The sequence below is a fragment of the Nocardioides hungaricus genome, assembly GCF_054782915.1.
The window spans coordinates 53865-110019 of sequence record NZ_BAAGRO010000061.1; the positions used below are offsets into that span (position 1 = coordinate 53865).

The following is a 56155-nucleotide window of genomic DNA, read 5'->3' on the forward strand; positions in this document are numbered from 1 at the left end:
GTCATCGACACCGGCGTCGCGGTCGTCGGCGGCGTCGGCTCGCCCTCCGCGACGTTCCGGGGCGCGCCGGAGGCGTTCATCCGGCTGCTCAACGGCCGGCTCAGGGAGCCGTACGCCGAGGGCGTCGCCGTCGAGGGCACGGTGTCCCTCGACGACCTGCGGCGGGTGTTTCCGGGCTACTGAGGGGCGGCGGGGATTCCAGGAGAAGTCCGGGTGGAGGCGCTCCGTCCGGTCGCGGACCGACCAGCTGGCTACGAGGCCAGGCAGACCGGGCCTGGGATCCGGGCCAGCCGCTCGCTGACCCGGCCGGTCAGGTCGACCAGCCGGAGGCCGAGCGCGCCAGCCACGGCGCCGAGCACCTCAGAGCTGGGCTCCTTGAGGCCGCGCTCGACCTCGGAGAGGTACTGCGTCGACACCCCGGCCTGCCCGGCCACGTCGGCGAGCGTGCGCCCGACGGACTGCCGCTCCTCGCGGAGCTCGCGTCCGGCCGCCTCGCGCCACAGCGGCTCCGGCTCCGGCTCGGGCACAGATGCACGGTCGGGGCTCGGGAACGCGATCAGCTCGCCCATGTCCGGAGACTACTTCACCCACTCGCCCAGGTCCGCGTCCCGCAGCAGCTCGCGCGCCTCCTCGATCCGGTCGTCGGGCACCAGCACCCGCATCTGGAGGAAGCGCAGCGAGCCCTCGAGGACGGCGGTGTGCCGGTCCGCGACGTGGCACGGGATGTCGTCACCGTTGAGCAGTGCCTCGACGACGGCGATCAGCGCGACGTCGTTGGTGCGGATCAGCTCGGCCATCCACCGAATCTAGCCGGTCGTCCGCCTGAGGGCGGCGTATACACCTGCCAGAGGCGGACGACCCGCGACGCGACGCCTAGTTCGACGGCTTCTCCGCGCCCACGACCCACATCGCGAAGAACTGCGAGCCGCCGCCGTACGCGTGGCCGAGGGCGCGGCGGGCGCCGTCGACCTGGTGCTCGCCGGCGGCGCCGCGGACCTGCAGCGCGGCCTCGCCGAAGCGGAGCATGCCCGAGGCGCCGATCGGGTTGGAGGAGAGTACGCCGCCCGAGCAGTTGACCGGGAGCCGGCCCTCCATGGCGGTGGCGCCGGACTCGGTGAGCCGCCAGCCGCCGCCGTTCTCCTCGGCGAAGCCGAGCGACTCGAGCCACATCGGCTCGAACCAGGAGAACGGCACGTAGATCTCGGCCGCGTCGATCTCCTCGAGCGGGTTGGTGATGCCGGCCTGCCTCCACAGCGCGGCCGCGGCGTCGCGGGACGCCTGCGGGTTCACCTGGTCGCGCTCGGCCGCCGTGGTGGCCTCCGAGCGCATCACCGTGCCGTGGATCCACGCCGGGTTCGGCGAGGCGGCGGCGGTGTCCTCGTCGACGATCACCAGGGCGCAGGCGCCGTCGGAGGACGGGCAGGTCTCGTCGTACCGGATCGGGTCCCACAGCATCTGCGAGGCCAGCACCGACTCGACGGTGGTGTCCGGGTTCCTCAGGTGCGCGTAGGGGTTCTTCAGCGCGTTCTGCCGGTCCTTGGCCGCGACGATCGCGCCGACGTGCGTCGGCGCCTCGGAGCGCCGGATGTAGGACCGGACATGGGGAGCGAAGTAGCCGCCGGCGCCGGCGTGCACCGGCATGTTGAACGGCAGCGGCACCGAGAGCGCCCACATCGCGTTGGACTCCGACTGCTTCTCGTAGGCGACGGTGAGCACCCGCTTGTGCACGCCGGCCTGCACGAGTGAGGACGCGACGATCGCGGTCGAGCCGCCGACGGAGCCGGCGGTGTGCACGCGCAGCAGCGGCTTGCCGGCCGCGCCCAGCGCCTCGGCCAGGAACAGCTCGGGCATCATCACGCCCTCGAACAGGTCGGGCGCCTTGCCGACGACGACGGCGTCGATGTCATCGAAGGACAGGTTCGCGTCGGCCAGCGCGCGGTCGATCGCCTCGCGGCACAGACCGGCCATCGAGACGTCCTCGCGCTTGGCCCGGTGGTGGGTCTGACCCACGCCGACCACGGCGGCGGGCTGCTTGGCCATCAGGAGCGTCCTTCCAGGGTGCACAGGAGGTTCTGTTGCAGGGCGGGGCCGGAGGTCGCGTGGCCCACGGCCCTGGTCACCTCGCCGGACCAGATCCGCGAGGCCGCCTCGCCGACGCGGATGCCGCCGCCGGAGAACATCGGGTTGCCGGTGAGCGCGCCGCCCGACGGGTTGACGCGGACGTCGTCGGCGAGGCCGAGCTCGCGCCGCAGGATCAGCTCCTGGTGGCTGAACGGCGCGTGCAGCTCGGCCACCTCCACCCCCACCAGGTCGAGGTCCGCCGCCGCCCGGGCCGCCGACGGCGCCCGGGTCAGGTCGCGGGTGCCCAGGCTCATCGGGTCGATGGAGTGCGACAGGCCGCTGATCCACGCGGGACGATCGCGCACCTCGCGGGCCCTGTCGTCCGCGGCGAGCACAAGGGCGGCCGCGCCGTCGGTGACGGGGGAGCAGTCGTGCTTGCGCAGCGGGTCGGCGTACATCGGCCGGGCCAGCAGCTCCTCGACCGAGGAGCCGCCCTTGCGGATCGAGTACTCGTTCTTCTCCGCGTCGGTCAGCGATCGGTTGGCGACCTCGGCCATCGCGGCCTCGTCCCAGACGCCGGCGTCGATGCCGACCCGCGCCTGCAGCGCGGCCAGCGACACGGTGTCGGGCCACAGCGGCGTCATCGTGTACGGCTCGAGCTGGAGCGCGAGCGACCGGCGCAGCACGCCGGCCGAGGACTTGCCGAAGGCGTAGACCAGCGCGGTGTCGACCTCGCCGGTCTGGATCTTGATCCAGGCCTCGTACATCGCCCACGCGAGGTCCATCTCCACGTGGGACTCGTTGACCGGCGGGATCACGCCGATCGCGTCGACCGCCTGCACGAACGAGAACGACCGCCCGGCCAGGTAGTCCGAGGACCCCGAGCACCAGAACCCGACGTCCCTACGGGTCCAGCCGGTCTGCTCGTAGCACTCGGCGAACAGCGGGACCAGCAGCTCCACGCAGGTCGGCGACCCGTCGAACTCCGCCATCTGTCGCTGGGCGAACCCGACGACCGCAACGTCTCTCATCTCAACGCTCCCCAGTTCCCGGTCAGAGGTGGTGCTGGTAGGTGTCGTAGTCCGCATCGGGATCGCCGGTCGGCTCGAAGTGGTCGATGTTCTCCAGCGAGTACGTCCACTCCTCCCGCGGCTTCCAGACCGCCTTGACCCGCATGCCCATCCGCACCTCCGCGGCCGGTACGCCGAGGATCAGGTGCAGCACCGCGATGTCGGCGCCGTCGAGCAGCACATAGGCCGAGACGTACGGCGGGGCGATCTTCTGGCCCAGGAACGGCACGTTGACGATGCAGAACGTCGTGATGGTGCCGGTCTGGGAGACCTCGACCTCCTCGGCCGTCGGAGTGCCGTCGGCCGGGCAGGCGCTGCGCGGCGGGACGTAGACCTTCCGGCACGTGGGGCAGCGCTGGCCGACGATGCGGCCCTCGTTGAGCCCGCGGTAGAACGCCGACTCTTCGGGGCTGGCCGCGTAGAGGTAGTCCAGGGAGACCGGGACGACCACGCCGGTGACATCGGTGGTTGAGGAAGGCGCGCCAGCGCCTGTCTCGAAACCACCGCCGTCGGTCGCGGGCTCGAAGCACGCGATGTCGGTGATCGCGCCGACCCGCTCCCCGGCCCAGCGCACCCGCACGCGCATCCCGGTCGACACCTGGTCGGGTGAGGAGACGTCCAGCGCGTGCAGCATCGGGACGTCCGCGCCGTCGAGCCGCACGAGCACGAACGCGAACGGGCGGTCGAAGGGCTGGTCCTTGACCGGCTCCGGCACCCAGGTCCAGGACGTGACGGTGCCGGTCGGTGCCACCTCCACGAACTCCGTCACCGGCTCATGGGTGACCGGATCGAACTCCGGCGGCGGGACGACGACCCGGCCGTCCGACGTACGGCCGCCGACGACCGTGCCGTCGCGCAGGCCGGTGAGGAAGCGCCCGACGACCGGTCCCGTCGAGCGGGTGTAGTCGAACGCTACGGTGACCGGTGCTGACAGTGTTCGCGTCATGGGGCAAAATTAGAACACGTTCTACACTTCGACAAGCTCAGTGACCGCCATGTGACCCGGAGGAGTGACCGCCATGAAGCTCGGACTGCAGCTCGGCTACTGGGGCGCGCAGCCTCCGCAGGGCGTCGGTGAGCTGGTGGCCGCGGCCGAGGACGCCGGCTTCGACGCGATCTTCACCGCCGAGGCGTGGGGGAGCGACGCGTTCACGCCGCTGGCCTGGTGGGGCCGCGACACCACGCGGATCAGGCTCGGCACGTCGATCGTGCAGATGTCCGGCCGCGCGCCGACCTCCATCGCGATGCACGTCCTCACGCTCGACCACCTCACGGGCGGCCGGGTCATCCTCGGCATGGGCGTGAGCGGCCCGCAGGTGGTCGAGGGCTGGTACGGCCAGCCGTTCGGCAGGCCGCTGGCGCGCACCCGCGAGGTCGTCGACATCATCCGCCAGGTGCTCGCCCGCGAGGCGCCGGTGACCAACGAGGGCCCGCACCACCCGCTGCCGTTCCGCGGCGAGAACTCCGTCGGGCTCGGCAAGCCGCTCAAGCCGATCGTGCACCCGCTGCGCGCCGACGTGCCGATCTGGCTCGGCGCCGAGGGCCCGAAGAACGTCGCCCAGACCGCCGAGATCGCCGACGGCTGGATCCCGATCTTCTACACGCCGAGGTCGGCCGGCATGTACCGGCCCTGGCTCGACGAGGGCTTCGCCCGCCGCGACGCCCGGCCCGGTACCCATTTGAAGGGGCGTGCGGACTTCGAGATCGCCGCGACCTGCCACCTCCAGGTCGTGAGCAGCGCGGAGGAGAAGGCCGCGGTGCTCGACGCGATGCGGCCGTTCGTGTCGCTCTACATGGGCGGCATGGGCGCGAAGGAGGCGAACTTCCACAACCAGGTCTTCGTCCGGATGGGCTACGCGGACCTCGCCGCCGAGGTCCAGAGGCTCTACCTGGGCGGCGAGAAGGACCGCGCCACCGCGCTGATCCCCGACGAGCTCGTCGACGACATGCACATCATCGGCACCGCGGGCGAGGTGAGGGAGCGGGTCGCGCAGTGGGAGGAGACCGGCGTGACCACGCTGCTGCTCAGCTGCCGGTCCGCCGCGGAGATCCGCTCGGTCGCGGAGCTCTTGGCGTAGCCGTAGAACACGTTCTAGTCTCGGATCATGACGGACGACATGCGCCTCGGGACCCACAACGGCCACCTCATGGTGTCCGCGCTCAAGCGGCACCGCCACCAACCGGTGATGCACCTCGGTGACACGACCATCACCGGCGGCCAGGCCGCGGAGCGGATGAGCCAGTACGTCCAGGCGTTCGAGGCGCTCGGCGCCGGCCGGGGTACGGCGGGCGCGCTGCTCGCCCTGAACCGTCCGGAGGTGCTCTTCATCCTCGGTGCCGGGCAGACGCAGGGTCACCGGCGTACCTCCCTGCACCCGCTCGGCTCCCTCGACGACCACGCGTACGTCATCAACGACGCCGAGATCACCAGCCTCACCATCGACCCGGTGCCGATGTTCGTCGAGCGCGCGCTCGGCCTGCTCGAGAGGTGCCCGAAGCTGGAGAGGGTGCTGACCATCGGGCCGGTGCCCGAGGAGCTCGGCCACGTCGGGCGCGACCTGGTCGCGGCGGCCGCGTCGTTCGACCCGCTGCCCCTCGAGGCGGTCACGCTCGACCCCGACCACATCGTGTCGATCACCTACACCGGCGGCACCACCGGCAGGCCCAAGGGCGTGATCGGGCTGTCGCGGCAGATGAACACGATGACCCAGATCCAGATGGCCGAGTGGGAGTGGCCGGAGTCGCCGCGCTTCCTCATGTGCACCCCGCTGTCGCACGCGGGCGCGGCGTTCTTCGTGCCGACCGTGCTCAAGGGCGGCTGCCTCTACGTGCTGGCGAAGTTCGACCCGGGCGAGGTGCTCCGGACCATCGAGGAGCAGCGGATCCAGGCGACCATGCTGGTCCCGTCGATGCTCTACGCGCTGATGGACCACCCGGACTCGCACACCCGCGACCTGTCGTCGCTGGAGACCGTCTACTACGGCGCGTCCGCGATCAACCCCCTGCGCCTGAGGGAGGCGATCGACCGGTTCGGCCCGATCTTCGCCCAGTACTACGGGCAGTCCGAGGCCCCGATGGCGATCACCTACTTCGCCAGGGAGGACCACGTCGGCGGCGACGACCGCCGGCTCGCGTCGTGCGGCCGCCCGTCGGCGTTCATCCGCACGGCGCTGCTCGACGAGGACGGCAGGCCGGTGCCGGTCGGGGAGCCTGGCGAGATCTGCGTGGCCGGCCCGCTGCTGGCCGGCGGCTACTGGAACCTGCCCGACGAGACCGACGAGACCTTCCGCGGCGGCTGGATGCACACCGGTGACGTGGCCCGCGAGGACGAGGACGGCTTCTGGTACATCGTCGACCGCACCAAGGACATGATCGTCACCGGCGGCTTCAACGTGTTCCCGCGCGAGGTCGAGGACGTCGTCGCGGAGCACCCCGCGGTGGCCCAGGTCGGCGTGATCGGTACGCCGCACGAGAAGTTCGGCGAGGCCGTGACCGCCATCGTCGTGCTGCGCTCGGACGCGCCGCGCGACGAGCAGGCGATCGCCACGATGACCGCGGAGATCCAGGAGCTGGTCAAGGAGCGCAAGGGCTCCGTGCAGGCGCCCAAGCAGGTGATCGTGGCCGAGTCGCTGCCGCTGACCGGGCTCGGCAAGCCGGACAAGAAGGCGCTGCGCGCGCGGTTCTGGACCGGCGACCGCTCGGTCGGCTAGCCGAGGATGGCCGCGGCGAACCGCTCGCCGATCAGCCGGTGGGTGGCGGCGTCGGGGTGCAGGTCGTCGGGCAGCGGGTGCTCGACCGCGTCGTCGGCGTCGTACAGCGTGAGGCCGTCGAGGTAGGACAGGCTCGGGTCGGCGCGCTGCTCGACGACCCGGGCCAGCTCGGCGCGGATCGTCCGCAGCGTCAGCCTGCCGGTGGCGACCTCGGCCGGGTCGCCGGCTGCGACGAACCGCACCCTGCCCTCGGCCCACGCGCTCAGGTCCGGCGCGGCCGGTCCTGGCGTCTCCTCGTGGATCCCGCACCACACGGGCGACACGACCACCAGGGGCGTGTCCGGGTGGCCGTCGCGGATGGTGTCGAGGAAGCCGTGCACGGCCGAGCCGAACGCGCGCACCCGCATCAGGTCGTGGTTGACCAGGTTGATGCCGACCTTGAGCGTGACGAGATCGGCGGGGGTGTCGCGGATCGTGCGCGCGACGCACTGGTCGAGGACCGCGCTGCCGGCGTACCCGAGGTTCACCAGGTCGACGCCGGCGAGCCGCGCCGCGACCGCCGGCCAGGTGCCGGTCGGGCTCGCGGCGATCGAGCCGTGGCTGATCGAGCTGCCGTGGTGCAGCCAGCAGCGCCGCTCGCCCGCCGGCGCGGGTAGGACGGGCGCGTCGGTGTGCAGCGCGATCGGCCGGCTGGTCTCGTCGTGGGGGAGCCAGATCTCGACGTCCTTCTCGCCCGGCGCCAGGCCGTCCCACCGGACCCGGCCCGGCTCGCCCTCGGTGCGCTCGGCGCGCCCGGTCATGATATCGACCAGCAGCACGTCGCCGCCGGAGATCGAGGCGCCGCCGACGACCTCGCCGTCGACCACCAGGTCGTAGACGCCGTCCGGGCGGGCCGGCGCTCCGGCGTACACCCGCTTGCCGGGCAGCGCCTCCAGCTCGATCGTCGTCGCGGCGGTCCGGAACGCCAGGCGGACGCCGGACGGCTGGCTCTCGGCCATCAGCAGCTGGGGGTCGGGCAGCTGGGCGCGGGCCCAGGCGGGCAGCCGGTGGGGGAGCACCCCGCGGTCGGTCTCCTCGACCTCGACCGCGCCGCGGAGGAGCGCGACGGTGACGGGCGTCGTGACGGTCTGCATGGGGACGACGGTGCCATGCCGGTCGCGCCGTAGGTTCGGCGGCCACTCCAGGCCGTCATCTGGCCCGCTGTTGCGAAAGTGCGAAAACGTTATCGACAACGATTGACACTCCCGGCCTCGAGTGGCACCTTCTCGGGTGACGAGCGCCTCATCGGGCGGTGGGGCGGGACGGAGGAAGCAACCAATGAGGTCGAAGACTCGCAGCGCGGCCCTCGCCGCGCTCTGCATCGGTGCGCTGGCGCTCGCGTCGGCGTGCGGCGGCGGCAACGAGCCGTCGGAGAACGAGAGTGGCGACACCACGATCACCTGGTGGCACAACTCGAACACCCAGCCCGGGAAGGGCTACTACGAGAAGGTGGCCGCGGACTACGAGGCCGCCAACCCCGGCGTGAACATCGAGATCAGCGCGATGGCGCACCAGAGCATGGTCGACAAGCTGGCGGCCGGCTTCCAGAGTGGCGACGTGCCGGACGTCTACATGGAGCGCGGCGGTGGCGAGCTGGCCGACCGGGTCGAGGCCGGCCTGGTCCGCGACATCTCCGACGACGCGGCCGAGGAGATCGCGAAGATCGGCGGCTCGATGGCCGGCTGGCAGGTCGACGGCAAGACCTACGCGCTGCCGTTCTCGATGGGCGTCGTGGGCTTCTGGTACAACACCGCCCTGTTCGAGCAGGCGGGGATCACCGACACGCCGACCACGATGTCGGAGCTGTACGACGTCATCGGCAAGCTCAAGGCCGCCGGTATCACCCCGATCTCCGTGGGCGCCGGCGACAAGTGGCCGGCCGCGCACTACTGGTACTACACCGCGCTGCGGTCGTGCTCCGAGGAGGTTCTCAAGGGCGCCGTCACCAGCCTCGACTTCTCCGACCAGTGCTTCGTGCAGGCCGGCGACGTGGTCGAGGAGCTGCTCGCGACCGAGCCGTTCAACTCGGGATTCCTGAGCACCCCCGCGCAGGAGGGGGCGACGTCCGCCTCGGGCCTGCTGGCGACCGGCAAGGTGGCGATGGAGATGCAGGGCCACTGGGAGCCGGGCGTCATGCAGGGCCTGACCGACGACGGGAAGGGCCTCGGCGACAAGACCGGCTGGTTCCCGTTCCCGGCCGTCGAGGGCGGCGCGGGCGACCCCGCGGCCGCGCTCGGCGGCGGCGACGCCTGGGCGGTGTCGGAGGGTGCGCCCGACGAGGCGGTCGACTTCGTGAAGTACCTGCTCTCCGACGAGGTCCAGACCGGCTTCGCCGAGAACAACATGGGGCTGCCGACGAACCCGGCCGCGACCGGTGCGGTGGCCGACCCGGCGCTGGCCAAGCTGCTCGAGGTCCGCGACAGCTCGCCGTTCGTGCAGCTGTACTTCGACACGGCGTTCGGCACCGCGGTCGGCGGGGCGATGAACGACGAGATCGCGCTGCTCTTCGCGGGCAAGTCCTCGCCGCAGGACGTCGTCGACGCGACCCAGGCGGCCGCGGACCAGGAGATGTGAGCTGACCGTGACACGAGAGGGGGTCGCAGTGGGCTCGGGTCCCGCGGCGCCTGCGGCAGGCGGTGTGGTCCCCCGGCGCGCGAGCGCGCGCCGGGGGCCGCACCCGGCGGGGTCGAGGTGGCGGCAGCGCCTGGAGGTCGCGCTCTTCGTGGCGCCGGCGCTGGCGCTGATGGCGGTCTTCGTGGTCTGGCCCGTGGCGTCCGCGGTCCGGATGTCGTTCTACCGCTGGCGGGGCTTCGGCCCGATGGACGACTTCCGCGGCCTGGACAACTACCGCCTCGTCCTCCAGGACGACGTGTTCACCGGCGCGGTGACGCACAACCTCACCATCGTGGTCCTCTCGATCCTCGTGCAGCTGCCGCTCGGGCTCGCGATCGCGCTGCTGCTCAACCGCGACATCCGGGCGCGGGGCCTGATCCGCACGATCGTCTTCGTCCCCTACGTGGTGGCCGAGGTGATCGCGGGCGTGATCTGGTTCCAGCTGCTCCAGCCGCAGTACGGCGTGGTGGACGGCCTCATCGGCGCGGCCGGTCTGACCCCGCCGGAGCAGGGCTTCCTCGGGACGCCCGGGCTCGCCCTGCCGACGCTGTTCGTGGTGCTCACCTGGAAGTACCTCGGCCTCGCCGTGCTGCTCTTCCTCGCCGGGCTCCAGACCGTGCCGGACGAGCTGTTCGAGGCGGCCCAGCTCGACGGCGCCGGCTGGTGGCGGGCGCAGTGGCGGATCGCGGTGCCGCTGCTCGGTCCGTCCATCCGGACCTGGGCGTTCTTGTCGATGATCGGCTCGATCCAGCTCTTCGACATGGTGTGGGTCCTCACCGGCGGCGGCCCCGCCAACGCGACAACCACCATGGCGACGTACCTGGTCAACCAGGGCACGCAGCGCGGCAACTACGGCATCGCCGGCGCCGCGTCGGTGATCCTGTTCGTGATCGGGCTCGTGATGGCGCTGCTCTACCAGGCGCTGATCCTGCGCCGCGACACGAGGGACGCCCGATGACGGGCCGGCCGAGGATCCGGGCGTTCGGCGCCGGCAGCCCGCTCGTGTACGCCGTGGCGCTGGTCGTCGTCGTGATTACGCTCGGCCCGGTGCTCTACGGCGCGCTCGGCGGCTTCCGCAGCAACGAGCAGCTCGCCAGAGACCCGGCGGGCCTGCCGGACCCGTGGGTCTGGGCGAACTACCGGGGTGTGGTGGCCAACCCGGCCTTCTGGCGCTACGCGCTGAACTCGACCGTGATCGCGGTGATCACGACCGTCGTCACGGTGTTGTTCGGCGTGCTGGCGGCGTACCCGCTCGCCCGCTATCAGTTCCGCGGCCGGGAGGCGCTGTTCCTGGTGTTCGTGCTCGGGCTGCTGTTCCCGGCGGCGGTCGCGATCATCCCGCTGTTCATCCTGGTCACCCGCGACCTGAGCCTCGGCAACTCCTGGTGGGGCGTGGCCCTGCCGCAGGCGGCGTTCGCGCTGCCGATGACGGTGGTGATCCTGCGGCCGTTCCTCCAGGCGATCCCGCGCGAGCTCGAGGAGGCCGCCCTCATCGACGGCGCCTCGCGGGTCGGCGTGTTCTGGTGGCTGGCGCTGCCGCTGTCCGCGCCGGGCCTGGTCACCGTGGGCGTGCTGGCGTTCGTGCAGTCGTGGAACGCCTACCTGCTGCCGCTGCTGCTCCTGCAGGAGGACATGCGTACCCTTCCCCTCGGGGTGGCGGACTACTCGACGGAGCACTCGGCGGACACCGCCGGCGTCCTCGCGTTCACCACGATCGCGATGATCCCGGCGCTGGTCCTGTTCCTCGCGATGCAGCGCCGGATCGTCAGCGGGCTCCAGGGGGCGGTGAAGGGATGAGCACCACAGCGCGGGTCACCATGCAGCAGGTCGCGGCCGAGGCCGGGGTCTCGGTGTCGACGGTCTCCAAGGTGATCAACGGCCGGTACGGCGTCTCCACGGAGACCTCCGACCATGTGAGCGCGGTGATCGAGCGCCTCGGGTACGAGGCCAGCCTGGTCGCGCGCAGCCTGCGCAACCGGCGCACCAACGTCATCGGCGTACTCGTGGCGGACTTCGAGCCGTTCAGCACCGAGGTGCTCAAGGGCGCGGCCGACGCGATCCGCGGCACCGGCTACGAGCTGGTCGCCTACTCCGCGGGCGGCCGCGTCGACGAGCACGTCGGGTGGGAGCGGCGCTACCTCTCGCGGGTGATGGGCACGCTTGTCGACGGCGCGGTGCTGGTCACCCCGACCGTCACCGACGTGCAGTACGACGGACAGGTGGTCGCCGTCGACCCACACACCGGTCGCTCCAGCCTGCCGACCGTCACCGGCGACAGCCTGCAGGGCGCGCGGCTCGGCGTCGACCACCTGATCGAGCTCGGCCACCGGCGGATCGGCATGGTGACCGGGCGCCCGGACCTGATCTCGGCCGAGCTGCGCGAGCAGGGGTTCCGCGAGGCGCACGCCGCAGCCGGCGTACCCGTGGACGAGTCGCTGCTGGTGCTCGGCAACTACGACCCCGAGCTCGCCCGCGGGGCCGCGCGGGAGCTGCTCACGCTGCCCGAGCCGCCGACCGCGATCTTCGCGGCCAACGACATCTCGGCCCTCGCCGTACTCGAGGTCGCGGCCGAGCTCGGCGTCGACGTCCCCGGCCGGCTGTCGCTGCTCGGCTTCGACAACATCCCCGAGTCCGCGCTCGCGCACCCGCCGCTGACCACCGTGCAGCAGCCGATGCGGCAGATGGGCCACGACGCGATCGCCATGCTCGTGGACCTGATCGCCGGCGAGCGGCCCGACGACACCCACCTGACCCTGGAGACGACCTTGGTACGACGCCGGTCCACCGCCGCTCCCGGAGGTCGCCCGTGACCGAGCTGTGGCGCGACCCGGCGGCGCCGGTCGAGGCGCGGGTGTCCGACCTGGTGTCCCGGATGACCCTGCCCGAGAAGGTGGCGCAGCTGCGCGGCGTGTGGGGCATCGACCCCGACGTCGGCGAGATGGCGCCGATGCTGCGCGACGCGATGGGGCCGGCGCGGGCGTTCTCCGACTCGATCGCCGACGGGCTCGGGCAGCTGACCCGGCCGTTCGGCACCGAGCCGGTCGAGCCGGCCGCCGGGCTGGCCGCGCTCGCCGAGCGGCAGCGCGAGGTGATGGCGGCCAGCCGGTTCGGCATCCCGGCGCAGGTGCACGAGGAGTGCCTGACCGGGCTCGCCACCTGGCGGGCGACCGTCTACCCGTCGCCGCTGTGCTGGGCGGCGTCCTTCGACCCGGCGCTCGTGCAGCGGATGACCTCCCAGATCGCCGGCACCATGCGCCGGCTCGGCGTCCACCAGGGGCTCGCGCCGGTGCTCGACGTCGTGCGCGACCTGCGGTGGGGGCGGGTCGAGGAGACCCTGGGCGAGGACCCGTTCCTCGCCGGGCTGATCGGCGCGGCGTACGTCCGCGGCCTGGAGGAGGGCGGCGTCGTCGCGACGCTCAAGCACTTCGCGGGCTACTCCGCCTCGCGGGCCGCGCGCAACCTCGCGCCGGTCGCGATCGGGCCGCGCGAGCTCGCCGACGTGATCCTGCCGCCGTTCGAGATGGCGCTGCGCGCCGGCGCGCGGTCGGTGATGAACTCCTACACCGACACCGACGGCGTGCCCGCGGCCGCCGACCGGGCGCTGCTCACCACGCTGCTGCGCGACACCTACGGGTTCACCGGCACGGTCGTCGCGGACTACTTCTCGATCGCGTTCCTGCGCACGCTGCACCGGGTCGCGGAGACGACCGGCGACGCGGCGAGGCTCGCGCTCGAGGCCGGGGTCGACGTGGAGCTGCCGTCGATCAACGCGTACGGCGAGCCGCTGCTCGACGCGGTCGAGGCCGGCCTCGTCGACGAGAAGCTCGTCGACCGCGCGCTGCACCGGGTGCTGCACCAGAAGTGCGAGCTGGGCCTGCTCGACCCGGGCTGGGCGCCGGCCGAGCCCGGCGACGTCGACCTCGACGACGCGCGCTGCCGCGCAATTGCGCTCGACCTGGCCCGCCGGTCGGTGGTGCTGCTCGCGAACGACGGGACCCTGCCGCTGCGTGAGCGCTCCCGGCTCGCGGTGGCCGGGCCGCGGGCGGACGCGTTCGAGGCGATGCTCGGCTGCTACTCCTTCCCGATGCACGTGCTCGTGCACTACCCGGGCGTCGACCGCGGCGTCGAGATCCGCAGCGTGCGCGACGTGCTGGCCGAGACCCACGACGTGACCTACGCGCTCGGCTGCCCGGTGGTGGGCGGGACGGACGCGGACATCGACGCCGCGGTCGCGGCGGCGCGCGCGGCCGAGGTGTGCGTGGCCGTGCTCGGCGACGAGGCCGGGCTGTTCGGCAACGGCACGTCCGGCGAGGGCAACGACGTCGCCACGCTCGACCTGCCCGGCCGGCAGGAGGAGCTGCTCGAGGCGCTGCTCGGCACCGGTACGCGGGTGGTGGCGGTGCTCCTCGTCGGTCGCCCGTACGACCTCAGCCGGCAGGTCGACCGGCTCGCCGCGATCGTGTGCGGCTTCTACCCGGGCGAGGAGGGGGCGCGGGCGATCGCCGACGTGCTCGACGGCCGGGTCAACCCCTCCGGCCGGCTCCCCGTGAGCTTCCCGGGCGCGGGGGCGACCCAGCCGGCGACGTACCTCGCCTCGGCGCTGGGGCAGCGCAGCGAGGTGAGCGAGGTCGACCCGACCGCGCTGTTCGCGTTCGGGCACGGGCTGTGCTACGCCGACGCGACGTGGGAGGGCGTGTCGGCGGTGTCGGGTCGGCGGTGGGACACCGACGAGACGTGCGAGCTGGTGGTGCGGCTCGTCAACCAGGCCGACCGGGAGGTGTCGGAGGTCGTCCAGGTCTACCTGCACGACCGGTCGGCCTCGGTGGTCCGCCCCGTGCAGCAGCTCGTCGGAGCGGCCCGGGTCGACCTGGCACCGGGGGAGCGCGCGCGAGTGTCGTTCTCGCTGCACGCCGACCTGGCGTCGTTCACCGGTCGCGACCTGGTGCGCATCGTGGAGCCCGGTCCGGTCGAGCTCCGGGTCGGCGCCTCCAGCACCGACATCCGGTCCGTGGTGTCGCTCGACCTCGCCGGCCCGTCGCGCCAGGTCGGCGCCGAGCGCGCCCTCGAGCCTCGGGTCACCGTCCACCGAGCGTGAGTCGGCGCGTCTTGCCCGGCTGAGCAGCGTGAGTCGGCGCGTCTTGCCCGCAGGTGCGGGCAGTTGGCGCCGACTCGGCGTTGCTGGGTGGGCAAGTTGCGCCGAGTCGGCACCCTGGCGCGGGCAAGTTGCGCCGAGTCGGCGGGGGAGTCAGCGGCCCTGGAAGCGAGGGGTCCGCTTCTCAGCGAAGGCGCGGGGGCCCTCCTTGGCGTCCTCGGAGGCGAAGACGGCCATGCCCACGGTCGCGTCGGCGGCCCAGCAGTCCTCCTCGTGCCGGCCCTCGGAGTCGCGGACGGTCTGGAGGATGGCCTGGACGGCGAGGGGGCCGTTGGCGCAGATCAGGTCGGCGATCTCGTGGGCCTTGCCGAGCGCCTCGCCGTCGGGGACCACGTGGCCGATCAGCCCGATCTCCCTGGCCTCCGGCGCCTGGATGTGGCGGCCGGTCAGCAGCAGGTCCATGGCGACCGTGTAGGGGATCTGCCGGGGGAGGCGTACGGCGGAGCCGCCCATCGGGTAGAGGCTCCACCTCGCCTCGGCGACGCCGAAGCGCGCCGACTCGCCGGCGATCCGGATGTCGGTGCCCTGGAGGATCTCGGTGCCGCCCGCGATCGCCGGGCCCTCGACGGCGGCGATCAGCGGCTTGGTCAGCCGGAAGCCCTTGAGCAGGCCCTTGATCACCGACGGGTCGAAGCCGGCCCTGAAGCTCTCGTCCGGCGACCGCTTCGTGGCGGCCTTGAGGTCCATGCCCGCGCAGAAGTAGCCGCCGGCGCCGGTGAGGATGCAGGCCCGGATCTCCGGGTCGGAGTTCACCCGGTCCCAGGCCTCCTCCATGATCGCCAGCATCTCCCCGGACAGCGCGTTGCGCGCCTCGGGCCGGTTCATGGTGACGATCAGCTTGTGGCCGTCCTGCTCGACCAGGCAGTGGGGAGCGGTCGCGGACTCCGGTGAGGTCATGCCGCGGATGCTAGCCAGAAACGAGAACATGTTCTAGTCTCGCGGCGTGGCTCACAACATCGCTGACCTCTTCGAACACGCCGTCGACGCCGCACCCGACAACCTCGCCCTCAAGGTGGGGGGCCGGGCCGTGACGTACGCCGAGCTGGAGGCCGCCGCCAACCGGCTCGCCCACTACCTGCGGTCGCGGGGTGTCGGCCGGGGTGACCACGTCGCCATCTACGCCAAGAACAGCATCGAGCACGTCGTCGCGACGCTGGCGATCGTGAAGATCCGGGCGACCACGATCAACGTCAACTACCGCTACGTCGAGGCCGAGCTCAACTACCTCTTCGACAACGCCGACGTGGTCGCCGTGGTCCACGAGCGCTCCTACGCCCCGCTGGTCGCCGCGATCTGGGACAGCCACGAGAGGCTGAAGACCGCGGTCGTCGTCGACGACGCCCTCGACCCGGACGACCAGTCCGACTTCTCGTCCTACGGCGGGGTCCACTACGACGACGCGATCGCCGGCCAGAGTGCGGAGCGCGACTTCGGCGAGCGCAGCGCCGACGACGTCCACATCATCTACACCGGCGGCACGACCGGCTTCCCCAAGGGCGTCATGTGGCGCCACGAGGACTTCTGGCGGGTCCTGGGCGGCGGCATCGACTTCTACACGGGCGAGCCGCTGGAGGAGTACACCCAGTCCAGCCAGGCCAACGATCCGCGCATGGTCACCTTCCCGCTCAGCCCGCTCATGCACGGCGGCGCCCAGGCGGGCATGCTCATGCATCTCTTCGCGGGCCACCTCACGATCCTCGAGCCGAAGTTCGACCCGGTGCGCACCTGGGAGCTGATCGAGAGCGAGAAGGTGCAGCTCATCTTCATGACCGGCGACGCGATGGCGCGCCCGCTGATCGAGGCCTTCGAGGAGAGGGCCGCGACCGGTACGCCGTACGACGCCTCGAACCTGGTCGCGATCTCCAGCAGCGCCGCGATCTTCAGCCCACCGGTCAAGGAGCGCTGGATGGCGGCGTTCCCCAACTCGATCTTCACCGACTCCGTCGGCTCGACCGAGACCGGCTTCTCCGGCATGGGCATGGGCGATCCGAACAACATCTCCAAGGACGGCCCGGTCGTGGGGCTTGGCCCCGGCAGCGTCGTGATCGACGAGGACAACCGGATCCTCGACCCCGAGACGAACGTCGGGAGGACCGGTCGGCTGGCCCGCGGCGGCTCGGTGCCGATCGGCTACTACAAGGACCCCGCCAAGTCGGCGGCGACGTTCATCGAGATCGGCGGGGCGCGCTACTCGGTCCCCGGCGACTTCGCCCGGATCGAGGAGGGCCGGCGGATCACCCTGCTCGGCCGCGGCTCGAACTGCGTCAACACCGGCGGCGAGAAGGTCTACCCCGAGGAGGTCGAGATGGCCATCAAGGGCCACCCGGCGGTCTACGACGTGCTCGTGGTCGGCATCCCCGACGAGAAGTACGGGCAGGCCGTGGCCGCGGTCGCGGAGCTGCGCGAGGGCGAGGCTCTCGAGCTCGAGGAGCTGCGCACCTATCTGCGGGCGCACCTGTCGGGCTACAAGCTGCCGCGGTCGCTGACCGTCGTCGACCGGGTGCCGCGCAACGCCACGGGCAAGGCGCAGTACCCGGCCGCCAAGGAGCTGGCGCTCGCCGGCTTCGCGGCCAAGGCCGCCACGGTCGACCCCGCCACCGCCTGACCACCCCTCGCTCCGTTTCGGGAAGGAGAGACATGCGCACCCCCCTCTGCGACGAGTTCGGGATCGACTACCCGATCTTCGCGTTCACCCCGTCCGAGCACGTCGCCGCCGCGGTCTCGCGCGCCGGCGGCCTCGGCGTGCTCGGCTGCGTCCGGTTCAACGACACCGAGGAGCTGGAGCAGACGCTGAGCTGGCTCGACGAGAACACCGACGGCAGGCCGTACGGCGTGGACATCGTGATGCCGATGAAGATCCCCACCGAGGGGAGGTCGGTCGACCTGAAGGCGATGATCCCGCAGGCGCACATCGACTTCGTCGACCGGACGCTGCAGAAGCTCGGCGTACCGCCGCTGCCCGAGGGCGAGGGCCGCGAGGGCGTGCTCGGCTGGCTGCACTCGGTCGCGCGCTCGCACCTCGACGTCGCGCTCAACCACCGGCCGGTGCTGATCGCGAACGCGCTCGGCTCGCCGCCGGTCGACGTGATCGAGAAGTGCCACGAGCATGGCATCAAGGTCGCCGCGCTGGCCGGCGCCGCGAAGCACGCGCTCTCGCACGTCCAGAACGGCGTCGACATCATCGTCGCCCAGGGCTACGAGGCCGGCGGCCACACCGGCGAGGTCGCCAGCATGGTGCTCCAGCCCGACATCGTCGACGCGGTCGGCCCCGACGTCCCGGTGCTCGGCGCCGGCGGCATCGGCTCGGGCCGCCAGATCGCGGCGTCGCTCGCGCTGGGCGCGCAGGGCGTGTGGACCGGGTCGATCTGGCTCGGCACCGAGGAGTACCAGAACCTCCAGTCCAACGCCGGCTGGACCATGGCGTTCACCCGCGCGACGTCGTCGGACACCGTGCGCACCCGGATCTACACCGGCAAGCCGGCGCGGCTGCTCAAGACCAAGTGGACCGAGGCGTGGGCCGAGGAGGACGCACCGGACCCGCTGCCGATGCCGCTGCAGAACCTGCTGGTCGCCGACGCCCACAACCGTATCAACGCCTCCGGCGACCCCGACGTCATCTCGATGCCGGTCGGCCAGATCGTCGGCCGGATGAACGAGGTGCGTCCGGTGGCCGAGGTGATGGCGGGCCTGGTCGCGGAGTTCGAGGAGGCCGTCGCGCGGCTCGACAAGAGCCTCTGAGTAAACAATTGAGGAACCCTTGCGGGGATTCTCCCTGCGCCCGTGGGATGATCGACGCGTAACAACCGAAGCTCTGGGGGGAACTTCGATGCGAGACATCCTGCATGGCGTGGCACTGGCCGTGGTGCTCTTCGTCGCCGCGTGCGCCACGCTCGTCCAGTTGAGCGACGCCACCAGCGCGATCGACAGGCTGCAGCGCGACGGCACGGTGGTGCAGCAGGTCAGCAGCCAGCGCTAGGTCGAGTGGTCAGAAGTCCCGACTCGACGTGAGATCGGGGTGCGCCCGGCCGACGCCGCCGGTGGCCCACTGGATGACGCGCACGGCGCCACCCTCTCGGCGAGAACGTGTTCTCGTCCAGTGGCCGGCGCGACGTCACGCGCCTTCGCGGTGTGCGTCTCAGGGGAGCCCCGGTAGAGTGCGCTCGACCGCCGAACCCGACACGTGAGGACTCGACGCTCCGCCCATGGACGGCTCTCAAAGTCCCCGGCTCTCCTGCCCCACTCGTGAGCGAGGAGAGCACCGATGAGCGAGTGGCTGCTGCTGGCCGCGGCCCTTCTCCTGATCCTCGCCTGCGGCGTCTTCGTCGCGGCCGAGTTCTCGTTCGTCACCGTCGACCGCAACCAGGTCGACCAGGCGGCCGCGTCCGGCGACGCCGCCGCCGCCGGCGTGCAGGCCGCCCTGCGCAGCCTGTCGACGCAGCTCTCCGGCGCCCAGGTCGGCATCACGCTGACCAACCTGGCGATCGGCTACCTGGCCGAGCCGTCCATCGCAGATCTCATCCGCGAGCCGCTGGTGTCGACCGGAGTCCCCGACGGCGCCGTGTCGCCGGTCGCGATCACGATCGCGCTCGTGCTCAGCACCGTGTTGACGATGCTCTTCGGCGAGCTGGTGCCCAAGAACCTCGCCATCGCCCGGCCGATGGCGACAGCGAAGGCGACCCAGCGCCTCCAGCGGGGGTTCACCTCGGTCAACCGCGGCCCGATCCGCGTGCTGAACGGCGCGGCGAACGCCATCGTCCGCCGGTTCGGCATCGAGCCCCAGGAGGAGCTGCGCTCGGCCCGCAGCTCCACCGAGCTCGCGTCGCTGATCCAGCGCTCGGCCGACCTCGGCACGCTCGACGTCGACACGGCGGAGCTGATGGAGCGATCGGTGGAGTTCGGCACCCGCACCGCCGCCGAGATCATGACGCCCCGTGTGCGGACGGTCAGCCTCGACGCCAACGACCGCGCGATCTCCGTGCTCGAGCGGGCCCGCGAGACCGGCCACTCGCGCTTCCCCGTGCTCGACGCCGACGAGAGCGTCGTCGGCACGGTGCACGTGAAGAACGCCGTCGCGCTTCCGGTCGCCGAGCGCGCGACGACCCGGGTCAAGCACCTGGTGGCCAAGCCGATCGTCGTACCCGACTCGCTGCGGCTCGACCCGCTGCTGGCGCAATTGCGCGACGAGAGCTTCCAACTCGCCGTCGTCATGGACGAGTACGGCGGGTTCGCTGGCATCGTCACGCTCGAGGACGTCGTCGAGGAGATCGTCGGCGACATCGCCGACGAGCACGACCGGCTCAGCGCGAACGCGCGGCAGTTGCGCGACGGCGCCTGGTCGCTCTCCGGCCTGCTCCGGCCCGACGAGGTCGAGGACGTCACCGGGGTGGAGCTGCCCGAGAACGAGGACTACGACACGATCGCGGGACTGGTGCTGCGCGTGCTCGGCCGGGTGCCCGAGGTCGGCGACCTCGCCGAGGTCGCCGTGCCCGACCGCACCGACCCGGAGGAGCCGCGCGAGCGGCTCGCCGTCCTGCGCGTGGAGCGGATGGAGGGCCTGCGCATCGACCGGCTCTCCCTGCGGCTGCTCGACGGCGAGACCGGGAGCGAGGGGGAGCAGCGGTGAGTACTCCCACTGCCGTCGGCCTCGCCGTCGTCCTGCTCGCGTTCAACGCCTTCTTCGTCGGCGCGGAGTTCGCGCTGGTCTCGGCACGCCGCAGCCAGATCGAGCCGGCCGCGCAGTCCGGCTCCCGGATGGCGCGCACGACGCTGCGCGCGATGGAGAACGTCTCGCTGATGATGGCGGGCGCCCAGCTCGGCATCACGATCTGCTCACTCGCCCTCGGTGCGGTGGGCAAGCCCGCCGTGGCCTACCTGATCAAGCCGCTGCTCGCCGACCTGGGCGTTCCGGACGGCGCGGTCTACCCGATCGCGTTCGTCATCGCCCTGACGATCGTGGTGTTCCTGCACGTCGTGCTCGGCGAGATGGTGCCGAAGAACATCGCCCTCGCCGGCCCGGAGCGCTCCGCGATCGTGCTCGGCCCGCCGCTGCTCGCGATCGTGACCGTGCTCCGGCCGCTGATCGTCGCGCTCAACGCCGTCGCCAACGGCGTGCTGCGGCTGCTCCGGGTCGAGCCGAAGGACGAGGTGAGCTCGACGTACACCCGCGAGGAGGTCGCCGCGCTGGTCGAGCAGTCCCGGGGCGAGGGCCTGCTGGCGGCCGACGAGTACGACCGGCTCGCCGGCGCGCTCGGCTTCACCGAGAAGACGGTGGCCGCGGTGCTGATGTCGCCGGCGTCGCTCGCCACGGTCGAGCGGGGTACGACGGCGGCCGCGGTCGAGACGCTGTGCGCGGCGACCGGCTACAGCCGGTTCCCGGTGGTCGACGGCGACGGGCTGCTCGGCTACCTGCACATCAAGGACGTGCTCGAGACCGACGAGGAGCGCCGCCTGCGGCCGGTGGACGACAAGTGGATCCGGCCGTTCGCACCGGTCCGCGCCGACGACCTGCTGCACGACGCGCTCGAGACGCTCCAGCGCCGGGGCGCGCACATGGCGCGGGTGGTCGACGCCGAGGGGGCCACGCTCGGCCTGGCCACGCTCGAGGACGTCATCGAGGAGCTCGTCGGGGAGATCCGCGACGCCGCGCACCACGAGGACGCCGTTTGAGCCCTCCGCCGATAAGGTTGCGCCGATAAGGTTGCGTCGGCAGGGACGGCGGGACAGACGGGCTGGCAGTGGCGGACGACTCGACGCGCAGTGGCACGGGGCGCGTGTGGACGGTACCCAACCTGCTCAGCCTGCTCCGGCTGGCGGGGGTGCCGGCGTTCCTCTGGCTGGTCCTCGGGCCCGAGGCCGACGGCTGGGCGCTCGCGCTGCTGGCCGTCATGGGCGTCACCGACTTCCTCGACGGCTGGCTGGCCCGCAAGCTCGGCCAGACGTCCGCGGTCGGGCAGGTGCTCGACCCGGTGGCCGACCGGCTCTACATCCTGGCCGTGGTCGTGGCGCTGGCGCTGCGCGAGGTGATCCCGTGGTGGGTGGCGCTCTCGCTGCCGCTGCGCGACCTACTGCTGTGGGGCCTGGTGCCGCTGCTGCGCACCCGCGGCTACAGCGCGCTGCCGGTGCACTTCCTCGGCAAGGCCGCGACGTTCAACCTGCTCTACGCCTTCCCCCTGCTGCTTCTCGGCGACGGCCACGGGACCGTCGCGACGCTGGCGAACGTGTTCGGCTGGGCGTTCGCGATCTGGGGCATCGGCCTCTACTGGTGGGCCGGCGTCCTCTACGCCTGGCAGGTCCGCACCCTGCTGCGCACCACCGAGCGGCGCTCCGCGCGCGGGGGAGCGGTGAGCGATGCCTGAGACCGCCTTGACCGACCGGGTCACCACCCCCCTGCTGACGCTCATCACCCAGCAGGCGCTCGACGAGGACTACCAGCACGTCGCCGACCGCAAGCCGGCCGGCGCGGACGGCCGGCGCCGGCGGCACCGGACCGCGGCGATCGTGGTCGTGGCGTTCGGCCTCCTGCTCGGCACGGCCGCGGTGCAGACCTCCGAGCGCGCCGGGGTGAAGAGCGCCAGCCGCGCCAGTCTGATCACCCAGATCGACGAGGGCCGCACCGCGCTCGACGAGCTCCAGCGGCAGCTGGTCCGCCTCCGCGAGCAGAACGTCGCCCTGCAGTCCGACGTGGAGGCGATCACCACCGAGCAACTCGCGGCCGAGGCGCGCGTCCAACGGATGGCCGTCAGCACCGGCTTCGCCGCGGTCACCGGACCGGGGGTCCGCGTGGTCGTCGACGACGCGGAGAGCGGCGAGGCCGTCCGCGACCGCGACCTGCGCCCGCTGGTCGACGGGCTGTGGAACGCGGGCGCCGAGGCGATCTCGGTCAACGGCAACCGGCTCACCGCGCGCTCGGCGATCCGCAACTCGGGGTCCGCGATCCGGATCACCGGCAACAACCGCAACCTCTCGCCGCCGTACACCGTGCTCGCCATCGGCGACACCAAGACCCTGCAGGCCGAGCTGATGCAGACCACGAGCGGCCTGCAGTTCCGCGCCATCGCCGAGACGTTCGGATTCCCCTGGACCATGGACAATGTCGACGACCTGTACCTCCCCGCGGCCCCGCAGCGGCTGACCCGGCTGCGCTCGGCGCAGGAGGGCACGGCGGCGCAGAACCGCGCCGAGAACCAGAAGAGCATGAAGGAGGTGCCCCAGTGATCGCAGCGCTCGGGCTGCTGGCCGGCGTCGTGCTGGGCGTGGTGTTCCAGCCCGACGTACCGCTCCGACTGGAGCCCTACCTGCCCATCGCGGTCGTGGCCGCGCTGGACGCGGTGTTCGGCGGCCTGCGGGCGTACCTGGACGGCATCTTCGACGACAAGGTCTTCGTGGTCTCGTTCGTCAGCAACGTCGTGATCGCGGCGGGCATCGTCTACCTCGGCGACAAGCTCGGCGTCGGCGGCCAGCTGTCGACCGGCGTCATCGTCGTCCTCGGGATCCGGATCTTCTCCAACGTCGCCGCCATCCGCAGGCACCTGTTCCATGCCTGACCAGGACCGCCCCGACACGGGCAGCCCCACCGGCCGGGACCGCCTCCGCGGCGCGCTGCTGCGCCCCACCCGCGGCCAGATCGTGGTCGCGGTACTGCTCGCGCTGCTCGGGTACGCCGCGGTCACCCAGGTGCGGTTCACCCAGGTCGACAACACCTACGCCGGCCTGCGCGAGCAGGACCTGATCGACCTCCTCAACAGCCTCGCCGGCACCAGCCAGCGCGCGGAGTCGGAGATCGCCCGGCTCCAGCGCACCCGCGACAACCTGCTCAACGACACCGGCGCCCGCGAGGCCGCGCTCGCCCAGGCCCAGCAGCAGGCGGCGAACCTGGCCATCCTCGCCGGGCTGGTCCCGGTCACCGGCCCCGGCATCCGGCTCACGGTCACCGAGGAGACCGGCCAGGTCAGCGTGCAGAGCCTGGTGGACACCATCCAGGAGCTGCGCACCGCCGGCGCCGAGGCGATCCAGGTCAACGGCGAGGTCCGCGTGGTCGCCGACACCGCCGTCGAGGACGCCTCCGGGGGACTGGTGGTCGGGGGCGAGATGGTCACCTCGCCGTACGTCATCGACGCCATCGGCGACCCCCACACGCTCGCCGACTCGGGCATCGAGTTCCCGCAGGGACCGCGCGACCTGTTCGAGGAGGACGGCGCGTCGGTCACCGTCGACGAGCTCGAGTCCATCGACATCGAGAGCGTGGTCGAGCCCCAGCGGTCCGAGTACGCCGAGCCCGCGCCGGCGCAGTAACGTCACCCTGGCCACCCGTCCGTCCCCTGCGAGGAGTCGTCCCATGTACCCCGACGAGCTGAAGTACACGACCGAGCACGAGTGGGTGCGCCGGCCCGGCGGGGCCGACGGCTCGGTCCGGATCGGGATCACGCACTACGCCCAGGACGCCCTCGGCGACATCGTCTACGTCTCCCTGCCCGAGCTGGGCGAGGACGTCGAGGCCGGCAGCACCTGCGGCGAGCTCGAGTCGACCAAGTCGGTCAGCGACGTCTACGCGCCGCTCTCCGGCCGGGTCGCGGCCCGCAACGACGCCCTCGACGCGACGCCCGAGCTGGTCAACAGCGACCCATACGGCGGCGGCTGGCTCTTCGAGGTCGTGCCCTCGGACGCCTCCGAGCTCGACGGGCTCATGGACTCCGCGGCGTACCAGGCGACGCTGGGCTGACATGTGGGGGCTGACATGTGGGGGCTGATCCCGGGTTGATTCGTCCTTGAACGACCCCGCCAGGCTGATAGGTTCGGGGAAACCATCAACCTCAACGCTGCGTTGAGGGTTCGCCCGGAGGACCGACCGATGCCGTTCTGCACCGCATGTGGCAAGCAGAACCCCGACGACGCGCGCTTCTGCGCGCAGTGCGGGACCCGGCTGGTCACGCCCGACGCCGTACCTCCGGTGACCGGCGGCGGGGTGGACGAGTCGACCGCGACGATCTCGATCGGCACCGGCGACAAGGTCGAGACCTCCGACCGCCAGCTGAACCCGGTCGACGCCGCGGCCGTCGACGCGCTCCCGGTCGGGCACGCGCTGCTCGTCGTGCAGCGCGGCCCGGGATCCGGCAGCCGGTTCCTCCTCGACGCCGACGTGGTGACCGCGGGCCGGCACCCGGACAGCGAGATCTTCCTCGACGACGTGACGGTCTCGCGTCGCCACGCCGACTTCCACCGCACCGGCGACACGTTCACGGTCAGCGACGTCGGCAGCCTCAACGGCACCTACGTGAACCGCGACCGGATCGACCGGGTGCAGCTCACCGACGGCGACGAGGTGCAGATCGGCAAGTACCGCCTGGTGTTCTTCTCGGGGCACGCCCGCTGATGACCTCCACTGCCTCGGGTCCGTCCGCCGCCGGCCGGGCGCGGATGAACATCGGGGAGGTGCTGGACCAGCTCCGCCCCGACTTCCCCGGCATCACCATCCCCAAGATCCGGTTCCTGGAGGACAAGGGCCTGATCAAGCCCGAGCGCACCGCGGCCGGCTACCGGAAGTTCTCCCGCGCCGACGTCGACCGGCTCCGCTACGTGCTGCGCATGCAGCGCGACCACTACCTGCCGCTGCGGGTGATCGGCGAGCACCTCGACGCGATCGACCGCGGACTCGAGCCGCCGCCGATCGACCCCGTCGTACCCACCGTCCCCCAGGTCGCGCTCGCCGCCGACGGCCTGCCGAGCGCCGCGTCCTTCAACCGCCGCGACCACGTCCGGCTCTCGCGCCGCGAGCTGGTCAAGATCGCCGAGATCACCGAGGAGCTGCTCGGCGAGCTCGAGCAGTACGGCCTGATCGCGCCCTCGCGCACCGGCCACTACGACACCGACGCGCTGGTGCTGGCGCAGACCGCCCGCGAGCTCGCCGACTTCGGCTTCGAGCCGCGCCACCTGCGCGCGTTCAAGACCGCCGCCGACCGCGAGGTGGGCCTGGTCGCGCAGGTCGTCGCCCCCCAGCGGGCCGGCCGCGACCCCGCCGCCAAGGCCCGGGCCGAGGAGACCGTCGCCGAGATCGCCGCCCTCTCCGTGCGGCTGCACGCCACGCTGGTCAAGGTGGGGCTGCGGTCGGGCTGACGGGAGCTTGTGGCGGGATCCCCGGCTGACCGGGGATCCCTGACGTTGTCGGCCGTTGCAACGCCTGACGACATCAGGCGAAGCCTGACAAGTACGCCGGCGACGGGCTCTCGCCCCGGGGGTACTGTGGGGACGTGCGCGAAGTCGATGTCATGGGAGTTCGGGTCGAGATGCCCTCGAACCAGCCGATCGTGCTGCTGCGGGAGGTCGCGGGGGAGCGCTACCTCCCGATCTGGATCGGGGCCGTCGAGGCGACCGCCATCGCCTTCGCCCAGCAGGGCGTGGTGCCGCCCCGACCGCTGACCCACGACCTGATGAAGGACGTCCTCGAGGCGACCGGCAACGAGCTCGCCGAGGTCCGGATCACCGACGTCAGGGACGGCGTCTTCTTCGCGCTCCTGGTCTTCGGCTCCGGGGCGGAGGTCAGCGCCCGCCCGTCCGACTCGATCGCGCTGGCGCTGCGCACCGGCACCCGGATCGTGTGCGCCGAGGACGTCCTCGACGAGGCCGGCCTCGCCGTACCGGCCGAGCAGGAGGACGAGGTCGAGCGGTTCCGCGAGTTCCTGGACCAGGTCACCCCCGAGGACTTCGACGCCCACTGACGGTGCACGACCCGAACATCACTCTCATGTAGAGGTTGAGGGTTGCGACACGCCGCGAGCCTCTTTGACGGCCCTCCGGTGGGGGCTTACCTTGAACTGTCTCTGTTGTAACTCCATCGCTGTGGTGCCGAGATCTTGGCCAGCGGCACCTTCCCCAAGGCAGTTACGCGCAACGGAGTAGCCCACGGAGGACCGTGTGAACGAGAACGAGCAGCACACCGAGAGCGTCGAGGTCGTCCAGGCGGCCGCCGCGGCGGAGGAGCAGGGCCTGCTCTTCACCGACGACGTCTCGCCGCTGCCCAGCGACACCGGCTACCGCGGGCCGACCGCGTGCAACGCCGCCGGCATCACCTACCGCCAGCTCGACTACTGGGCGCGCACCGGCCTGATCGAGCCCACCGTGCGTGGCGCCAAGGGCTCCGGCTCCCAGCGGCTCTACTCGTTCCAGGACATCCTGCTGCTCAAGGTCGTCAAACGGCTGCTCGACGCCGGCATCTCGCTCCAGCAGATCCGTACGGCGGTCCAGCACCTGCGCGAGCGCGGCACCGACGACCTGACCCGCGTCACCTTGATGAGCGACGGCGTCTCGGTCTACGAGTGCACCAGCAACGACGAGATCATCGACCTGCTCCAGGGCGGCCAGGGCGTCTTCGGCATCGCGATCGGCGGTGTCTGGCAGGAGATCGAGGGCACCCTCGCCGAGCTGCCCAGCGAGCGCACCGCGGACGCCGACGAGGCGCCGGTCCCCGGCGACGAGCTCGCCGCGCGCCGCGCCGCGCGCAGGATCGGCTGAGTGCGGATCCGGCGCGGGCGTCGGCTAGGCTGGGCCCGCTGACGATCCCGCGCGGGAGAGTCCCCGTAACGGGGACGCCGAAGGGGCAATTCCTCCCCGGAACCTCTCAGGCACCAGGACCGCACGGACCAGGCGACTCTGGAGACGCACGCGCGCCGACAGAGGGGGAGGCACCCGACCGACGACAGTCGACTCCGAGGAGCCCCCGCCCATGGCCGACCACCCCACGCTGACCGAGCTGGACGGCGCGCTGCCGTTCGTCGAGCGCCACGTCGGACTGCGCGACGCCGACGTCGAGACGATGCTGGAGCGGCTCGGCTTCGGGTCACTCGACGCGCTCATGGACGCCGCCGTCCCGGGCGGCATCCGTACGCCGGAGCGGCTGGACCTCCCCACCGCGCTGAGCGAGGAGGCGACCGGCCGCGAGCTGCGTCAGCTGGCCGCCCAGAACCGCCCCGGTGAGGCCATGATCGGGCTCGGCTACCACGGCACGATCACGCCGCCGGTGATCCGCCGCAACGTGCTCGAGGACCCGAGCTGGTACACCGCCTACACGCCGTACCAGCCGGAGATCTCCCAGGGTCGGCTCGAGGCGCTGCTCAACTTCCAGACGGTGGTGGGCGACCTCACCGGCCTCCCGACCGCGAACGCCTCGCTGCTCGACGAGGGCACCGCCGCCGCCGAGGCGATGACCCTGGTGCGTCGGGCGAACAAGAAGGCGTCCGGGCCGTTCGTCGTCGACGCCGACGCGCTGCCGCAGACCATCGATGTCGTGCGCACCCGGGCCGCGGGCATGGGGATCGAGGTGGTCGTCGCCGACCTCACCGACGGGCTGCCCGACGCCGAGCTGTGCGGCGTGCTGGTGCAGTACCCCGGCGCGTCCGGCCGGGTCCTCGACCCGCGCCGCGTCATCGAGCAGGCGCACGAGCGCGACGCGCTCGCGGTCGTCGCGGCCGACCTGCTCGCGCTCACCCTCCTGGAGTCCCCGGGCGAGCTCGGCGCCGACGTCGCGATCGGCTCCAGTCAGCGCTTCGGCGTCCCACTGTTCTACGGCGGCCCGCACGCCGGCTATCTGGCGGTCGGCGCCGGCCTCGAGCGCCACCTGCCTGGCCGCCTGGTCGGCGTCTCCGTCGACGCGGAGGGGCGTCCGGCGTACCGCCTCGCGCTGCAGACCCGCGAGCAGCACATCCGCCGCGACAAGGCGACCTCCAACATCTGCACCGCCCAGGTGCTGCTCGCCGTGGTGGCGTCGATGTACGCCGTCTACCACGGCCCCGAGGGCCTGCGGTCGATCGCGACGCGCACGCACCGGTACGCCGCCGTCCTGGCCACCGCGCTCGCGGACGCCGGCTTCCCGGTGGAGCACCGCGAGTTCTTCGACACGCTCACAGTGCCGGTCGCCGGCGCGGCGGACGTCGTCGCCGCGGCCCGCTCGCTCGGCCTGCAGCTCCGGCTCGTCGACGCGGACCGCGTCGGCATCAGCACCTCCGAGCTCACCACGCGGTCGACGATCAGCAGCGTGCTCAAGGCGTTCGGGGTCTCGACGGGCTCGAACGACGGTCAGGTCGACCTCGACGCGGTGGACGCCGCGACGTCCGACGCGCTGCCGGAGGCGCTGCGCCGGACGACTCCGTACCTCACCCACGAGGTCTTCTCGGCCCACCGCAGCGAGACCGCGATGCTGCGCTACCTCCGCAGGCTCTCGGCCCGCGACTACGCGCTCGACCGCGGCATGATCCCGCTGGGCTCCTGCACGATGAAGCTCAACGCCACCACGGAGATGGAGCCGGTGTCGCTGCCGGGCTTCGCCGACCTGCACCCGTTCGCCCCGGCCGAGGACGCCGCCGGCTACCGGCAGCTGGTCGGCCAGCTCGAGGGCTGGCTGGCCGAGGTGACCGGCTACGACCGGGTCTCGATCCAGCCGAACGCCGGCTCGCAGGGCGAGCTCGCGGGCCTGCTCGCGATCCGCGCCTACCACCGCGCCCACGGCCAGGGTGGACGCGACGTCTGCCTGATCCCGTCGTCGGCGCACGGCACCAACGCGGCGTCGGCCGTGATGGCCGGGATGAGGGTCGTGGTCGTGAAGTCCGGCGAGGGCGGCGAGGTCGACCTCGACGACCTGCGCGCGCGGTGCGCGGCGCACGCCGACGACCTCGCCGCGATCATGGTCACCTACCCGTCGACGCACGGCGCCTACGAAGACACCATCGGCGAGCTCTGCGAGATCGTCCACGCGCACGGCGGTCAGGTGTACGTCGACGGCGCGAACCTCAACGCCCTGCTGGGCTACGCCCGGCCCGGTGAGTTCGGCGGCGACGTCTCGCACCTCAACCTGCACAAGACCTTCTGCATCCCGCACGGCGGCGGCGGCCCGGGCGTCGGGCCGGTGGCGGTGCGCGCCCACCTGGCGCCGTACCTGCCCTCGCACGCGCTACACCCCGAGGCGGAGAGACGCGCGGGGATCGGCCCGGTCAGCTCGGCGCCGTACGGCTCCGCCGGCATCCTGCCGATCTCGTGGGCCTACATCCGGCTGATGGGCGCGGCCGGCCTGACCCGCGCGACCGCGGTCGCGGTGCTGTCGGCCAACTACGTCGCCAGCCGGCTCGGCGAGCACTACCCGGTGCTCTACCGCGGCCACGGCGGGCTGGTCGCGCACGAGTGCATCCTCGACCTGCGCGGCATCACCAGGGAGACCGGCGTGACCGTCGACGACGTGGCCAAGCGGCTCGTCGACTACGGGTTCCACGCCCCGACGATGTCGTTCCCGGTCGCGGGCACGCTCATGGTCGAGCCGACCGAGTCCGAGGACCTCGCCGAGATCGACCGGTTCGTCGACGCGATGATCGCGATCAGGGGCGAGATCGACCGGGTCGGCGCGGGGGAGTGGACCGCGGAGGAGTCGCCGCTGCGCGGCGCCCCGCACACCGCCCGTGCGCTCGTCGGCAAGTGGAAGCGGGCCTACAGCCGCGAGCAGGCGGTCTTCCCGTCCGGCATCGACCCTGACAAGTACTGGCCGCCGGTGGCCCGGATCGACCAGGCGTACGGCGACCGCAACCTCGTGTGCGCGTGCCCGCCCCTGGAAGCGTTCGCGGAGTGAGCGTCTCCGACCACACTGCCCGGCGGCTCCTCGCCCGGCTCGCGCACGCCCAGACGACGGGCCGGCTGCCCTCGGTGGTCGCGGGGCTGGTGCGCGCCGGCGCGCCGGTCTGGTTCGGCTCGTACGGGTCGCCGGCGGTGCCGGGCCACGATGCGCTGGACGTGCAGTACCGGATCGGGTCGATCACCAAGACGATGACGGCGGTCCTCGTCCTCCAGCTGGTGCGCGACGGGCGGATCGCGCTGGACGACCCGGCCTCGGCGGTGCTGGGCGACCTGGGCGGCAACGGCTACGCGGACCGGACGCTGCGCCAGCTGCTCGCGCACTCCTCCGGCATGCAGTCCGAGCCGGTCGGCTCGTGGTGGGAGCGGTCCGCGGGCCTCTCCTTCGAGGAGCTGGTGGCCGCGAACGACGGCTCCCGCGCGGTGTTCGGCGCGGCCGAGCGGTTCCACTACTCCAACCTCGGCTACGCGCTGCTCGGCGAGGTCGCCGCCCGCCTGCTCGGCGCCACCTGGTGGGACGCCGTCGAGCAGCGGGTGCTCGCGCCGCTGGGCATGACCCGCACGACGTACCTCCCGACGGGCGCGGCGGCGCAGGGCCAGTCGGTGCACCCGTACGACGACACGCTGGTGCCAGAGCCGGCCACCGACACGGGCGCGATGGCGCCGGCCGGGCAGGTGTGGGCGACGATCACCGACCTCGCGACGTACGCGACCTTCCTCGGCCAGGGGCACCCGGAGGTGCTCTCGATCGAGGAGCTGGATCGCGCCTACGGCCCGCAGTCGGGCACTCCCGAGGACGGGCTGCGCGGGGCGCACGGCCTCGGCTTCCAGCTCCTGGCCGGCGGCTCGGGGACGCTGGCCGGGCACACCGGGTCGATGCCGGGCTTCCTCGCGACCGTCCTCGTGGACCGCAGGCGGCGCACCGGCGGTGCCGTCCTCGCGAACGCGACGACCGGCTGCTCGCCGGCCGCGATCGTGACCGAGCTGCTCGAGGAGCTCGAGCGCTGCGAGCCGACGTTGGCCGGACCGTGGCTGCCCTCGCCCCGCGTCCCGGACGAGCTCGTCGGCGTCCCGGGAGTGTGGCACTGGGGCAACACCGCGATCGTGTTCGCGATGGAGGGCGCCGAGCTGGTGGCGCGCCGCGACGGCGTCGAGGTCTACCGGTTCGCCGTCGGCGGCGACGGCCGGGTCGTCGGGACGTCCGGCTACCACGCGGGGGAGGAGCTCCGCGTCGTACGACGTGCGGACGGCTCGATCGGCCACCTCGACGTCGCGACGTTCGTCTACACGCGGACGCCCTACGACCCCGAGGCGCCGATCCCCGGCCGTTGAGGGGGCCCCGGCCCCTACAGCTTGATGCCCCTGACGGAGCCCTGGCCGGCCACCTGGTACCCCTCGAGCAGGGCGATCCAGTCGATCCGCTCCCGGCGCACCCGGATCACCACCGACTGGTAGGCCTCGATCCGCTTGCGGCCGTCCGGCTGCGCCCGGCGGAACGTGCCCCAGAGGAAGCGCACCCACTGGTCGTTCGGGTTGCTGACCCGCAGCCGGCCCGGCTGGGCGGTCTTGTAGACCTCCACCGGCACGACGTCGCGGTCGCTGCCGACCTCGAGCGTCTGCGGCGACACCTCGAGCTGCTCGACCGCGGCCGGCGGTGCGGCCTGCGCGGGCGCGCCGACGATCGCCGCGACGGCGATGAGCGGGGCGAGCAGGGCGGCGCGCACGCTGACACGGTAGTCCCGGAGGCCGTCGCCCGGGCGCAAATGCGCGATCAGTGCATCGGGGCCGGGCTGATCTACTGGGCCTGCGAGACGCTCGACATGTTGAAGTCGGGCACCCGCAGCGCCGGCATCGCGGTGCGCGAGAAGTAGTCGTCGCCCCACTCGCGGCTGAACGCGGGCCCGCTCGCGGAGGCGTGCGTGAACCGATTGAGGAGGTCGACCGGGCTCTCGTTGAACCGGAAGTTGTTGACCGCGCCGGCGATCTCGCCGTTCTCCACGAGGTAGACGCCGTCGCGGGTGAGGCCGGTGAGCAGCAGCGTCTGCGGGTCGACCTCGCGGATGTACCAGAGGCAGGTCAGCAGGAGGCCGCGCTCGGTGCCGGCGACGAGGTCCTCGACCGTGCCGGCGGCGCCGTCGACCGCGAGTGCGAGGTTGTCGATGCCGGGCGTCACCGGCTGCGCCGTCATCGCGGCGCTGTGCCGGGTCTGGATCAGTGCCGTGAGCTCGCCGTCCCGGATCCAGTCGGTGCGCTCCAGCGGCAGGCCGTTGTCGAAGACCGACTCCTCGTTGCCGGAGCTCGAGGCGACCGCGAACGGCAGGCACTGGAGGCCGTCGTGGGACGGGTCGGAGAACAGGTTCACGCCCGGCCGGGCGATCCGCTGGCCGATCCGGGTGCCGCCGCCACGCCGGCTGTAGACGGACTGGCCCTCGAACGCGACCCGGGCGCCGGCGGACCAGTAGGCGTCGATCATCAGGTCGGCCACCGCCGTCGGCGGCAGGATCGTGTCGTAGCGGCCGGCCGGCAGGTCGACGCGGCGCTGCGCCCACGCGAGCCGCCGGGCCAGCTCCTCGTCGATCGCGAGCGGGTCGACGTCGGCGAAGTCGCGGGTGGCGGCGCCGACCCAGGCGCTGCGAGTCAGGTCGGCGGTCTTGCCGGTGCACCCGACGTGGCCGGTGGGCTGCACGTGCCGCAGCCGCAGGCCCGTCGAGGAGCCGAGGTACGTCGTGGTCACCTCGTGGTTCACGAAACCGTAGAGGACGCGACCGTCGGCCCGCGCGCGGCCGAACGCCTCGCCGAGGGCAGGGGCGACGGCGTCGTACACCTGGATGCCGGTCGGCACCGGCGGGTCGTCCCAGTCGGGGGAGACCCGGTCGCGGACCAGCTCGGCGGCGTCCTCGGCCGGGTCGGCCTCGCGCACCGCCGCGTCGGCCGCGCCCACGAGCGCGCTGACGCCGTCGAGGGTCGTGGCGCTGCCGGAGACCGACGCGGTCGCGCCGCCGGCGAACGCGATCACGGTGACGTCGACGCCGCTCATCACGCCGTTGGTCGTGAGCGTGTTGTTGGCCCAGCGCAGGTTGGCGCTGGTGCGGGCGCGGACGATCGCCACGCAGTCGTCGGCGGTCGAGGTGGCGAGCGCCTGCTCGACGAGCTCCTGGGGTGGGTTCACGCCTGGCCCTCCTCGGTCGTGTTGAGGATGCGGACGCCGCGGAACAGCGCGGTCGGGCAGCCGTGGCTGACGGCGGCCACCTGGCCGGGCTGGGCCTTGCCGCAGTTGAAGGCGCCGCCGAGCACCCAGGTGTCGGGGCCGCCGACGGCCTCCATGGAGCTCCAGAAGTCCGTGGTCGTGGCCTGGTACGCCGCGTCGCGGACCTGGCCGACCAGCTCGCCGTCCGCGATCTGGTAGAACCGCTGGCCGGTGAACTGGAAGTTGAACCGCTGCATGTCGATCGACCAGGACTTGTCGCCGACGACGTAGAGGCCGCGCTCGACCCGGCCGATCAGCTCGTCGGTCGACGGGCCGCCGGGTGCCGCCCGCAGGGACACGTTGGCCATCCGCTGGATCGGGACATGGCCGGGGGAGTCGGCGTACGCGCAGCCGTTGGAGCGGCCGCCGTTCAGCTCCGGGTGCATCAGGCCCATCGCCCGGTCCAGCTGGTAGCCGACGAAGAGCCCGTCCTCGACGATGTCCCAGCTCTGCGTGGCGACGCCCTCGTCGTCGTACCCGATGGTCGCGAGGCCGTGCGGATGCGTGCGGTCGCCGGTCACGTTCATCGCCGGCGAGCCGTACTGGAGGGTGCCGAGCAGGTCGGGTGTCGCGAACGAGGTGCCGGCGTAGTTGGCCTCGTAGCCGAGCGCGCGGTCCAGCTCGGTCGCGTGGCCGATCGACTCGTGGATGGTCAGCCAGAGGTTCGAGGGGTGGATGACCAGGTCGTAGGTGCCGGCCTCGACGCTCGGTGCCTTGAGCTTCTCGGCGAGCAGCTCGGGGACCTGCTCGATCTCGTCGTCCCAGTCCCACGCCTCCTCGCCGGAGCCGGTGAGGTACTCCCAGCCGCGCCCGACCGGCGGGGCGATGCTCGCCATCGAGTCGAACGTGTCGGCGCCGGCGCCCATCGCCTCGAAGCCGGGGTGGAGGCGGATCCGCTGCTGGGTGGTGCTGGTGCCGTGGAGGTCCACGTAGTACTTGCACTCGTGCACCTGCAGCAGGTGCGCGGACGCGTGGTCGACGGCCGCGCCGGTGCGCAGCCGGTTGGTCCAGTCGACCAGCAGCGCCGCCTTCTCGGGCACCGGGACCTCGAAGGGGTCGAGGCGGTACGACGAGACCCACTCGACGTCGTCGTACACCGGCTCGGCCGCGAGCTCGACGGGGGCGGTGGTCATCTCGGCGGCGACCCGGGCGACCGCGACGGCGGTCTCGGCGACCCGGACCGCCTCCGCGGGCGTCAGCACCACGCCGGACGCGAAGCCCCAGGCGCCGCCGTGGATGACGCGGACGGCGAAGCCGAGGTCCTCGCTGTCGCTCGCGCTCTGCAGGACGCCGTCGCGGGCGACCAGGCTCTGGTAGCGCACCCGCTCGAAGCGGAAGTCCGCGTGGCTCGCCCCGAGCTCGCGGGCGCGGGCCAGCGCGGCGTCGCCGAGGCTGCGATGGGGGAGGGCCGTGAAGGACGGGTCGATGACCGGACCGCTCATGGCGCGAACCTACCCGACTAGGGTGCGGGGGATGAACGCAGTTGCCTGGCTGGGGATCGGGGCGCAGCGCAGCGGGACCGCATGGTTCACCGGGCTGCTCACGCAACACCCCGAGGTGGGGCTCGGGACCAACGGCAAGAAGGAGCAGCAGCTGCTGCACCGCGTCGCAGACGGCGCCGTGCCGGCCGAGGAGTACCTGGCGCTGTTCCCCGACGACGGCGTCCGGCGCGGGGAGTTCTCCCCGAGCTATCTGCGGCACCCGTCGGTCGGCGTCGCCGTACCTCGGCTGGTGCCGGACGCCCCGATCGTGGTGCTGCTGCGCGACCCGATCGACCGCTACCGATCGGCGATGCGGCTGGCCGTCACCCGCGGGAAGGCCGAGCTGTCCGGTACGCCGACCAGCCTGCAGACCTGGGCCGGCTACTACGCCGACCAGCTCGATCTGTGGGCGAGCCAGGTCGGCCGGGAGCGGCTGGTGGTGCAGGTCTACGAGCGGGCCGTGCAGGATCCGCAGGCGGCCGTCGAGGCGGTCTGGTCGCGGCTGGGCCTGGCCCCGGTGCCGGTCACCGCAGTCGACGAGAGGTCGCGGTCCAGCTCCGCGCCGGACGCCGACTGGTCGTGGCCGGAGGGGATGCGGGAGGCGCTGCGGGCGCTCTACCGCCCGCAGGCGCGCCGGCTGGCCGACGGCTGGGGTCTCGACGTGACCGGGTGGCGCTCGCTCAACGGCTGACGGCGAGCGTCGACCCGCGGCGATCCTTGCGGACCAGCAGCTGGGTCGGGATCCGGTCGCGCATCTCGGCGACGTGGCTGACGACGCCCACGACGCGGCCGCCGTCGCGCAGCGCGTCGAGGGTGTCCATCACGTCGTCGAGGGTGTCGGCGTCCAGGGACCCGAAGCCCTCGTCGACGAACAGCGTGTCGAGGTCGGCGCCGCCGGCCTCCTGCGTCACGACGTCGGCCAGCCCGAGCGCCAGCGCCAGCGACACCACGAACGTCTCGCCGCCCGAGAGCGTGGCCGGGTCGCGCGCCTCCCCGGACCAGTCGTCGCGGACCAGCAGGCTGAGCCCGCCGCGGGTCTCGCCGGCGCCGCGGCGCCCGGTGTGCTCGAGGGAGTAGCGCTGGTCGCTCATGCCGGCGAGCCGGGCGTTCGCGGCGGCCACGACCTGGGAGAGCCGGTAGCCCAGGACGTACGCCGAGAGCCGCATCTGCAGCCGGTTGTCGGCGGACTTGCCCTCGACGAACGCCGCGAGCCCGGTGACCAGGTCGAGGTCGGCGCGCAGCGGCGCCCACGATGCCAGCGCGGCGTCCAGGCGGGCGGCGAGGTCGGCCAGCCGGTGGGCGAGGGCGTGCCAGTGCTGCTCCTGGGCGCGGGCGTCGCCGAGGGCGGCGAGTGCGACCCGGTGGTCCTCGGTCAGCGCCGCGAGGTCGGGGAGCTCCGCGCGGGCGACCTCGTCGGCGCCGGGCTCGCTCAAGACGGCGGTGACCGCGGCGAGGCGGCGGTCGTGCTCGGCGAGCCGGTGGGCGAGCTCGTCGTACGCCCTCGGGTCGAGCGCGGCCGCGACCGCGTCGGCGGCGGTGTCGAAGCCGGCCTCCACGACGGCTGCGGTCAGGGCCCGCTCGGCCGCCACGGCGTCGTCGAGCGCGGCGAGCGCGGCGCGGAGGTCGCGCTCGTGGTCCGTGGTCGCCCGGACGGTCTCGTCGTCGTAGTCGGCCAGCGCCTCGGCGAGCTCGGTCGCCTCGGTCGCCAGGTGGTCGAGCCGGGCGTCGGCGGCGGCCGCCTCCGTGGCGACCGCGGGAGGCGTCACGTCGACGCGTTCGGCGGCCGTCGCGAGAGCGGTCGCGAGGTCGCGCACTTCGTCCTTGCGGAGGAACTCGGTCGCCGCGGCGTCGTCGGCCGCCTTCTGGGCGGCCTTCTCGGCCGCCTCGTCCGGGGCTCCATCGAGGGCGGTCGCCTTGTGGGGGTGGTCGCAGGAGCCGCAGACCGGGCAGGAGCCACCCACGACCAGGCTCGCCGCGATCTCGGCGGCCATCCCGTTGACGCGCCGCTCGCGCAGCCCGATCGCGTGCTCGCGCAGGTCGAGGGTCTCCTTGCGGGCCGCCTCGTGGGCGCGCTCTGCCTCCGCGTGGCGGGCGGTCAGCGACCCGACCTGCTCGCGCGCGGCGGTGCGGGCGGCCTCGGCGGCGGCCGCGAGCTCGGCCCGGCGGGCCCGGAGCCGATCGGCCTCGGCGCGCACCTCGCGCAGGCGGTCGGCGCGCGGCTGGAGAGCCCGGAGCCGGACGACCTCCTCGGCCGCCGCGGCTAAGCCCTCCTCGAGGGCGTGCCGGTCGGTGCTGGTGACGGCCCGGCGGGCGGCGACCGCCACGCGGTGGAGGGGTACGACGCCCGCGGCACGTCGTGCGGCACGCAGCCGCTCGCGGGCGGCGTCCTGCTCGGGCGCGGCGGCGGCGAGGCGGCCGTGCTCGATGGTCGCGGCGTCGAGCCGGGCGCGGCGCCGGGCGAGCGTCCGCGCGGCCTCCAGCGTCTCGCGGCTCGCGGCCTCGGTCTCGGCCGCCTCGGCGGCGGCGGCCGCGGCCCCCGCGGCACACTCCTCGGCGGTGCTCAGCAGGTCGCGCGCCCAGGCGGCGACGTCCTCGGCGGGTGCCGTGGTCGAGGTGGTCTCGCTGACCCGGCTGACCAGGTCGGCGACCTCGGCCTCGGCGGACTCCGACCGCTTGCGCAGGGCGAGCCGGTGGTCGCGCAGCCAGCGCTCGACGTCCTCGAACCGTCCGGTCCGGAACAGCTGCTGGAGCAGGTGGTGCCGCTCCTCGGAGCGGGCCCGCAGGAACTGCTGGAACCGCCCCTGCGGCAGCATCGCGACCTGGGTGAACTGGGCCAGGTTCATGCCGACCAGCCGGGTCACCAGATGGCCGGTCTCGTCGAGGCGGGTGCTGTGGGTGGTCCACTCGCCGGCGACCCGCTCGGCGATGCGCACCGACGCCTGCTCGGTGGTCCGGCCGGCGCCGCGCCTCTTGGGCCGCTCCCACGCGGGCGACCGCACGATCCGGAAGCGCCGGCCCGACAGCGTCGCCTCGAGCGCGACCCGCGGGCGGACGCCGGGCGCCGCCTGGTCGGACCGCAGCCGCCTGGCGCTCCCGCGGTCACCGGGCACGTCGCCGTACAGTGCGAAGCAGACGGCGTCGAGGACGCTCGTCTTGCCCGCGCCGGTGGGTCCGTGGAGCAGGAACAGCCCGGCGCCGGAGAGGTGCTCGAAGTCCACGGCGACCGTCTCGGCGAACGGCCCGAACGCGGTGACCTCGAGGTGGTGGAGCCTCATCGTGCCTCCGTGACCAGGACGTCGACGTCGGGGTCCTCGCAGCAGGCGTCGACCGCCTCCTGGAGGAGGGCGGCCTCCGCCCTCGTCGCGGGCGCGCCGCGCATGTCGGCGACGAAGTCGAGCGCGATGGCGTGGTCGGAGCGGCCCTCCCGCCGGGCGGTGGGTACGGCGGGCCGCTCGCCGCCGAGGGGCTCGAACCCGATCACCAGCGTGTGCGGGAACCGGCGCCGTAGCCGCTCCATCGCCTGCAGCGGGCGCACGCCGTCGGTGAGGGTCGCCTGCACCCAGGAGTCCTCGTGCTCGGTGAGGGTGAGGTCGTGGAGCAGCTCGTCGAGGGTGCCGCGGATCCGGGCCAGTCGGCGGGGGACCGGGGCCTCGACGAACTCGGCGCGCTCGAACCCGTCGGCGCCGAGGTCGACGAGCCAGGAGCCCTTGCGATGGCCGGCCTCGGAGAAGGAGTAGGCGAGCGGGGAGCCGGAGTAGCGCACGGCCTCGGTGAGCGTGTGCCGGCCGTGCAGATGACCGAGGGCGGCGTAGTCGACCCCGTCGAAGACGGCGGCCGGCACCAGCGACACCCCGCCGACGCTGATGTCGCGTTCGGAGTCGGAGGGCTGACCACCGGAGACGAAGGCGTGCGCGAGCACCACGGTCCGCAACCCGGGACGTCGCCGACCGGCATCCGCGCGAACCCGGCGCATCGCCTCGGTCAGCGCCGCCTCGTGCGAGCGGCCGGCCAGCCCCCACGGTTCGCGGACCGCGTCGGGGTCGAGGTAGGGGATGCCGTAGACGGCGACCGGCCCGTGCTCGTCGTCGAGCAGGACCGGCGTGCCGACGCTGCCGGCGTCGGTGCGGATGAACACGCCGGCGGCGTCGATCAGCCGCGAGCTGAACCCGAGCCGCCGGGCCGAGTCGTGGTTGCCGCTGGTCAGCACGGCCTTCGCCCGGCTGGCCGCCAGCCGCGCCAGCGCCTCGTCGGCCAGCCGCACCGCGTCGACGTGCGGGAGCGCCCGGTCGTAGACGTCGCCGGACACGACGACCAGGTCCACCCGCTCCGCCGCGACCACCTCGACCAGGTGGTCGACGTACGCAGCCTGGTGCCCGAGCATGCCCTCGCGGTGGAAGGACCGCCCGAGGTGCCAGTCGGAGGTGTGGAGGATGCGCACACCGCCACGCTAGGAGCGACCGCCGACATTCGTCGGGGTGGCGCGCCGTAGGGCTGCGGATTGGTCACCAACCGCAGATTTCCGGGCCGAAAACATGCGGTTGGTGACCAATCCGCAACATCAGGCGTAGCGCACGCAGCGGTCCGCGGACGCGAACCCGTAGAGCACCAGCCCGGCGTGGGAGGCCAGCCGGACCGAGAGCGAGGTGGGGGCACCGACGGCGACGAGGGTGCCGATGCCGGCGGCGACCGCCTTCTGCACCAGCTCGAACCCGGCCCGGCCGCTCACCACCAGGCAGGCATCCGCCGGCGAGGCGCCGGCGAGCACGCGGGCGCCGGTGACCTTGTCGACGGCGTTGTGCCGCCCGACGTCCTCGCGTACGACGAGCAGCTCCCCGGATGCGGTGGCGAGCCCGGCCGCGTGCACGCCGCCGGTGCGGGCGAAGACCGTCTGCCGCTCGCGGAGCGCGCCCGACAGGCGCCCTACCAGGTCCGGAGCCGGCAGCGGACCAGTCCACCGCGGCGCGACCGGCGCCGCGAGCACGTCCGCGATGCTGTCCTTCCCGCACACCCCGCACGCCGACGACCCGGCCCCGGAGTGCCGGTGCCCCGGGTCGCGCAGCGGAGGGGAGGACAGCGTCACCGTGACGACGTTGAGCTCCTCCTCCGCGGTGAGGGCGACATCGGTGCAATAGGCCACGCCCCGGATCGACGAGGGCGCCGCGACGCCCTCGTGGACCAGCCACCCGGCCGCGAGCTCGAAGTCGTGCCCGGGCGTGCGCATGGTGACCCATACCCGCCGCGGCGGCGCGGACGGCCAGGTCAGCCGGATCTCCAGCGGCTCCTCGGTCGCGAGCCGGTCCTCCCGGTTCCGCGAGCCCGACGCCGCGTGCTCGGTCACGCGGGCCCGGACCGTGGGCCCGGGACGGCGCGCGCGGTCGACACTCATGCCGACGGGTACGTCCTCGCCACGACCAGCCGCCGGGCGAGCGCGTCGGCCTGGTCGGCGAGCCGGCGGCGCACCGACAGGTCGAGGCCCTCGTCCGCCGCCAGCACACGGGTCCGTGTCAGCGTCGCCTCGGTCACCGACGTCCGCGGGAAGAAGAACTCCGTCGCGTCCGCCAGCACCCACCCGCTGCGCACCCCGACGGTCGCGGGGAGGTCCTCGAAGTAGCGGTCGACGTATGGCGCCGTCACGTGCTCCTGGCCGCCGCGCCACATGCCGAGCCCGGCCGCCTCGATCTCGTAGTTGGGGACGTCGACCTTGCCGGTGAACCGGTCCCAGGCCCACTCCTTGGCCCCGGCGTCGGGCAGCGACGCGACCGCGCGAGTGTGCGCGACCCGCGACTCGCCGTTCGGCTCCGCGTCGAGCGCGGCCCGCAGCTCGTCCCGGTCGGTCGCTCCCAGCACCGCCAGCCGGACGAGCAGCCGCCACCGCAGGTCGAGGTCGACCTCGATCCCGGCCGGGGCCGAGCCGAGCCAGCCCCGCAGTGCGGCCGGGTCCGCCGAGGAGGTGATCGCCGCGCGGAACGCCGCCAGCTGCCGCTCCGAGCCGGGCTCCAGCGAGCCGAGCTTCGTCAGCGCCGCCTCGTGCACGCGCGCCAGCGCGCCCTCGCCGGCGAGCGGCACGACCCAGTCGAAGACCCAGGCGAGCGTGCGTCGCCGGGTGTCCTCGGTGTCCTCGACCGGCAGGCTCGCGACGACCAGGTCGAGGACGGCGGCCGGGTCGACCGCGGCGTCCATGAGCGCGCCGCGCGCGCTGTTCCAGATCCCCGCCCGCAGGTCGTCGGGTACGGCGGGCAGCAGCTCGCGCAGCGCCGAGACCGTGACCGCGTCGACCTGGGCGACGTCCCAGGAGTCCTCGTACGGATCGAGGACGACGGCTGCCCCCTCTGGCACCGAGAGCGGAGTGGAGGGCGAGTCGAGCGTGATCGTCCGCTCCTCCCACACGCCGGCCACGGCGACCGCGGCACGGAACGTGTGCGCGCGATCGGCGGGATGCGCGACCGGGGGAGTGCGGCGCACCACGCCGGCCGCCCGGTCGAAGGTGAGCGTGTCGGCGCCGGCGGTGCGCAGCCAGTTGGACGTGAACGAGGACAGGTCGCCCGCGCCGGCGCGCTCCCAGGACGTGAACAGGTCGTGCATGGTGGCGTTGCCGAACCGGTGCCGCGCGAGGTGGTCGACGACGCCGTCGAAGAACACCCGGTCGCCGATCGAGGCGTTGAGCTGCTTGAGGATGCTCGAGCCCTTGGCGTAGGAGATGCCGTCGAAGTCCTGGAGCGCCGCGCTCGCGTCGACCGCGCCGTTGCCCGCGACCGGGTGCGTGCTCGGACCCTGGTCGGCGGTCAGCCCCCAGAGCCGGCGGTCGTAGGCGTGGTCGGTCCAGGCGTCGGCGTACTGCGTGACGTCGGCGGTGACCCGGACGCCCAGGTACTCGGCGAAGGACTCGTTGAGCCAGAGGTCGTCCCACCACTTCGGCGTGACGATGTTGCCGAACCACTGGTGCGCCATCTCGTGCGCGATCATGGTGGCGCGGGCGATCCGCATCCCGCGGGTGACCCGGCTGGTGAAGACGAGCGGGTCGCGGAAGGTCACGCAGCCCGGGTTCTCCATGGCGCCTGCGTTGAACTCCGGCACGAACGCCTGGTGGTAGTCGCCGAACGGGTAGCGGACCCCGAACAGCCGGTGCATCTCGTCGAAGCACTGCCGGGTCATCGTGAACAGCTCCTCGGCGTCCGCGTCCAGCGCCGACGCGAGGCTGGCGCGGGCCGAGAGCCCGAGCGGGACGCCGTCGTGCTCGTCGCGGAGCACGTGGTACGGCCCGGCGACGAGCGTCACGAAGTACGTCGACAGCGGGTGCGTGCGCTCCAGCTCCCACAGCATCGGCTCGACCTGCGTGGCCGGCGCGTTGCCGATCACGACCCAGTCGGCCGGCGCGGTGACGTGGAAGGCGTACGGCGCCTTGAGGTCGGGCTGGTCGAAGCAGGCGTAGACCGTCGGCGCCGCGTCCATGAAGCTCATGCCGTAGACGTAGTGCCGCCCGTCGGCCGGGTCGACGCTGCGGTGCAGCCCCTCGCCGTCGTTGCGGAACGGCATCACCGCGTCGACGACCAGCTCGTTCGCGCCCGCGACGGTCTCCAGCGGCAGCCGCCCGCGGTCCAGCAGGTCCGGGTCGAGGGGCGCGCCGTTGAGCCGGATCCCGTTCACCCGCAGCGGCTTCAGGTCCACGAACGTCGGCCCGCCCCGCGACCGGAAGCGGACGGTCGTCACCGACCCGAAGGAGCTCTCGTCCGCGGCGAGATCGAGGCGGACGTCGTACTCCTCGACGGCGATGAGCTCGAACCGGGCGACGGCCTCGGCGCGCTGGAGGCTGCGGTGGGGACTGCTCACGCGACCACCCTATGCCGGTCTACGCTGGCCGCATGGACGACGACAAGCGGGACCTCCTCGCGCTGATCCGCGAGTCGGTGATCGGCGAGGACCATCTGATGGACACGCCGTACGGACGCCGTCGGGTGACCTACGCCGACTACACGGCGTCCGGCCGGGCGCTGACGTTCATCGAGGACTTCATCCGCGACCAGGTGCTGCCCGGCTACGCCAACACCCACACGGAGTCCAGCGGCACGGGCCTGCAGACGACGCGGCTGCGCGAGGACGCGCGCGAGGTCATCCGGGCGGCGGTCGGCGGCGACGAGGACACCGTCGTGCTGTTCGCCGGGTCCGGCTGCACCGGTGCCATCGCCAAGCTGATCGGCATCCTCGGGCTGCGCATCCCGTCGGCGCTCGACGACGCGCACGCGCTGAGCGAGCACATCCCGCCGGCCGACCGGCCAGTGGTGTTCATCGGTCCCTACGAGCACCACTCCAACGAGATCCCGTGGCGCGAGTCGATCGCCGACGTCGTGACGATCCGGCAGGACCCCGACGGCGGCGTCGACCAGGACGACCTGCGCGAGCAGCTGGAGAAGCACGCCGACCGCCGGGTCAAGATCGGCTCCTTCTCGGCCGCGTCCAACGTGACCGGCATCGTCTCCGACACCGCCGGCATCGCCGAGCTGCTCCACCAGCACGGGGCACTCAGCCTCTGGGACTTCGCCGCGGCGGCGCCGTACGTCGACATCGCGATGGCCGCCGCGGACGGCCGTCCGGCGTCGTACAAGGACGCGGTCTTCATCTCGCCGCACAAGTTCATCGGGGGCCCGTCGACGCCCGGGGTGCTGGTCGCGCGCCGCGAGCTGTTCGCGAACCGGGTGCCCGACGTGCCGGGCGGCGGCACGGTCGCCTATGTCAACGACGACGACCACCGCTACCTCAGCGACCCGACCCACCGCGAGGAGGGCGGCACCCCGGCGATCATCGAGTCGATCCGGGCCGGCCTGGTCTTCCAGCTCAAGGAGGCGGTCGGCACCGCGACCATCCGCGAGCAGGAGGAGCGCCACCTGCGCCGTGCCGTGTCGGCCTGGCTGGAGGAGCCGGCCATCGAGCTGCTCGGCAACCTCGACGCGGAGCGGCTCTCGATCGTCTCGTTCGTGCTGCGCTCGCCGTCGGGCCGCTACCTGCACCACAACTACGTCGTGGCGCTGCTCAACGACCTGTTCGGCATCCAGTCGCGCGGCGGCTGCTCCTGCGCCGGCCCCTACGGCCACCGGCTGCTCGGCATCGACATCGAGCGCTCGCACGAGTTCGAGCGCGAGATCACCGGCGGCTGCGAGGGCATCAAACCGGGCTGGGTGCGGATCAACTTCAACTACTTCGTCTCCGACGCCGTCGCCGACTACATCGTCGAGGCGGTCCGGCTGGTCGCGCGCGAGGGCTGGCGGCTGCTCGGCGACTACCGCTTCGACGTCGCGTCGGGCCTCTGGCGGCACCGCGACGGTGTCGTCGCGCCGCCGCTCAGCCTCCACGACGTCTCGTACGCCGGTGGCCGGCTCTCGATGCCGCGCCACGACTCGACCGGCGGGGAGATGACCGGGGGAGAGGAGCTGCTCGCCGAGCACCTCCGCGACGGCGCCGCGATCCTCGCCGCGGCCACCGGCCCCGACCTGGAGTCGCACCCCGCCCAGGTCAGCGCGGACTTCGAGCACCTGCGCTGGTTCGACCTCCCCTCCTCCTGCCTGCACGAGGAGGGGCCGGGCGCCCGGCACTGAAGAATGCCGAGTCGGCGCGAGTTGCCCGGCAACCCACGCCGACTCGGCGTCTCGATGGGGCGGGATCAGCCCTGCTGGGCGAGCGCGAACTCGACCTTCCCGCTCGGGTCGACCGCGGCGTCGAGGACCTTGTCGTCCAGCAGCTGCGCCGCCGACTCCTCGAGGTAGATCGTCGCCCCGCCCTGCTCGATGACCTGGTCGCCGGGCTCGGCCTGCTGCGCGGCGGAGACCGCGAAGGCCGTCTCGGGGGCGTCCTCGGTCGTGATCCGCAGGCCGGCGGTGTCGGGCAGGCCGGGCTGGTGGGTGATCTCGTTGACGATGGCGCTGGCGTTCTCGGTGAGGGTGAGCATGGCTCGCCTTCCGGTAGCGGTTGCTGACCCGTTCCACCGTCCCCGATCCGCCGCCAGGACTCAAACCGGTAGGTCAGCCCGGGCGTGTCGTGGCTCTGGCACGCTGTGCGCATGACGGTGCCCACGACGGACGCAGCGGACAGCCATCGCCGGGTCGAGCTCGCCAAGATCGGCGAGGGTCGCTACAAGGCGACCAACGCGCGCGGGGGAGTGCTGCCGGTCGGCTCCGGCGGCGACCCCGACTTCACCCCGGTCGAGCTGCTGCTGGCCGCGATCGCCGGGTGCAGCGCGATCGACGTCGACCTCATCACCGGCAAGCGCGCGGAGGCCACCGGCTTCGAGGTCGTCGCCGAGGGCGCGAAGGTCCGCGACGAGGACGGCAACCACCTTGTCGACCTGCGCGTGACCTTCGCGGTCCGGTTCCCCGAGGGCGAGGCGGGCGACCGCGCCCGCGAGGCGCTGCCGCGCTCGATCGCCCAGTCCCGCGACCGGCTCTGCACCGTCGGCCGCACCGTGCAGCTCGGGGGCCCGATCGAGTACGTCGAGGAGTAGGTGCGGCGGCTCGACATCGCCGACCGCCGGCCTCCGACGGGTCGTCGGCGGGCTACAGCTCCTCGTGCATGTCCGGGTCGCCGCCGAAGAGCCGGCCGTCCGCACGCCCCAGCACGGTGATCGCGGACATCTCGTCGTCGGCCAGCTCGAAGCCGAACACGTCGAGGTTCTGCCGCTGCCGCTCGGGCGTCGCCGACTTCGGGATCGGTACGGCGCCCAGCTGCACCTGCCAGCGCAGGATGACCTGGCCGGGCGTGACGCCGTGCGCCTCCGCGGCGGCGGCGACCGGCGGCTCGGTGAACGGGGCCTGCCGCTTGCCGAGCGGGCTCCAGGACTCGGTGCGGATGCCGTGGCGTTCGTTGGCCTCGCGCATCGCGGCCTGCGGGAAGTAGGGGTGCAGCTCGATCTGGTTGACCGCCGGCGTCACGCCGGTCTCGTCGACGATCCGTTCGAGGTGGGTCTCGGTGAAGTTGGAGACGCCGATCGACCGGACCAGGCCCTGCCGCTGCAGGTCGATCAGCGCGCGCCACGCCTCGACGTACGTCCCGACGCTCGGGTTGGGCCAATGGATCAGGTGCAGGTCGAGGTACTCCAGCCCGAGCCGCTCCAGCGACTCGTGGGTGCTGCGGACGGCGTCGTCGTACCCGTGGTGCCGGCCGGGAATCTTCGACGTCACCCTCAGCTCCTCGCGCGGCACGCCGCTCTGCCGGATCGCCTCGCCGACCTCGGTCTCGTTGCCGTAGTTGACCGCCGTGTCGATCAGCCGGTAGCCCGCCTCGATCGCGCCGCGGATCGCGGCCACGCCGTCGTCGCCGGACAACGGGTAGGTGCCGAAGCCGATCGCCGGGAGGGAGGAGCCGTCGTTGAGCTGGTACGTCGGGGTCGCCATGCGCCCCAACGTACTCAACCTCCGGCCCACTGCTCGCCGGTCGCCTGCTCGTGCTCGTACCCGGTCGGGCACGCTTGCACCCGTGGGTGATCTCTCGCCGCTGGACCGGGTCTGGCAGGACATCGCCGGCACGCAGCCGCCACCGGGGGAGTGGAGCGCGCTCGCGACCGCGCTCGTCGCGCTGGCGCTGGTCGCCGTCCCGCGGGTCTGGCGCCTGTCGCGCCACGTCGTCACCATCGCGCACGAGGGCGCGCACGGCCTCGCCGCGCTGGTGAGCGGCCGGCGGCTCGCGGGGATCCGGCTGCACTCCGACACCTCCGGCCTGACCGTCTCGCGCGGGCGGCGTACCGGTCCGGGCATGGTGGTGACGGCGTTCGCGGGGTACGCCGGGCCGGCGCTGCTCGGCCTGGGCGCCGCGCTCCTCCTCCGGGAGAGGCACGCCCTCGCCGTGCTCTGGCTGGCCGTCGTCCTGCTCGCCCTGCTGCTGCTCCAGATTCGCAACCTCTTCGGGCTCTGGATCGTGCTGGTCGCCGGTGCCGGAGTCGTCGCCGTGACCTGGTGGGGGAGCGGCACCGCGCAGTCGCTGGCGGCGTACGCCGGCACCTGGTTCCTCCTGCTCGCGGCACCGCGCCCCGTGCTGGAGCTCCAACAGCTGCGGCGGGCCGGCCGGGCTCGCGACTCCGACGCCGACCTCCTTGCCCGGATCACGCCGCTGCCGGGGCTGGTCTGGATCGGGCTGCTCCTGCTCGTGACGCTCGGCTGCCTGCTCGTGGGTGGACGGTGGTTGTGGGTGGGGGCGTAGGTTCGGGGCGTGCGCATCGGCATCCACTACGCGAACTTCACCCACCCCGACTGGCCGACCCGGCTCACCGACCGGCTGACCGAGACCGCCCGGGTCGCCGACCAGGGCGGCGCGGCGCTGTTCACGGTGATGGACCACTACTTCCAGATGGAGCAGCTCGGCGGCCCGCCGGAGCCGATGCTGGAGGGCTACACGACGCTGGGCTACCTCGCCGGCCAGACCTCGGACCTCCGCCTCGGGCTGCTGGTCACCGGCACGACGTACCGCCACCCCGGCCTGCTCGCCAAGATCGTCACCACCCTCGACGTGCTGTCGCGGGGCCGCGCGATGCTCGGCATCGGCGCCGCCTGGTACGACCGCGAGCACGCCGGCCTCGGCGTGCCGTTCCCGCCGACGAACGAGCGGTTCGAGCGCCTGGAGGAGACGCTGCGGGTGGTCCGGCAGATGTGGAGCGACGACGACGGCCCGTTCGAGGGCGAGCACTACCGTCTCGCCGAGACCGTCTGCGTGCCGCCGCCCGTGCAGCGGCCACACCCGCCGATCCTCATCGGGGGCAGCGGCGAGCGGAAGACGCTGCGGCTGGTCGCGCAGTACGCCGACGCCTGCAACCTCTTCGGCGAGAGCCCCGACCTCGTCCGCCACAAGCTCGACGTGCTGCGCGGCCACTGCGACGACCTCGGCCGCGACTACGACGCGATCGAGAAGACCATGATCGCGATGGGCGACCCGGTCGCCGACCCCGACGCGTTCCTGGCCTCGATGGGGGAGTACGCCGCCCTCGGCATCTCCCTGGTCACGCTGATGCCGCCCACCGACGACCCCGTCGGCTGGACCACCCGCGTCTGCGAGGACGTGTTCCCGCGCCTCGCCGATCTGTAGGGCCTCTCGCTGCGCCGGCACGGGCGGGTCTGTGGTTTGGTCACCAACCGCAGGTTTCGGGGTCGAAATGTTGCGGTTGGTGACCAAACCACACACCTGACGGCAGTTATGTCACCTTGATTCCGTACATCTCGCCGAGCGGATCGGCGATGAGCTCGACCCGGGTGCCGTCGGGGTCGCGGAGGTAGACCGACGTGCCGCTCTCGAGGACGTAGTCGACCCCGGCGGCGTCGAGCTTCGCGCGCAGGTGCTCCCAGCGGTCAGGAGCCACGGAGATGGCCAGGTGGTGCAGGCCGCCGAGCACCTCGGCGTACGGCCCGAGGTCGAGGCCGGGGAAGTCGAAGAACGCGATCAGGTTGCCGTTCCCGATATCGAAGAAGAAGTGGTTGGACCCCGCGTAGTCGCGGTTCTCGATGATCTCGGTGAGCGGGAACTCCAGCAGCCCCTGGTAGAACCGCACGGTCGTCTCCACGTCGGCGCAGACGATCGCGACGTGGTGGAGGCCGCGGGCCGAGGACGCCGGTCGTGCGGCCTCGGGGACGAGGTACGTCGAGCGGATGCGGTCGCGCTCGACGGCGATCCGCCGGAGATCCAGGCCGGCCATGGCCGCGAGGGTACTCCGACTTTCAACTTTCGGCGTCGGGCACGTCCGAGAACGTCGCCGGCCGGGTCAGCCAGTCCCAGTCGCTCCGGGGCCAGATCACCGCGAACACCTTCCCGACGACCAGGCCGGTGTCGACGTAGGCGTCGGCGGGGTCGCAGGTGTCGTCGCCGTCTTGACATAGTCGGTAGCTGCTGTCGGCGGACTCGGTCCGGTTGTCGCCCATCACGAACAACGTGCCCTCGGGGACCGGGCCTGCGGTCCACGCGCAGTCGCCCGGCCCCCTCGGCCCACGGCACTTCACGGTGTCGGCGTTGTTGACGTAATCGTCCTCGTCGAGCGGCTGGCCGTTGACCGAGATCCGGCCCTGGGTGTCGCAGCACCTGATGGTGTCGCCGGCGACGCCGATCACCCGTTTCACCAGGTGCCCGCCGGTGGGGTAGAGGCCGATCTTCGCCATCGCCCGGGCGACCGGGTTGGCGGGCCCGGCCTTCTCCTCCGGACGCAGCCAGTCGCTGGGGTCCTTGAACACGACGACGTCGCCGCGCTGCGGCTCGCCACCGAACCAGTACGACGGCTTCTCGACCAGGATCCGGTCGTTCTTCACCAGGCCGGGCACCATCGAGGGGGAGGGGATGTAGAAGGCCTGCATGAGGAGCGTCTTGATGACCACGGCGAGCGCCAGCGCGATGACGAGCAGCAGCAGGGTCTCCTGCCACCACGGCCGGTGCTTCTTCCTGGGCTTCCCGGTGGCGTCGATCACGGGCCGAGCCTAGACTGCGCCACCGAGCGACACCGACTCTCGCGCGCCGGATACCGGCCCCGCGACATGGCGGCGCAACTCGAGGACCAGGTGGCTGCCGACACCGTCGCTGAACGTTCCGCGTCTGGCCCGTGGGGCAGAGCGTCTTCAGTTGATGCGAGACGCAGACCCAGTACTGGACAGCCGCACACGGACAGCGTGTTGGAGGATCTGACCCGGAGCGCCCACGAGTAGCGACGACTGAGCTGGACGACCGAGCTGTCGATGCGGCACGTACGGTTGGCGCGGCGAGCTCGCCAGCTCGGCCAACCGAGGGGAGTGACGCCATGGTCGTCCAGATTGTCTTCGAGACGCACCAGCCAACCGAGGACAACGAAGCAGGCATCGCCACCGGTTGGCTGCCCGGACGACTGTCGGCCTACGGACGTTCTCAAGCCGCCGAACTCGGCGATCGCCGTCGCAACGACGGGCTGGATGCCGTGTTCAGCTCGGACCTCGCTCGTGCGGTCGAGACGGTCGACATCGCGTTTGTCGGCTCCGATATACCGGTCTTGCTTGACTGGAGGTTGCGCGAGTGTGATTACGGCGAGCTCAACGGGATGCCGCGCGACCGCGTCCACGCTGATCGTCTTGCCCAGCTCGCTACGCCCTTTCCTGGCGGTGAAAGCTGGCAGCAGGCGGTCGCGCGCGTCGGTCGGTTCCTCTCTGACTTGCTGTCTCGCTGGGACGGCACCCGCGTGCTGGTCGTCGGACATGCCGCCACTCAGCTCGGCCTTGATCACCATCTGCGCCAGGTCGCACTGGTCGATGCGCTTTCAGCCGACTTTGCGTGGCAGCCCGGCTGGGAATACGTGCTCGAAACGGCAGGTCGCGGGTCACCCCGCTGTCGTGGCCGGCATCGAGGTGCACAGTGATCTGGCGGGGCAGGATGCCTGGTCCGAGAATGACGGTGCTCAGGTAGGCGGCAGTTCCCGGCGGATGGAGCCGGGAATGGAAGGGTGGGTATCGCGGTCAGGCGGCGAGTTCGAGGATCAGGTCGTAGCCGAGGGCTTCGAGTTCGCGGAGCATCGGCGCTTGGTGGTGGAGAGTCGGGAGTCGGAGAAGTCCGCGCCGAGGTCGGTGAACCGGAGGTCGGGAACGGAGGCCGCCGCCCCAGGGACGGCGGCCTCCTGAGATGGTCAGGACGCGTTGCCCATGGCCACGTCCTTGATCAACTTGAGATCGATCGCGGACCTGGGGAAGTCGTTCTTGTAGGAGCCCGTGGACTGGAAGAAGGAGTCCATCCGCGCCAGGCTCTCCTCGGTGATCCCGGGTGTGCCGGACTTCGGGTACTCGTTGATCTCGGTGTAGTAGTCGTAGGTCGCGGCCAGGACCTCCTCCGGGTAGTCGAGCGAGGCCAGCTCCTCCTGGGCCGCGGCGACCCAGCCGGCCTTGTCGCTGTAGAACCGGTCGTACCCCTTCTGGATGGTGACGGCAAGCTCCCGCATCAGGTCCGGGGAGGAGTCGTAGAACTCCTTGTTGACCACCCACACGGTGTTGATCGCCGCGCTGGCGTCGCCCTGGAGGTCGGTCCAGGTGCCGAGCTGGGTGATGTCCGCGCCCGACTGCTGCAACCGCACGAAGTCGGTGTAGTCCAGCGTGGCCGCCGCGAGCCGGCCGGCCCGGAGCGCGGTGGCCCGGGCGGCGGAGCCGGCCACGATCGTCCAGTCGACGCTCTTGCCGGCCTCGGGCGCGTTCTGGTCGAAGAGCAGCCGGGGCAGCGTCTCGGTCAGTGACCCGGGCGCGTGGTAGCCCACCTTCTGGCCGGCGAGGTCGTCCAGGGTCTGATACTGCGGCTGGCTCGCGAAGAGGAACGGGATCGTCAGCTCTGCGGGGTAGAGGATCTTGATGTTCTTCAGTCCCCCCTCCTCGATGGCCAGGGCGACGTCGACGAACTGGACGACTGCGGCGTCGATGTTGCCGCGGTCGACGGCGGTGACGGCGGTCTGGTTCGCGCGGAGCTGGACCCGTTTGGCTCCGACCTCCTCCAGCGCGAACTGGTCGGCCACGTCGATGGTGTCGAGCTGCTCGGCGTACCCCACGGTCATGCCCTTGAGGCTGGTCCGCGGTGATCCGTCGCCACCTCCGCAGCCGGCCAGCGCGACCGAGGCGGCCAGAGCCAGAAGGAGGATGCGCGTGCTTCGCTTGAAGTGAGTCATTATGCACGTCCCTTTACGAGGAGTTTTTCCAATAGCTGAACCAGCCCCGAGAGCACCATTCCGAGGATGACGATGACGATGATGTAGACGAAGACTTTGGCGGTCTGATAGCGGTCGGCGGCGGCGATGACGGCACCGCCGATGCCGGTCGCGGCGAAGAGGAACTCGGCGATCACCATCCCCTTGATCGCCTGGCTGGCCCCGAGCCGCAGACCGGTGAAGATGTGTGGCAGCGAGTCGTGGAAGACCACCCGCTGGAAGAGCGGCAGCTGGGTGGCGCCGAAGGAGCTGGCCACTTCGACCAGCACCTGGTCGCGGTGGCGTACGCCGGTGTAGGTGGTGACCAGCACCTGGAAGACCGCGAACAGGAAGATGGTCAGGACCCGCGGGAGCATGCCCAGGCCGAACCAGATGATGATCAGTGGCACCAGCGCCGTCACGGGGATGACGTACAGCCCGTTGACGAAGGGGTCCATCACCTTGCCGACGGAGCGGTACCAGCCCATGGCGTAGCCCAGGGCGACACCCACGACCACCGAGAGTGCGTAGCCGATCCCGAGCGTGAGCAGGCTCTCGAGGATCGCCTGCTGCAGTTCCCCGGTTGAGACGACCTCCTTGGCGGCGCCGGCGACCACGGTCGGGGGCGGCAGGTAGAAGTTGCCGAGCTGCCGGCCGGCGATCTCCCAGGCCACGAGGGCCACGATGACCAGCGCCGCCTGGGTGAGCCGGACACTGCCGAGCAGGTCCTCGCGGATGGCGCGCGGCCAGGAGACGACCTGGCGCGTGGTGCTCGCCGGCGCCGTCGAGGTGGTGGGTGCGACAGTGGGTGCAGGCATCTCAGTCCTCCAGCAGGCTGGTCATGAGCGACTTGCGGATCTCGGCGGCCTCGGGGCTCGCGAGCAGGCCGTCGCGTGTCCTGGGTCGCGGGAGCCCGGTCCGGACGTCGCCGACGATGCGCCCGCCGCGCATCACCACGATCCGGTCCGCCAGGAGCAGCGCCTCGTCCAGGGAGTGGGTCACGAACAGCACGGTGCGGCGTTCCCGTTCCCAGATGGCCAGCAGCTCGGTCTGCAGCCGTTCGCGGGTGATCGCGTCGAGCGCGCCGAAGGGCTCGTCCATCAACAGCACCTCGGGCTCGACCGACAGGGCGCGGGCGATCCCGACTCGCTGCTGCATGCCGCCCGACAGCTCGGCGGGGTAGTGGCCGGCGAACTCGTCCAGGCCGACCAGGGAGAGGTACTTCTCGATCTGGCTCCGCCACCGGTCGCGGGGGAAGTGGGAGAAGCGGAGCGCCAGCTCCACGTTGCCCGCCACCGTGCGCCACGGCATCAGCCCGGAGGACTGGAAGACCATCGCGGTGTCCCGGCTCGGCCCGGTCACCGGCCTGCCTCCGACCAGCACGTCCCCCGAGGTCCTCGGCAGCAGCCCTGCGACGATGCGCAGCAGGGTCGACTTCCCGCACCCCGAGGATCCGATGAGGGCGACGAACTCGTCCTTCTCGACGTCGAAGGTGATGTGCTGGAGAGCCTGGGTGTGCACGATCGTCCGGGCCCAGCGGCGTACGTAGGTCTTGGTGATCCCGGACAGGTGCACATAGGTCCGCTCGTCGACGCTGGGCGTGAGTTGCGTGAGACCTTCAGCGGGTGCTGTCACTATTTCCGTCTCCTCGTCGTGCCTCGATGCACGGATCAGCGGTGCGGAGCTCTGGGGACGTCGGCGCCATGCCGGTGGGAAGGCGACGCTGCCCGACCATCGGATGACTTCCGTAGTACGGAACAGAAGTCCGCGAGGTGGCAGGGACCGTAGCTCGGTCGTCCGAGGGCTGTCAACGCCTTCGGTCGGGCTCGCCGAAAGTTGTCGGTGACCGACGCCACTCCCGGCGGCCGAGGTGGAGCCCGATCAGCTGGGATCGGCGGGAGGCCGCGGCGACCGGGTGCTCAACTCGTCGCCTTCCCAGCGGCGCAGAGAGTCCAGATGCAGGCCAACTTGATCCAGAGCTCGCTTCGCGGAGTGGTCGACCAGGTCCTCGATCGAGGCCGGCCGCGCATACAGCGCCGGGACTGGCGGGAAGATCACTGCACCGGAGGTCATGGCCAGATCCATGAGGTGCACGTGCCCTCGGTGCAGGGGCGTCTCGCGGACCATCAGCACCAGCGGCCGCTGTTCCTTCAAGGTCACGTCGGCGGCCCGCGCGATCAGGGTCGAGGAGTAGCAGTTCGCCACGGCGGACAGGGTCTTGACGCTGCATGGAGCGACGATCATGCCGTCGGTGCGGAACGAGCCGCTGGCGATCGAGGCGCCGAGGTCGTGGTCGGCGTGGACCACGTCGGCGAGCTCGCTCACCTCGCGGGCGGTCCGTCCGGTCTCGTAGTGCAGGGTCGATCGGCAGCCGCGGCTGAGTACCAGGTGAGTCTCGACCTCGGGGAGGTCGCGCAGGATCTGCAGGATCCGTACGCCGTACGCGGCTCCGGACGCGCCGGTCATCGCCACCACCAGCCGCCTGGTCGGCTCGGCGCGGGTCATCGGGCCGTGGCCCGGGTGCCGGTCCCGCGCTGGACCAGACTGGCGGTCTCCCGGGCGGCGTCGAGCATCTCGGCACGGTGTTCCTCGTCGACACTGCGCTCTACCGGGGCGACGATCGTCAGGCTCGCAGCGACACCATCGTGGAGCCAGACCGGCACGGCGACCGCCCAGATGTTGCGGTCCAACTCATCGGAGGACATCTCATAGCCGCGGTTGCGGATCACCCCGAGCCGCTTGAGGACGTCATCGGTGCTGGTGGGGGTCTTCGGTGTGAAGGCACTCATCTGGTAGCCGTCGAGCAGGTCTCTGACCAGGTCGTCGTCGCGGAAGGCGAGCAGCACCCGGGCCGCGACCGAGGCGTGCAACGGCATCTCCCGGCCGACCTCCACGCTGATGCGCAGCGGGCGCTGGCTCTCGGCGAGCGCCACACAGACCGCCCGCGGACCGACGAGTTGGGTGAGAAACACGGTCTCGTCGAACCGGTCGCTGAGCTGCCGCAGATGCGGTCGGATCTGGTCGGCCAGCGTAGCCGCCGGGCGGGGCCGGGCCATCGTGACCATCTTCTCGCCGGGGAAGTAGAGCAGCGACTGGGGGTCGCGGTAGGCCATCCCCTCGGCGACCAACACCTTGAGCAGTCGATGCGCAGTGGGCGAAGGCAGTTCGAGCGTGGTGGCCAACTCGGTCAGCGAGAGTCCGCGGGGGCCGGCCTCGCCGATCGCCGAGAGGAGCCGGATGGCCCTGATCACGACCTGCATGTTCACCTCGATCTTCGGTTGCGGCGTGCCGTGCGGCACGGCTGCGGAGCGCGCCGTGCCGGTGCCGAGTGCGGGTTTGACAAGGCGGGCGAGTCGCGGCACAGTAACGACACCTCGCTGATGGAAGCAACTTCCGTGTGGCAGAAGTCTACTCCAGGCGGATCGACGGAGCGCAAGCCGGACTGTGGGCCGGGCCGGACGGTCGCCGCGACAGGGCGAGCGGACGAGCAACCCAAGCATCGGGAGATGACACGTGGCGTGGAGTGACCTGCGAGAGTTCGTGACCGCGCTGGAGGATCGGGGGGACCTGCTGCGAGTCACCGAGGAGGTGGACTGGGAGTACCAGGCCGTCGCCCTGACCCGCGAGACCTCCGATCTCGACGGGCCGGCGCTGCTCTTCGAGAGGATGCGGGAGAGCGCGTACCCGTGCCTGAGCGGACTCTTCGCGGCCAGGCGCCGGGTCGCCCTGGCCCTGGGCCACGACTACGACTACCTGCTGCGGCACTTCGACGAGTTGGAGTCCCGGTATCTCGAGCCGGAGCTCGTGACCGGCCCGGCGCCGTGCCAGGAGATCGTGATCGAGGGTGCAGACCTCGACGTCCTGGCGCTGCCGCTGCTGCGGCACTACGAGCTCGACGGCGGCCGCTATCTGACGGCCGGACTCCAGGTCGCGAAGGACCCGGAGAGCGGGGTGCGCAACGTCTCGATCCACCGGCAGCTGCCCCTGGGTCCGCGGGAGCTGACCGTCTTCGCTCCGCCCGGACGGCACCTGCGCACGATCATCGAGCGGTGGCACGAGCGGGGCCAGGCTGCCGACATCGCCGTGGTCATAGGAGCCGAGCCGGCGACTCAGATCGCCTCGCAGGCGCGGGCGCCGTACGGCCGGGACGAGTTCGGCATCGCCGGCGGATTCCGGGGCGAGCCGGTGCAGCTCGTCAAGGGCACCACCGTGGACCTCGAGGTCCCCGCCACCGCCGAGATCATCATCGAGGGCCGGGTCCACCCCGGCCGGCTGGAGCTCGATGGTCCGTTCGGGGAGTACCCCGGCACCTACAGCGAGGCGAAGCTCGCTCCCGTCATGGAGGTCACCGCGATCACGACTCGGCGAGGGGCGATGTACCAGAACACCCTGACCGGGATACCGATGACCGAGAACCACTGGATGATGCAGCCGAGCGCGACCGCGATGGCCTTTCGCGAGGCCCTCCGCGTCACCCCTGAGATCAAGGACGTCCACGTCACCCCTGGCGGCACCGCCCGTCATCACGTGGTGGTCTCGA

The 56155-nt window shown here is 72.2% G+C and carries 54 protein-coding genes and 1 riboswitch (2 of these 55 only partly in view); of the genes, 31 read left to right on the top strand and 23 right to left on the bottom strand.

Going from position 1 to position 56155, the window contains the following annotated elements:
• Positions 1-183, top strand: partial view of a maleylpyruvate isomerase family mycothiol-dependent enzyme gene (locus ACYVKX_RS21315; protein WP_460835702.1) — the final stretch only. Its footprint begins 591 nt before the window's first position; only the last 183 of its 774 coding nucleotides appear in the window; the start codon falls outside the window, past its left edge; it ends in the stop codon at positions 181-183.
• A gap of 68 nt (positions 184-251) precedes the next feature.
• Here ACYVKX_RS21315 and ACYVKX_RS21320 read toward each other — a convergent pair whose 3' ends face one another.
• The 5 genes from ACYVKX_RS21320 to ACYVKX_RS21340 form a co-directional block, all read right to left on the bottom strand.
• Positions 252-569, bottom strand: coding sequence for a helix-turn-helix domain-containing protein (locus tag ACYVKX_RS21320; RefSeq protein WP_460835703.1), 318 nt, complete (start codon positions 567-569; stop codon positions 252-254).
• Positions 570-578: 9 nt separating this feature from the next.
• Positions 579-797 carry a putative signal transducing protein gene (locus ACYVKX_RS21325; RefSeq protein ID WP_460835704.1) on the bottom strand — a complete coding sequence of 73 codons (219 nt, stop codon included), beginning with the start codon at positions 795-797 and terminating at the stop codon, positions 579-581.
• Between the two features lie 76 nt (positions 798-873).
• Positions 874-2040, bottom strand: coding sequence for a thiolase domain-containing protein (locus ACYVKX_RS21330; RefSeq protein ID WP_460835705.1), 1167 nt, complete (start codon positions 2038-2040; stop codon positions 874-876).
• Positions 2040-3092 carry a thiolase domain-containing protein gene (locus ACYVKX_RS21335; RefSeq protein WP_460835706.1) on the bottom strand — a complete coding sequence of 351 codons (1053 nt, stop codon included), beginning with the start codon at positions 3090-3092 and terminating at the stop codon, positions 2040-2042. Before ACYVKX_RS21335 ends, ACYVKX_RS21330 begins: the two co-directional genes overlap by 1 nt.
• Before the next feature lie 22 nt (positions 3093-3114).
• Positions 3115-4077 (bottom strand): Zn-ribbon domain-containing OB-fold protein, encoded by a 963-nt coding sequence (locus tag ACYVKX_RS21340; RefSeq protein ID WP_460835707.1) that lies wholly within the window; start codon positions 4075-4077, stop codon positions 3115-3117.
• A 73-nt stretch (positions 4078-4150) separates the two neighbouring features.
• Between ACYVKX_RS21340 and ACYVKX_RS21345 the strand changes: the two genes are divergently transcribed.
• Positions 4151-5209 (top strand): LLM class F420-dependent oxidoreductase, encoded by a 1059-nt coding sequence (locus ACYVKX_RS21345; RefSeq protein WP_460835708.1) that lies wholly within the window; start codon positions 4151-4153, stop codon positions 5207-5209.
• A gap of 27 nt (positions 5210-5236) precedes the next feature.
• Positions 5237-6841, top strand: coding sequence for a fatty-acid--CoA ligase FadD8 (fadD8, locus tag ACYVKX_RS21350; RefSeq protein ID WP_460835709.1), 1605 nt, complete (start codon positions 5237-5239; stop codon positions 6839-6841).
• Here fadD8 and ACYVKX_RS21355 read toward each other — a convergent pair.
• Positions 6838-7974 carry a GDSL-type esterase/lipase family protein gene (locus tag ACYVKX_RS21355; RefSeq protein ID WP_460835710.1) on the bottom strand — a complete coding sequence of 379 codons (1137 nt, stop codon included), beginning with the start codon at positions 7972-7974 and terminating at the stop codon, positions 6838-6840. The two genes, fadD8 and ACYVKX_RS21355, sit on opposite strands and share 4 nt — an antisense overlap.
• 184 nt (positions 7975-8158) lie before the next feature.
• On the opposite strand from ACYVKX_RS21355, the gene ACYVKX_RS21360 reads away from it, so the two are divergent.
• The 5 genes from ACYVKX_RS21360 (at position 8159) to ACYVKX_RS21380 (ending at position 14588) form a co-directional block, all read left to right on the top strand.
• Positions 8159-9454, top strand: coding sequence for an ABC transporter substrate-binding protein (locus ACYVKX_RS21360; RefSeq protein ID WP_460835711.1), 1296 nt, complete (start codon positions 8159-8161; stop codon positions 9452-9454).
• A 64-nt stretch (positions 9455-9518) separates the two neighbouring features.
• Positions 9519-10451: a carbohydrate ABC transporter permease gene (locus ACYVKX_RS21365; protein ID WP_460835712.1), complete on the top strand. Its 933-nt coding sequence runs from the start codon at positions 9519-9521 to the stop codon at positions 10449-10451.
• Positions 10448-11290, top strand: a complete 843-nt coding sequence (locus tag ACYVKX_RS21370) for a carbohydrate ABC transporter permease (RefSeq protein ID WP_460835713.1) — start codon at positions 10448-10450, stop codon at positions 11288-11290. The genes ACYVKX_RS21365 and ACYVKX_RS21370 overlap by 4 nt, the downstream gene beginning before the upstream one ends.
• A complete protein-coding gene (locus ACYVKX_RS21375) occupies positions 11287-12303 on the top strand; it encodes a LacI family DNA-binding transcriptional regulator (RefSeq protein ID WP_460835714.1) in 1017 nt (338 codons plus the stop codon). Before ACYVKX_RS21370 ends, ACYVKX_RS21375 begins: the two co-directional genes overlap by 4 nt.
• Positions 12300-14588, top strand: coding sequence for a beta-glucosidase family protein (locus tag ACYVKX_RS21380; RefSeq protein ID WP_460835715.1), 2289 nt, complete (start codon positions 12300-12302; stop codon positions 14586-14588). Before ACYVKX_RS21375 ends, ACYVKX_RS21380 begins: the two co-directional genes overlap by 4 nt.
• A 150-nt stretch (positions 14589-14738) precedes the next feature.
• On the opposite strand, the gene ACYVKX_RS21385 is transcribed toward ACYVKX_RS21380, so the two are convergent.
• Positions 14739-15542 (bottom strand): crotonase/enoyl-CoA hydratase family protein, encoded by an 804-nt coding sequence (locus ACYVKX_RS21385; RefSeq protein ID WP_460835716.1) that lies wholly within the window; start codon positions 15540-15542, stop codon positions 14739-14741.
• A 46-nt stretch (positions 15543-15588) separates the two neighbouring features.
• Between ACYVKX_RS21385 and ACYVKX_RS21390 the strand changes: the two genes are divergently transcribed.
• From ACYVKX_RS21390 to ACYVKX_RS21465, 16 genes are all read left to right on the top strand, one after another.
• Entirely contained in the window at positions 15589-17250 is a 1662-nt protein-coding gene (locus ACYVKX_RS21390; RefSeq protein ID WP_460835717.1) for an acyl-CoA synthetase, read from the top strand.
• Between the two features lie 32 nt (positions 17251-17282).
• Positions 17283-18383, top strand: coding sequence for an NAD(P)H-dependent flavin oxidoreductase (locus tag ACYVKX_RS21395; protein WP_460835718.1), 1101 nt, complete (start codon positions 17283-17285; stop codon positions 18381-18383).
• A gap of 88 nt (positions 18384-18471) precedes the next feature.
• Positions 18472-18621, top strand: a complete 150-nt coding sequence (locus ACYVKX_RS21400; protein ID WP_460835719.1) for a hypothetical protein — start codon at positions 18472-18474, stop codon at positions 18619-18621.
• A gap of 285 nt (positions 18622-18906) precedes the next feature.
• The gene (locus ACYVKX_RS21405; protein WP_460835720.1) at positions 18907-20268 is read left to right on the top strand and encodes a hemolysin family protein; all 1362 of its coding nucleotides are present in this window, start codon (positions 18907-18909) and stop codon (positions 20266-20268) included.
• The gene (locus tag ACYVKX_RS21410; RefSeq protein ID WP_460835721.1) at positions 20265-21311 is read left to right on the top strand and encodes a hemolysin family protein; all 1047 of its coding nucleotides are present in this window, start codon (positions 20265-20267) and stop codon (positions 21309-21311) included. Before ACYVKX_RS21405 ends, ACYVKX_RS21410 begins: the two co-directional genes overlap by 4 nt.
• A gap of 68 nt (positions 21312-21379) precedes the next feature.
• On the top strand, positions 21380-22000 hold the full coding sequence (locus ACYVKX_RS21415; RefSeq protein ID WP_460835722.1) for a CDP-alcohol phosphatidyltransferase family protein: 621 nt from the start codon (positions 21380-21382) through the stop codon (positions 21998-22000).
• Entirely contained in the window at positions 21993-22859 is an 867-nt protein-coding gene (locus tag ACYVKX_RS21420) for a DUF881 domain-containing protein (RefSeq protein ID WP_460835723.1), read from the top strand. The genes ACYVKX_RS21415 and ACYVKX_RS21420 overlap by 8 nt, the downstream gene beginning before the upstream one ends.
• Complete coding sequence (locus ACYVKX_RS21425; protein WP_460835724.1) at positions 22856-23188, top strand: small basic family protein; 333 nt, start codon at positions 22856-22858, stop codon at positions 23186-23188. Before ACYVKX_RS21420 ends, ACYVKX_RS21425 begins: the two co-directional genes overlap by 4 nt.
• Positions 23181-23936 carry a DUF881 domain-containing protein gene (locus ACYVKX_RS21430; RefSeq protein WP_460835725.1) on the top strand — a complete coding sequence of 252 codons (756 nt, stop codon included), beginning with the start codon at positions 23181-23183 and terminating at the stop codon, positions 23934-23936. The genes ACYVKX_RS21425 and ACYVKX_RS21430 overlap by 8 nt, the downstream gene beginning before the upstream one ends.
• A gap of 43 nt (positions 23937-23979) precedes the next feature.
• On the top strand, positions 23980-24363 hold the full coding sequence (gene gcvH / locus ACYVKX_RS21435; protein ID WP_460835726.1) for a glycine cleavage system protein GcvH: 384 nt from the start codon (positions 23980-23982) through the stop codon (positions 24361-24363).
• 129 nt (positions 24364-24492) lie between these two features.
• The gene (locus ACYVKX_RS21440; protein WP_460835727.1) at positions 24493-25014 is read left to right on the top strand and encodes an FHA domain-containing protein; all 522 of its coding nucleotides are present in this window, start codon (positions 24493-24495) and stop codon (positions 25012-25014) included.
• Positions 25014-25754, top strand: a complete 741-nt coding sequence (gene ftsR / locus ACYVKX_RS21445) for a transcriptional regulator FtsR (RefSeq protein WP_460835728.1) — start codon at positions 25014-25016, stop codon at positions 25752-25754. Before ACYVKX_RS21440 ends, ftsR begins: the two co-directional genes overlap by 1 nt.
• Positions 25755-25888: 134 nt before the next feature.
• Entirely contained in the window at positions 25889-26356 is a 468-nt protein-coding gene (locus tag ACYVKX_RS21450; RefSeq protein ID WP_460835729.1) for a bifunctional nuclease family protein, read from the top strand.
• Positions 26357-26552: 196 nt separating this feature from the next.
• Positions 26553-27149 (top strand): MerR family transcriptional regulator, encoded by a 597-nt coding sequence (locus ACYVKX_RS21455; RefSeq protein WP_460835730.1) that lies wholly within the window; start codon positions 26553-26555, stop codon positions 27147-27149.
• A gap of 42 nt (positions 27150-27191) precedes the next feature.
• Positions 27192-27281: riboswitch (glycine riboswitch) on the top strand.
• Between the two features lie 79 nt (positions 27282-27360).
• Entirely contained in the window at positions 27361-30246 is a 2886-nt protein-coding gene (gene gcvP, locus ACYVKX_RS21460) for an aminomethyl-transferring glycine dehydrogenase (RefSeq protein WP_460835731.1), read from the top strand.
• Complete coding sequence (locus tag ACYVKX_RS21465; protein WP_460835732.1) at positions 30243-31580, top strand: serine hydrolase domain-containing protein; 1338 nt, start codon at positions 30243-30245, stop codon at positions 31578-31580. Before gcvP ends, ACYVKX_RS21465 begins: the two co-directional genes overlap by 4 nt.
• 14 nt (positions 31581-31594) lie before the next feature.
• Here ACYVKX_RS21465 and ACYVKX_RS21470 read toward each other — a convergent pair whose 3' ends face one another.
• The 3 genes from ACYVKX_RS21470 to ACYVKX_RS21480 all read right to left on the bottom strand — a co-directional run bounded on the left by ACYVKX_RS21470 (position 31595) and on the right by ACYVKX_RS21480 (position 34937).
• A complete protein-coding gene (locus tag ACYVKX_RS21470; RefSeq protein WP_460835733.1) occupies positions 31595-31972 on the bottom strand; it encodes a hypothetical protein in 378 nt (125 codons plus the stop codon).
• Positions 31973-32043: 71 nt separating this feature from the next.
• A complete protein-coding gene (locus ACYVKX_RS21475) occupies positions 32044-33417 on the bottom strand; it encodes a TldD/PmbA family protein (RefSeq protein ID WP_460835734.1) in 1374 nt (457 codons plus the stop codon).
• On the bottom strand, positions 33414-34937 hold the full coding sequence (locus ACYVKX_RS21480) for a TldD/PmbA family protein (protein WP_460835735.1): 1524 nt from the start codon (positions 34935-34937) through the stop codon (positions 33414-33416). The genes ACYVKX_RS21475 and ACYVKX_RS21480 overlap by 4 nt, the downstream gene beginning before the upstream one ends.
• A 31-nt stretch (positions 34938-34968) precedes the next feature.
• Here ACYVKX_RS21480 and ACYVKX_RS21485 point away from each other — a divergent pair, with 31 nt between their 5' ends.
• Positions 34969-35667 (top strand): sulfotransferase family protein, encoded by a 699-nt coding sequence (locus ACYVKX_RS21485; RefSeq protein WP_460835736.1) that lies wholly within the window; start codon positions 34969-34971, stop codon positions 35665-35667.
• Here ACYVKX_RS21485 and ACYVKX_RS21490 read toward each other — a convergent pair.
• The 4 genes from ACYVKX_RS21490 to pepN all read right to left on the bottom strand — a co-directional run bounded on the left by ACYVKX_RS21490 (position 35657) and on the right by pepN (position 42803).
• Positions 35657-38251, bottom strand: a complete 2595-nt coding sequence (locus ACYVKX_RS21490; RefSeq protein ID WP_460835737.1) for an AAA family ATPase — start codon at positions 38249-38251, stop codon at positions 35657-35659. The genes ACYVKX_RS21485 and ACYVKX_RS21490 overlap by 11 nt on opposite strands.
• Entirely contained in the window at positions 38248-39414 is a 1167-nt protein-coding gene (locus ACYVKX_RS21495; RefSeq protein WP_460835738.1) for an exonuclease SbcCD subunit D, read from the bottom strand. The genes ACYVKX_RS21490 and ACYVKX_RS21495 overlap by 4 nt, the downstream gene beginning before the upstream one ends.
• A 120-nt stretch (positions 39415-39534) precedes the next feature.
• The gene (locus tag ACYVKX_RS21500) at positions 39535-40362 is read right to left on the bottom strand and encodes a formate dehydrogenase accessory sulfurtransferase FdhD (protein WP_460835739.1); all 828 of its coding nucleotides are present in this window, start codon (positions 40360-40362) and stop codon (positions 39535-39537) included.
• Entirely contained in the window at positions 40359-42803 is a 2445-nt protein-coding gene (gene pepN / locus ACYVKX_RS21505) for an aminopeptidase N (protein WP_460835740.1), read from the bottom strand. Before pepN ends, ACYVKX_RS21500 begins: the two co-directional genes overlap by 4 nt.
• 32 nt (positions 42804-42835) lie before the next feature.
• On the opposite strand from pepN, the gene ACYVKX_RS21510 reads away from it, so the two are divergent.
• Entirely contained in the window at positions 42836-44563 is a 1728-nt protein-coding gene (locus ACYVKX_RS21510) for an aminotransferase class V-fold PLP-dependent enzyme (RefSeq protein WP_460835741.1), read from the top strand.
• A 65-nt stretch (positions 44564-44628) separates the two neighbouring features.
• Here the strand turns inward: ACYVKX_RS21510 and ACYVKX_RS21515 are convergent, their stop codons facing one another.
• Positions 44629-44913: a Fe-S cluster assembly protein HesB gene (locus tag ACYVKX_RS21515; protein ID WP_460835742.1), complete on the bottom strand. Its 285-nt coding sequence runs from the start codon at positions 44911-44913 to the stop codon at positions 44629-44631.
• Positions 44914-45024: 111 nt separating this feature from the next.
• Between ACYVKX_RS21515 and ACYVKX_RS21520 the strand changes: the two genes are divergently transcribed.
• A complete protein-coding gene (locus tag ACYVKX_RS21520; RefSeq protein WP_460835743.1) occupies positions 45025-45465 on the top strand; it encodes an OsmC family protein in 441 nt (146 codons plus the stop codon).
• A gap of 52 nt (positions 45466-45517) precedes the next feature.
• Here the strand turns inward: ACYVKX_RS21520 and ACYVKX_RS21525 are convergent, their stop codons facing one another.
• Entirely contained in the window at positions 45518-46354 is an 837-nt protein-coding gene (locus ACYVKX_RS21525) for an aldo/keto reductase (RefSeq protein ID WP_460835744.1), read from the bottom strand.
• A gap of 82 nt (positions 46355-46436) precedes the next feature.
• Between ACYVKX_RS21525 and ACYVKX_RS21530 the strand changes: the two genes are divergently transcribed.
• Together ACYVKX_RS21530 and ACYVKX_RS21535 are read left to right on the top strand one after the other, a co-directional pair.
• Positions 46437-47156, top strand: a complete 720-nt coding sequence (locus ACYVKX_RS21530) for a M50 family metallopeptidase (protein WP_460835745.1) — start codon at positions 46437-46439, stop codon at positions 47154-47156.
• 9 nt (positions 47157-47165) lie between these two features.
• Positions 47166-48035 carry an LLM class F420-dependent oxidoreductase gene (locus ACYVKX_RS21535; protein WP_460835746.1) on the top strand — a complete coding sequence of 290 codons (870 nt, stop codon included), beginning with the start codon at positions 47166-47168 and terminating at the stop codon, positions 48033-48035.
• Between the two features lie 106 nt (positions 48036-48141).
• On the opposite strand, the gene ACYVKX_RS21540 is transcribed toward ACYVKX_RS21535, so the two are convergent.
• On the bottom strand, positions 48142-48639 hold the full coding sequence (locus ACYVKX_RS21540) for a VOC family protein (RefSeq protein ID WP_460835747.1): 498 nt from the start codon (positions 48637-48639) through the stop codon (positions 48142-48144).
• A 22-nt stretch (positions 48640-48661) separates the two neighbouring features.
• The gene (gene lepB / locus ACYVKX_RS21545; RefSeq protein ID WP_460835748.1) at positions 48662-49399 is read right to left on the bottom strand and encodes a signal peptidase I; all 738 of its coding nucleotides are present in this window, start codon (positions 49397-49399) and stop codon (positions 48662-48664) included.
• A gap of 326 nt (positions 49400-49725) precedes the next feature.
• Here lepB and ACYVKX_RS21550 point away from each other — a divergent pair, with 326 nt between their 5' ends.
• Entirely contained in the window at positions 49726-50313 is a 588-nt protein-coding gene (locus tag ACYVKX_RS21550) for a histidine phosphatase family protein (protein WP_460835749.1), read from the top strand.
• A 264-nt stretch (positions 50314-50577) separates the two neighbouring features.
• Here ACYVKX_RS21550 and ACYVKX_RS21555 read toward each other — a convergent pair whose 3' ends face one another.
• From ACYVKX_RS21555 to ACYVKX_RS21575, 5 genes are all read right to left on the bottom strand, one after another.
• The gene (locus ACYVKX_RS21555) at positions 50578-51597 is read right to left on the bottom strand and encodes an ABC transporter substrate-binding protein (RefSeq protein ID WP_460835750.1); all 1020 of its coding nucleotides are present in this window, start codon (positions 51595-51597) and stop codon (positions 50578-50580) included.
• The gene (locus tag ACYVKX_RS21560) at positions 51597-52433 is read right to left on the bottom strand and encodes an ABC transporter permease (RefSeq protein ID WP_460835751.1); all 837 of its coding nucleotides are present in this window, start codon (positions 52431-52433) and stop codon (positions 51597-51599) included. The genes ACYVKX_RS21555 and ACYVKX_RS21560 overlap by 1 nt, the downstream gene beginning before the upstream one ends.
• 1 nt (position 52434) lies before the next feature.
• A complete protein-coding gene (locus ACYVKX_RS21565; RefSeq protein WP_460835752.1) occupies positions 52435-53250 on the bottom strand; it encodes an ABC transporter ATP-binding protein in 816 nt (271 codons plus the stop codon).
• A gap of 246 nt (positions 53251-53496) precedes the next feature.
• Positions 53497-54120: a UbiX family flavin prenyltransferase gene (locus tag ACYVKX_RS21570; protein WP_460835753.1), complete on the bottom strand. Its 624-nt coding sequence runs from the start codon at positions 54118-54120 to the stop codon at positions 53497-53499.
• Positions 54117-54977, bottom strand: a complete 861-nt coding sequence (locus ACYVKX_RS21575) for an IclR family transcriptional regulator (RefSeq protein ID WP_460835754.1) — start codon at positions 54975-54977, stop codon at positions 54117-54119. Before ACYVKX_RS21575 ends, ACYVKX_RS21570 begins: the two co-directional genes overlap by 4 nt.
• A 151-nt stretch (positions 54978-55128) precedes the next feature.
• Between ACYVKX_RS21575 and ACYVKX_RS21580 the strand changes: the two genes are divergently transcribed.
• Positions 55129-56155, top strand: the 5' portion of a protein-coding gene (locus ACYVKX_RS21580) for a UbiD family decarboxylase (protein WP_460835755.1). Its footprint extends 398 nt past the window's final position; 1027 of the gene's 1425 nt are visible here — the first part of the coding sequence; it begins with the start codon at positions 55129-55131; its stop codon lies beyond the right edge, outside the window.

Excerpts from the sequence above, each read along its gene's own strand:
- ACYVKX_RS21320 (WP_460835703.1), bottom strand. The coding sequence starts at position 569 with ATGGGCGAGCTGATCGCGTTCCCGAGCCCCGACCGTGCATCTGTGCCC.
- ACYVKX_RS21325 (WP_460835704.1), bottom strand. The coding sequence starts at position 797 with ATGGCCGAGCTGATCCGCACCAACGACGTCGCGCTGATCGCCGTCGTC.
- ACYVKX_RS21330 (WP_460835705.1), bottom strand. The coding sequence starts at position 2,040 with ATGGCCAAGCAGCCCGCCGCCGTGGTCGGCGTGGGTCAGACCCACCAC.
- ACYVKX_RS21335 (WP_460835706.1), bottom strand. The coding sequence starts at position 3,092 with ATGAGAGACGTTGCGGTCGTCGGGTTCGCCCAGCGACAGATGGCGGAG.
- ACYVKX_RS21340 (WP_460835707.1), bottom strand. The coding sequence starts at position 4,077 with ATGACGCGAACACTGTCAGCACCGGTCACCGTAGCGTTCGACTACACC.
- ACYVKX_RS21345 (WP_460835708.1), top strand. The coding sequence starts at position 4,151 with ATGAAGCTCGGACTGCAGCTCGGCTACTGGGGCGCGCAGCCTCCGCAG.
- fadD8 (WP_460835709.1), top strand. The coding sequence starts at position 5,237 with ATGACGGACGACATGCGCCTCGGGACCCACAACGGCCACCTCATGGTG.
- ACYVKX_RS21355 (WP_460835710.1), bottom strand. The coding sequence starts at position 7,974 with ATGCAGACCGTCACGACGCCCGTCACCGTCGCGCTCCTCCGCGGCGCG.
- ACYVKX_RS21360 (WP_460835711.1), top strand. The coding sequence starts at position 8,159 with ATGAGGTCGAAGACTCGCAGCGCGGCCCTCGCCGCGCTCTGCATCGGT.
- ACYVKX_RS21370 (WP_460835713.1), top strand. The coding sequence starts at position 10,448 with ATGACGGGCCGGCCGAGGATCCGGGCGTTCGGCGCCGGCAGCCCGCTC.
- ACYVKX_RS21375 (WP_460835714.1), top strand. The coding sequence starts at position 11,287 with ATGAGCACCACAGCGCGGGTCACCATGCAGCAGGTCGCGGCCGAGGCC.
- ACYVKX_RS21385 (WP_460835716.1), bottom strand. The coding sequence starts at position 15,542 with ATGACCTCACCGGAGTCCGCGACCGCTCCCCACTGCCTGGTCGAGCAG.
- ACYVKX_RS21395 (WP_460835718.1), top strand. The coding sequence starts at position 17,283 with ATGCGCACCCCCCTCTGCGACGAGTTCGGGATCGACTACCCGATCTTC.
- ACYVKX_RS21400 (WP_460835719.1), top strand. The coding sequence starts at position 18,472 with ATGCGAGACATCCTGCATGGCGTGGCACTGGCCGTGGTGCTCTTCGTC.
- ACYVKX_RS21405 (WP_460835720.1), top strand. The coding sequence starts at position 18,907 with ATGAGCGAGTGGCTGCTGCTGGCCGCGGCCCTTCTCCTGATCCTCGCC.
- ACYVKX_RS21420 (WP_460835723.1), top strand. The coding sequence starts at position 21,993 with ATGCCTGAGACCGCCTTGACCGACCGGGTCACCACCCCCCTGCTGACG.
- ACYVKX_RS21430 (WP_460835725.1), top strand. The coding sequence starts at position 23,181 with ATGCCTGACCAGGACCGCCCCGACACGGGCAGCCCCACCGGCCGGGAC.
- gcvH (WP_460835726.1), top strand. The coding sequence starts at position 23,980 with ATGTACCCCGACGAGCTGAAGTACACGACCGAGCACGAGTGGGTGCGC.
- ACYVKX_RS21440 (WP_460835727.1), top strand. The coding sequence starts at position 24,493 with ATGCCGTTCTGCACCGCATGTGGCAAGCAGAACCCCGACGACGCGCGC.
- ftsR (WP_460835728.1), top strand. The coding sequence starts at position 25,014 with ATGACCTCCACTGCCTCGGGTCCGTCCGCCGCCGGCCGGGCGCGGATG.
- gcvP (WP_460835731.1), top strand. The coding sequence starts at position 27,361 with ATGGCCGACCACCCCACGCTGACCGAGCTGGACGGCGCGCTGCCGTTC.
- ACYVKX_RS21480 (WP_460835735.1), bottom strand. The coding sequence starts at position 34,937 with ATGAGCGGTCCGGTCATCGACCCGTCCTTCACGGCCCTCCCCCATCGC.
- ACYVKX_RS21485 (WP_460835736.1), top strand. The coding sequence starts at position 34,969 with ATGAACGCAGTTGCCTGGCTGGGGATCGGGGCGCAGCGCAGCGGGACC.
- ACYVKX_RS21490 (WP_460835737.1), bottom strand. The coding sequence starts at position 38,251 with ATGAGGCTCCACCACCTCGAGGTCACCGCGTTCGGGCCGTTCGCCGAG.
- ACYVKX_RS21500 (WP_460835739.1), bottom strand. The coding sequence starts at position 40,362 with ATGAGTGTCGACCGCGCGCGCCGTCCCGGGCCCACGGTCCGGGCCCGC.
- ACYVKX_RS21510 (WP_460835741.1), top strand. The coding sequence starts at position 42,836 with ATGGACGACGACAAGCGGGACCTCCTCGCGCTGATCCGCGAGTCGGTG.
- ACYVKX_RS21515 (WP_460835742.1), bottom strand. The coding sequence starts at position 44,913 with ATGCTCACCCTCACCGAGAACGCCAGCGCCATCGTCAACGAGATCACC.
- ACYVKX_RS21520 (WP_460835743.1), top strand. The coding sequence starts at position 45,025 with ATGACGGTGCCCACGACGGACGCAGCGGACAGCCATCGCCGGGTCGAG.
- ACYVKX_RS21525 (WP_460835744.1), bottom strand. The coding sequence starts at position 46,354 with ATGGCGACCCCGACGTACCAGCTCAACGACGGCTCCTCCCTCCCGGCG.
- ACYVKX_RS21540 (WP_460835747.1), bottom strand. The coding sequence starts at position 48,639 with ATGGCCGGCCTGGATCTCCGGCGGATCGCCGTCGAGCGCGACCGCATC.
- ACYVKX_RS21550 (WP_460835749.1), top strand. The coding sequence starts at position 49,726 with ATGGTCGTCCAGATTGTCTTCGAGACGCACCAGCCAACCGAGGACAAC.
- ACYVKX_RS21555 (WP_460835750.1), bottom strand. The coding sequence starts at position 51,597 with ATGACTCACTTCAAGCGAAGCACGCGCATCCTCCTTCTGGCTCTGGCC.
- ACYVKX_RS21560 (WP_460835751.1), bottom strand. The coding sequence starts at position 52,433 with ATGCCTGCACCCACTGTCGCACCCACCACCTCGACGGCGCCGGCGAGC.
- ACYVKX_RS21570 (WP_460835753.1), bottom strand. The coding sequence starts at position 54,120 with ATGACCCGCGCCGAGCCGACCAGGCGGCTGGTGGTGGCGATGACCGGC.